The organism is Streptomyces sp. NPDC046379, assembly GCF_055587785.1.
Window position 1 is genome coordinate 168754 of the sequence record NZ_JBVJFP010000010.1, and the last position, 56828, is coordinate 225581.

Below are 56828 nucleotides of genomic sequence, written 5' to 3' on the forward strand. Positions count from 1 at the left end.
CTGGGCGCGTACGCGCGCACGGAGGCGCTGGCGCTGGCGGCGCGGTTCGACGCGCGTAACGGAACGTCGTACGTCAGTGAACGCGCCCGCGCGCGGATGGACCAGGAGGCGCTCGTGGAGCGACTCCCGCTCGGTGTGCGCTGCGCACGCCCCGGGTCCACGGCGCACGCCTCGCCGGCGGCCGTGTCGGCGCCCGCCCCCGACGCGGCTCCCGCACCGGACGGCGGTTCCGGACTCTCCGCCCTGCTCGCCGAGGCCCGGCGGCTGTCGGAGACCCTGCGGCCGAACGCCGTGGAGGCCTGGGCGGCGGTCGCGCGGGCCGCCGAGGGCGTCGCGCTCGACGCCCGGGACCGGGCGGAGATCGCCGATCACGAGGCCATGAGCCTGGGCCCGGCGGGCGCGGAGCTGTTCGACCGCGCGGCGCGGCTGTACGCCGAGGCGGGCGACCCCGGTGAGGCGCTGGCGGCACGCGCGCGTGCGGCGTACGTCCGCGCGCTCGGCGGCGACGTGGACGCGGCCGTGGCGGCCGTCGCCGAGGCCTACGACGAGGTCCTCGCGCTGTTCGCCGAGAGCGGCACCGGGGTCCGGCAGACCGCGTCCGTGCTGATCGGGCGGGCGCGCGTCCTGATGCGGCGGGTGATCGAGCCGGACGACTCCTCCGGCGGCCCGGCGGGCGGCGGGGCCCCGCGGGACACCGTCCTGGCGGAGGCCGAGGCCGCCGCGCGCGAGGTGCTGGCGCTGGTGGACGGGCACACCGGCGACGACGTACGGCTGGCCTCGCGGGCGGCGGAGGCGCGGGCGATGCTCGCCGAACTGGCCGTGCACCACGGCGACCTGCGGTCGGCCGCCGGGCTGTTCGCGCAGGCCGCGGCGGCGTACGTCGACGCGGGGCTGCCGTGGTTCGCGGTGGAGTACGAGGCGCGGCTGGCCGGGCTCGCCCATCACCTGGGCGACACGGAGGAGGCCGAGCGGGCACTGCGGGCGGCGCTGGAGCACGGCGGGGCCCAGCTGGAGCCCGTCGGACGCGCCCAGCTGCACCTCCAGCTCGCGGAGCTGCTCGGCGGCCGGGAGCTGCCCGCCGAGGCCGCGGAGCACGCCCTGGAGGCGTCGCACTGGGCCGACGAGGCCGGCGAGAGCCCGACCGTCGGCGCCTGGGCGCGCCATCTGCTGGGCGGGTTCCTGCTGCGTCAGGGGCGGTGGGCCGAGGCGGCGGAGGTGCTGGAGTCGGCGCTGCTCGACCTCACCGCGGAGACGCACGGCGACGGGGCGATCGTGCAGACGCAGTGGTGGCTCGGCGACTGTCTGAGCGAACTCGGCGAGCACCGCGCGGCGGCCGAACGGCGCCTGGAGGCGGCGGAGACCGCCCGGCACTGGCCCGAGCAGCAGGACCACGCCACGCTGGCCCATCTCGCCGCCGAGTCGCTGGGGCGGGCGGGGCTGCGCGACGAGGCGGATCGGGCGTACGTGCGCGCGGGCGAGCTGTGGCGCTCCGTGGGCAACGTCCACGGGCTGGTCCGCTCGCTGCGGGCCCGCGCGTGGCTCGCCCTGAGCACGCAGGACACGGAGGACGGGGAGAGTGCCGAGGACGGCCGGGAGGTGGGGCGGGAGCTGATGGAGGCGGCGGTGGCGGCGTGCGAGTCGGCGCTGCGCACGGCGGCCGACGAGGAGTCCAGGTTCCGGCTCACCGAGGAACTGGGCCACACGCACCGCCAGTTCGGCGACCTGCTCGCCCGCTCGTCGGCCGAGGACGCGGAGGACGGCTCCATCCAGGCCGCCTTCGAGGAGGCGCTGGCCGAGATGGAGGAGGCCGTCGCCCTGTTCGCGTCCCTCGGGTACGAGGCCCTGCACAGCCGCACCGGCGCCGAACTCGCCGCCGGGTGGCTGGAGGCCGACCTGGGCCGCACCGCCCGCGCCGAGTCCCGCGCCCGCGCGGTGCTGGCGGCCTACGCGAACGCCTCCCCCGACGACGAGACGACCCGTGCCCGGCAGGCGGAGGCGGAACAGATGCTGCGGGTGGTGCGGGAGCAGGAGGACGAGTAGCCGCGCGGCCGGCCCGGTTCGGCGGCCCCGCTACTCCACGCCGATGAGCAGCAGCGAACCCTGTCTGCCGCCCCGGTACACCACGGTGTCGACGGCCAGGTAGGCCTCCCGCACGCGGGCCTCCAAGCGGCCCGCGACCGCTTCGGGGGCCTCGTCGCCGAGGACGACGGTCACCAGTTCGCCGCCAGCGGCCAGCATCCGGTCCAGGACCGTCGTGGCGACGGCGGCGACGTCGGTCCCGATGAGGGCGACGTCGCCGTCGATCAGGCCGAGGACGTCGCCGGCCTGGCAGATGCCGGCCGTGGTCCAGGACTGGCGTTCGGCGACGGCGACCTCGCCGTACCGGGTGGCTCCGGCCGCCGACGTCATCGCGACGACGTCCTCGTCGAAGCGGCGTTCCGGCGCGTGCACCGCGAGCGCGGCGATGCCCTGCACCGCCGAGCGCGTCGGGATCAGCGCCACCCGGATGCCCTCGGAGCGGGCCTGCTCGGCCGCCGCGGCGGCGGTGTGGCGCAGCTCGGCGTCGTTGGGCAGCAGCACGACCTCGCGCGCGTGGGCCCGCCGTACCGCCTCCAGCAGCTCCCCGCTGGCCGGCGGCTCCCCGGGGCGCGCGAGCACGGTCGTCGCGCCCGCCTCCGCGTACAGCCCCGCCAGGCCCTCGCCCGGCACAACGGCCACCACGGCACGCTGGGCGCGCTCCCCGGACGGCCAGGGCCCGCGCGCGGCGTGCGCGTCCCCGGCGCCGAAGTGGGTGATCCGGATCCGGTACGGCCGCCCGGCCTCCACGCCCGCCTCCACGGCCGCCCCGGCGTCGTCCACATGGACGTGGACGTTCCACAGCCCGTCCCCGCCGACGACGACCAGCGAGTCCCCGAGCGCGTCGAGCCGCTCCCGCAGCCGGGCCACGGCCGAGTCCTCGGCCTCGAGGAGGTAGATCACCTCGAAGGCGGGCCCGCCCTCCGCGGCGTCCGGGCACTCCCGCCCACCGCCCTCGGCCCTCCCGGCCGCCCCCGGCGACGCCGCCGCCACCGTCGATCCCCCCGGCCACCGTCCCGTGAGCGTCTCCACCAGCGCCGCCAGCACCGCCACCAGCCCCCGCCCGCCGGCGTCGACCACCCCCGCCCGCTCCAGGACCGCCAGCTGTCCCGGCGTCGCGGCGAGGGCCTCGCGCGCCCCCTCGTACGCGGCCCGCGCGACCGCCCCGCAGTCCCCCTCCGTGCCCCCCGCCGCCAGCGCGGCCTCGGCCGCCGCCGAGGCGACGGACAGGACCGTGCCCTCCACGGGACGCGCCACCGCCTGCCGCGCGGAGTCGGCCGCCCGGCGCAGGGCGAGCCCGAGGCCGGGTCCGTCGACGCGGCCGGCCTCGTCCCCGTCCTCGCCGACGAGGACCTCGGCCATGCCGCGCAGCAGTTGCGCGAGGATCGTGCCGGAGTTGCCGCGCGCCCCGATGAGCGCCCCGTGCGCCATGGCCCGTACCGCCTGGGCCAGCGACGGTCCCGTCCCGCCGGTCCGGTGGCCGGCGAACACGGCCTCGACGGCCGACGCCGCGGACTCGACGGTCAGATACAGGTTGGTGCCGGTGTCCCCGTCCGCCACGGGGTACACGTTGATCGCGTCGATCTCCTCCCGGGCGGTGCCCAGCGCCCGGAGCGCGAGACCGCACCAGGTGCGCACCGCCTCCGCGTCGAGGAATGTCTGCGGCACCCGCGCCACCTGCGCCTCCTAGCTGCTGGCAATGGGACGCAGCGTAGTCCCGGAGCCGGTGACCGCCGGACGAGGGCGGGGACGGGGGCCCGGGCGGTCATGGTAGTTTCGTTGTACGGACGCAGTCGTTGTATGCTGCTCCGGTTGCCCGATCCCGATCGGGCCATTCCCCTGGCAGCGCCACTCAGATTTCGACCGCTCGCAGAGCATGAGAATCTCGATTCCGGCATGCCGGGATCAACCGTAAGTGCATCTGAAGTCTTTGGAGTGACCCGTGGCTGCCAACTGCGACGTCTGCGGCAAGGGGCCGGGCTTCGGCAACAACATCTCGCACTCGCACCGCCGTACGCCCCGCCGCTGGAACCCGAACATCCAGCGTGTGCGTACCGTGGTGGGCGGGACGCCGAAGCGCGTGAACGCTTGCACCTCGTGCATCAAGGCCGGCAAGGTCTCGCGCTGACGCTCAGCAACAGCGCGCGGCCACTGTCGGTTCGCTGCACTGAGCCGGTCCATCTCGCATGGACCGGCTTTTTGCATGCCCGCGGCGGCCGGGTCCCGGCGGCCGGGCCTGCGCACATGTCACCCGGCAGCCGTCCGCCGTCACTCCCGGCTGCCGTGCCGTCGGCACTCGTCGTCCCGGCAGCCCCGGCAGCCCGGCGGAACCCGTCAGGCGAAGAGGCACCCGTCATGCCCCGCGGAACCCGTCAGACCCAGAGGCACCCGTCATGCCTCGCGGGGCCCGTCAGCCCCTGAACCGCCACCCGTGATCCACCGGTCCGATCCCGTCCCCCAGCGCGAACCCGGCCGCGATCGCCCCGGTGACGTACTCCTTGGCCGCCCGCACCGCCTCCGGCACCGACGCCCCGCGCGCCAGCCCGCAGGCGATCGCCGAGGCGAGCGTGCAGCCGGTGCCGTGGGTGTGCCGGTTGTCGAGCCGCGGGGAGCGCAGCCAGTGCTCCTCGGCCCCGTCGGTGAGCAGGTCCACGGCGTCGCCCGCCAGATGCCCGCCCTTGATCACGACCCAGGCGGGCCCGTACGCCAGCACGGCCGCCGCCGCCTCGCGCAGCCCGTCCTCGCCGTCCACCCGCACTCCGGTCAGCTGGGCGACCTCGTCGAGGTTCGGCGTCGCCACGGTCGCCGTCGGCAGCAGCTTCGTGCGGACGGAGTCCAGCGCGGACGCCGCCAGCAGCGGATCGCCGTGCTTGGAGACCCCCACCGGGTCGACCACGGCCGGCGCCCCGGTCCCCGCGATCAACTCGGCCACCGCCTCCACCAGTTCCGCGGAGGCGAGCATCCCGGTCTTCACCGCCTGCACGCCGATGTCGTCCACGACGCTGCGGTACTGCGCCCGCACCGCCTCCACCGGCAGTTCCCAGGCGCCCTGCACGCCCAGCGAGTTCTGCGCGGTCACCGCCGTGAGCACGCTCATGCCGTGCACGCCCAGGGCGAGCATGGTCTTCAGGTCGGCCTGGATCCCGGCCCCGCCCCCGGAGTCGGAGCCGGCCACGGTCAGCACCCGGGGCGGCGCGCTCATGACTCGATGCCTCCGAAGTGGTCCCAGCCGCCCTTGTTCGTCCACGGCGCCCCGTCCACCGTGACCTGCGGCAGCGCCGACGGGTTGAGCACCTCGCCGATCACCTTCCAGCGGGCCGGCAGCTTCACGTCCGGAGGGAAGGTCGCCACGATCGCGTGGTCCTCTCCCCCGGTCAGCACCCACTGCAGCGGGTCCACGCCGACCGCCTGTCCGATGTCGTTCATCTGTGACGGGATGTCGATGGCCCCGGAGCGCACGTCGATCCGGACCTTGCTGGCCTCCGCGATGTGCCCCAGGTCGGCGATCAGCCCGTCGCTGACGTCGCACATCGCCGTCGCGCCGAGCGCCGCGGCGGCCGGGCCCGCGTGGTACGGCGGCTCCGGGCGCCGGTGCGCCTCCACGAAGGCGCGCGGCGAGCGGAAGCCACGGGAGAGCACCGCGTAACCGGCGGCGGACCAGCCGAGCCAGCCGGTCACCGCGACCAGGTCACCGGGCTGAGCGCCGGCCCGCGTCACCGGTTCCTGGTTGCGCAGATCGCCGAGCGCGGTGATCGACACCATGATCGTGTCGCCCCGTACGACGTCCCCGCCGACCACCGAGGCGCCCGCGACCTGGCATTCGTCGCGCAGCCCGTCCATCAGCTCGGTCGGCCACGTCACCGGCAGTTCGGCCGGCACCACCAGGCCGAGCAGCAGCGCGGTCGGCACGGCGCCCATCGCGGCGATGTCCGCGAGGTTCTGCGCGGCGGCCTTGCGGCCGACGTCGTAGGCCGTGGACCAGTCGCGCCGGAAGTGCCGGCCCTCGAGAAGTATGTCGGTGCTGGCCACGACCCTGCGGTCGGGCGCGGCGACCACCGCGGCGTCGTCGCCGGGACCGACCCGGACCGCCGGGGTGGTGGTGAGACGGGAGGTGAGCTCCCTGATGAGCCCGAACTCCCCCAGCTCACCAACAGTGCCCTTCATTGCCCTTACGCCCCTTCTGTCCCTGTGGCTGCCCGGTCGCGGGTCCTCAGTGTGCTCGATACGGTCGCGGTGAGCGCCGGCTTCGGCGGCGTCCGCGCCCCGGCACGCACGGCCCGGCCCCCGCGGGTCTCCCCGCGGCGAGCGGCGACGCGATACCGTGGCGTTCCTTTTCCCCACATGATCCTCGTGGCCGCCCTGGAGGTTCCGTGGTACAGGCGTACATCCTGATCCAGACGGAGGTCGGCAAGGCGTCGACCGTCGCCGAGACGATCGGCAAGATCCCTGGGGTCGTCCAGGCCGAGGACGTGACGGGACCGTACGACGTCATCGTGCGCGCCCAGGCCGACACGGTCGACGACCTCGGTCGCATGGTGGTCGCCAAGGTCCAGCAGGTTGACGGCATCACCCGCACCCTGACCTGCCCGGTCGTCCATCTGTAGCCCCCGTCTACCCTTGGCCGGTGGACATCTCCCGTCACCGGCCCTTCGGCCCGCCCGCGCCGGTCACGTCGATCGCCGTCATGATCGCCGTGATCGCCGTGGCGGGCTGCTCCTCAAGCGACGACAGCGCGACCGCCGCGGTTCCCAGCCCGGACACGGCGGTCGCCGCGTTGTGCCGGAACCTGGACAGGGCGCTGCCGGCCGAGGTCGACGGCGCCGGGCGCTCCGATCCCGAGCCGGCCTCCCCGCTGACCGCGGGCTGGGGGAACCCGGCGATCATACTGCGCTGCGGTGTCGTACGGCCGCCGAAGATGGCCGATCCGAAAGTGGCCGAGGGCCGCGACCCCGACGCGGTGGCCGGGGGCGTGAACGGCGTGGACTGGCTGCAGGAGAAGCAGGACGGGGGCCACCGCTTCACCACCGCGAACCGGTCGGCGTACGTGGAGGTGACGGTGCCCGAGCAGCGGGACAGCGCCTCCGTGCTGGTCGATCTGGCGCCGGCCGTGAAGAAGGCGATCCCCGAGGGGATCGCCGACTGAGCACCGGGGGCGGCGGCCCGTCAGCGCAGGCCGGTGGGGCGGCGCAGCGCCGCCTGGATCAGGCGGTCCACCAGTTCCGCGTAATCGACGCCGCTCGCCTGCCACATCTGCGGGTACATCGAGATCGGCGTGAAGCCGGGCATGGTGTTGATCTCGTTGATCACGAACTCCCCGTCCTCGGTGAGGAAGAAGTCCGCGCGCACCAGGCCCTCGCAGGAGGCGGCGTCGAAGGCGGCCACCGCGAGCGCGCGCACCTCGGCGGTCTCCTCGTCCGTCAGCGGTGCGGGGACGATGCCGGGCGTGGAGTCGATGTACTTGGCCTCGAAGTCGTAGTAGGCGTGCGCGTCCGGCGGCGGGATCTCCGCGGGGACCGAGGCCCTCGGCCCGTCCTCGAACTCCAGCACGCCGCACTCGATCTCGCGGCCGCGCAGCGCCGCCTCGACGAGGATCTTCGGGTCGTGGCGCTGGGCCTCGGCGATGGCCTCGTCCAGTCCGGAGAGGTCGTCGACCTTGGTGATGCCGATCGAGGAGCCCGCGCGCGCGGGCTTCACGAACAGCGGCCAGCCGTGCTCGCCCGCGAAGTCGACGATCTTCTTGCGGGCGGCGGACTCGTCCAGCTGCCACTCGCGGGGGCGGATCACCACGTACGGGCCGACCCTGAGCCCGAAGGAGGCGAACACCCGCTTCATGTACTCCTTGTCCTGGCCGACCGCCGAGGAGAGCACCCCCGAGCCGACGTACGGCACTCCGGACAGCTCCAGCAGGCCCTGGAGGGTGCCGTCCTCGCCGTAGGGGCCGTGCAGCACCGGGAAGACGACGTCGACCTCGCCGAGGGCCTTGGGCACCGAGCCGGGCTCGCTGTAGACGACCTCGCGGCTGGCGGGGTCGACGGGCAGCACCACGCCGCCCTCGGTCGACTCGGCGAGCTGGTCGACGCTGGGCGTGCGGCGGTCGGTGATCGCCATGCGCTCCGGCGCGTCTGCCGTGAGGAACCACCGGCCCTCCGCGGAGATGCCGATCGGCAGGACGTCGTACTTCGTCCGGTCGATGGCCTTGAGGACGGCTCCGGCGGTGACCACGGAGATCCCGTGTTCGGAGCTGCGCCCGCCGAACACGACGGCCACACGCGGCTTGCGCGTGTGCTGCTCGGGGCTCTGGGGGAGGTTCTCGGTGCTCATATCGCGATGAGCGTACCCGGTGGTACTGACCGGAGACAGCGTCCGCCCCGGCGTGTGCTCAGCGTCGTTCGGGCTTCGCGCTGCGCGACATCAGCTCCTTGAGGGCGACCACCGGCGGCTTGCCCTCGTGGACGATGTCGACGACCGTCTCGGTGATCGGCATGTCGACGCCGTGCCGACGGGCCAGATCCAGCACGGACTGGCAGGACTTGACGCCCTCGGCGGTCTGCCTGGTGACCGCGATGGTCTGCTCCAGGGTCATGCCCCTGCCGAGGTTGGTGCCGAAGGTGTGGTTGCGCGACAGCGGCGAGGAGCAGGTGGCCACCAGGTCGCCGAGGCCGGCGAGGCCCGAGAAGGTCAGCGCGTCGGCGCCCATGGCGAGGCCGAGCCGGGTCGTCTCGGCGAGGCCGCGGGTGATCAGCGAGCCCTTGGCGTTGTCGCCGAGGCCCATGCCGTCCGCGATGCCGACGGCGAGGCCGATGACGTTCTTCACCGCGCCGCCGAGTTCGCAGCCGACGACGTCGGTGTTGGTGTACGGGCGGAAGTACGGCGTGTGGCAGGCGGCCTGGAGCCGCGTGGCGACGGCCTCGTCGGCGCAGGCGACGACGGAGGCGGCCGGCATCCGGGCGGCGATCTCGCGGGCGAGGTTGGGTCCGGTGACCACGGCGACCCGCTCGGGGCCGACCCCGGCGACGTCCCCCACGACCTCGCTCATCCGCATGGCGGAGCCGAGTTCGACGCCCTTCATCAGTGAGACGAGCACCGTGCCGGGGGCCAGCAGGGGCGTCCAGGCGGCGAGGTTGGCGCGCAGGGTCTGCGAGGGGACCGACAGGACCGTGAAGTCGGCGCCCGCGGCGGCCTCCGCGGGGTCGGAGGTGGCGCGCACGTTCCCGGGGAGCCGGAAGCCCGGGAGGTAGTCGGGGTTGCTGCGGGTGGAGTTGATCGCCTCGACGACCTCCGCGCGGCGCGCCCACAGGGTGACCTCGCACCCCGCGTCGGCGAGCACCATGGCGAAGGCCGTGCCCCATGAACCGGCCCCGAAGACCGCCGCCTTGACCGGCTTGCTCACTTGCTCCGCCCCTCTTCCCGGCCGGTCGCGCCGGCCGCCCTTCCGTGTGCCTGCGCCTCGGTCTGCCCCTGCGTCTCCGCGCGGCTGCGGGCGCCGGCCCGGCCGCGCGTCTGCGCCTCCGTGCGGCGGCGCTGCTCGACGCGCTCCCGCTTCGGGTCGTACGGCGTCTCGGGTGCCCGCTCGCCGCGGATCTCCTCCAGCTGGCGGGTGATCGCGGCCATGATGACCTCGGTCGCCTCCTTGAGGAGTTCGGCGGTCATCTCCTTGCCGTAGAACCGGGAGAGGTCGACCGGCGGGCCGGCCAGGACGTGCGAGGTCTTGCGGGGGAACAGGCGCGGCTTCTTGCTGTACGGCGGCAGCAGTTCGTTGCAGCCCCACTGGGCGACCGGGACGACCGGGCACCGGGTCTGCAGGGCGACGCGGGCGGCGCCGGTCTTGCCGGTCATGGGCCAGCCGTCCGGGTCGCGGGTGAGGGTCCCCTCGGGGTAGAAGGCGACGCACTCACCGCGCTCCACGGCGGCGATCGCGGCGCGGAAGGCGCTCAGCGCGTCGGTGCTCTCACGGTAGACGGGGATCTGCCCGGTGCCGCGCATCGCGGCCCCGACGAACCCCTTCCCGAAGAGCCCGCTCTTGGCCAGGAATCTCGGCACCCGCCCGGTGTTGTACTGGAAATGGGCGTAGGCGAAAGGGTCGGCGTGCGAATTGTGGTTCACCACCGTGATGAATCCGCCCTCGGCCGGGATGTTCTCCATTCCACGCCAGTCCCGCTTGAGCAGAACCACCAGCGGCGGTTTGCAGATCACCGCGGCGAAGCGGTACCAAAAGCCGATTCTGCGGCGGGGCACGCGGACACCTTCCTTCTAGGGCCTGGGGGCCGGACAAGTGTCGCCCCAGGCCGCCGGTCTGTCGAGAACACCGTACGCCCCGGCACTCCGGCCGCCCGAAGGTCCGGGTGACAATGGCCGCGACAAGAGAGGGACGGACGCGCGTGCTGTGGACCTTGGTGATACCTCTGAAGCCTTTGGCGCGGGCCAAGAGCAGGCTCTCGGACACCGCCGCCGACGCGCTGCGTCCGGGCCTCGCGCTCGCGTTCGCGCAGGACACGGTGGCGGCGGCGCTGGCAGCGGCTGCGGTGCGGGATGTGGCGGTCGTCACGGACGACGCGCTGGCGGGCCGGGAGCTGTCCGCGCTGGGCGCCCGGATCGTGCCGGACGAGCCCGGCACGGGGCTGAACGCCGCGTTGGCGCACGCGGCGGCGGTGGTGCGCGCGGCCCGTCCCGAATGCCCGGTGGCGGCACTGAACGCCGATCTCCCGGCGCTGCGCCCACGGGAATTGCACCGGGTTCTGGAAGCCGCCGCGGAATTTCCGCGCGCTTTTCTCCCGGACGCCGCCGCAATCGGCACGACCCTGTTGACGGCCGGGCCGGGGACGGAATTGAGCCCGGCATTCGGCACGGATTCCCGGGCCCGGCACCGGGAGTCCGGCGCGCGGGAACTCGCACTCGCGGACGTGGATTCCGTACGGCAGGACGTGGACACCGGCGAGGATCTGCGCGCGGCGCTCGCGCTGGGGGTGGGGCCGTACACGGCGGCGGTGGGCGCGCGTTTGCCGATTCCCGGGCAGTAGCCGCGCACGGGGGCGGGCGCCGGCCCCCGTTGCGCCCGCGCGGCTTTCGGGCGGCGGCAGTAGGCTGCCGTCATGCAGGCGACCGCATACACGTACGACCAGGACACGCGCAGCGGGCAGGTGCTGCTCGACGACGGCACTCCGGTGCCCTTCGACAGCGCCGCGTTCGACGCGGGCGGGCTGCGGCTGCTGCGGCCCGGTCAGCGGGTGCGCGTGGAGTTGACGGACGAGGGCGGGGCGCGGCGGATCACGCTGGTGACGCTGCAGACGTTCTGATCGACGGCCGGACACGCCGCGGGCCGGGCTCCCGAGGGAGTCCGGCCCGGCGCGTGAGTGCCCTGTGCTGCGCCTACTTCTTGCGGGCGGCGGCCTTCTTGGCGGTGGTGGTGCGCGCGGTCGACTTCTTGGCGGGGGCCTTCTTGGCCGTCGCCTTCTTCGCCGGGGCGCTCTTGGCCGCCGTCTTCTTGGCGGTGGTCTTCTTCGCGGCGGTGGTCTTGGCGGTGGCCGCGGTCTTGGCGGGCGCCTTCTTCGCCGCGGTCTTCTTCGTGGCGGCCGCGGTGGTCTTCTTGGCCGTCGTCTTCTTCGCCGTGGTGGTCTTCTTCGCCGCGGCCGCCCTGGTGGTGGTGGCCTTCTTGGCGGCGGCCTTCTTCACGGTCGCGCCGGCGCCACCGCTCAGGCTGCCCTTGGGGGCCTTCTTGACGGCGACCTCTCCTCCTCGCGGCAGCTTCTTCGAGCCGCTGACCAGGTCCTTGAAGCCCTGGCCCGCGCGGAACCGCGGCACCGAGGTCTTCTTCACCCGAACCCGCTCGCCCGTCTGGGGGTTGCGGGCGTAGCGGGCCGGACGGTCGACCTTCTCGAACGAACCGAAGCCGGTGACCGAGACCCGCTCACCCGCGACGACCGCGCGGACGATGGCGTCCAGTACGTGGTCGACGGCATCGGCGGCCTGCTGGCGGCCGCCCATCTTGTCGGCAATCGCTTCTACGAGCTGCGCCTTGTTCACGTCTTCCCCTTCGGAGACATCGCCAGAACGAAAGTGTTCAAGCTTTTTCGCACGTTAGGCAGATATATACCGCAAATCAAACACGAAACGGGCTAATCACCCTTGTGCCGCAACGGACTCGGCGTTTCCGGACCTTGATCAGCCGTCGTCTTCGGGGATTCGCCCCTCGTCGAGGTCGGCCGTGAACCGCTCCAGACGCCTGGTCGCTTCGGCGAGATCGTGCTTGGCCGCGGCCGTGATGACCAGCAGCTTCCGGGTCAGCGCCATCCGTACGCCCTCCGGGACTTGCAGTGCGCGCACCCTTGCGTGCGCTTCCTTGAGTTGGCTCGCGACCGCCGCATAGAGCTGGAGTTGGCCGTCGTGTTCCATGCACAGATTGTGCCATCTGGGGCGAGTTGTCGCCCGCCCGGGGGGCAACTCGCGCCTCCGACGGCCGCCCGGACCACCGCCTGAGCCGCGCTGTCAAGGCTCTTTTACCCCAACAACAACCGCCCTAACGTGGGACGTTGCGCGAACCATGGGTGCCGCGGCGCACCACCCGAACGGAAAAAAGGCTGTACCCCCGATCGGGCCGATCGGGGGTACAGCCGGGGTGTTGGGTGGCCGAAACTCGTCGTTGGCGGGTGATCCGCGGATCAGACCGTCAGGGTGCGCGGCTTGTAGGCGGGGCGCCCCGCCTCGTAGGCGGCGATGGCGTCCTCGTTCTGGAGCGTGATCGAGATGTCGTCGAGGCCGTTGAGCAGCCGCCAGCGGGAGTTCTCGTCCAGCTCGAAGGAGGCGGTGATGCCCTCGGCGCGCACCTCGCGGGCGACCAGGTCGACGGTGACCTCGGCCTCGGGGTCGCGCTCGGTCAGCTCCCACAGCGCGTCCACGATCTTCTGCTCCAGCACGACCGTGAGCAGGCCGTTCTTCAGCGAGTTGCCGCGGAAGATGTCGGCGAAGCGGGAGGAGATCACGGTTTTGAAGCCGTAGTTCTGCAGCGCCCACACCGCGTGCTCGCGGGAGGAGCCGGTGCCGAAGTCGGGGCCGGCGACCAGCACGGTCGCACCCTGCCGCTCGGGCCGGTTGAGGACGAAGGACGGGTCCTTGCGCCAGGCCTCGAACAGCCCGTCCTCGAACCCGTCGCGGGTCACCTTCTTGAGCCAGTGGGCGGGGATGATCTGGTCGGTGTCGACGTTGCTGCGGCGCAGCGGGACGGCCCGGCCGGTGTGCGTGGTGAATGCTTCCATGACTGATCAGACTCCAGCGGGCGTGCGGGTTGCGGCGTCGGACAGATCGGCCGGGGAGGCCAGGTGGCCCAGGACCGCGGTGGCCGCGGCGACCTGCGGCGACACCAGATGGGTGCGGCCGCCCTTGCCCTGCCTGCCCTCGAAGTTGCGGTTGGAGGTGGAGGCGGAACGCTCGCCGGGGGCCAGCTGGTCCGGGTTCATGCCCAGGCACATCGAGCAGCCCGCGTGCCGCCACTCGGCGCCGGCCTCTTTGAAGACCACGTCCAGGCCCTCGGAGACCGCCTGCAGACCGACCCGCGCGGAGCCGGGGACGACCAGCATCCGTACGCCGTCGGCGACTTTGCGGCCCTTGAGGATCTCGGCGGCGTTGCGCAGGTCCTCGATGCGGCCGTTGGTGCAGGAGCCTACGAAGACGGTGTCCACCTTGATGGAGCGCAGCGGCTGCCCGGCCTCCAACCCCATGTACTCCAGGGCCTTTTCGGCGGCGAGGCGCTCCGAGGCGTCTTCGTACGAAGCCGGGTCGGGGACGGCGGCCGAAAGCGGCGCGCCCTGGCCCGGGTTGGTGCCCCAGGTGACGAACGGCGACAGCTCGGCGGCCTCGATGACCACCTCGGCGTCGAACTCGGCGTCGTCGTCGGTGCGCAGCGTCTTCCAGTAGGCGACGGCGGCGTCCCAGTCGGCGCCCTCGGGGGCGTGCGGGCGGCCCTTGAGGTACTCGAAGGTCGTCTCGTCGGGGGCGATCATGCCCGCGCGGGCGCCGGCCTCGATCGACATGTTGCAGATGGTCATCCGGGCCTCCATCGAGAGCTTCTCGATGGCCTCGCCGCGGTACTCCAGGACGTAGCCCTGGCCGCCGCCGGTGCCGATCCGGGCGATGATCGCCAGGATCAGGTCCTTGGCGGTCACCCCGTCGGGCAGTGCGCCGTTGACCGTGATCGCCATGGTCTTCGGGCGGGCCATCGGCAGCGTCTGGGTGGCCAGCACATGCTCGACCTGCGAGGTGCCGATGCCGAACGCCAGCGCGCCGAAGGCGCCGTGCGTGGAGGTGTGCGAGTCGCCGCAGACGACCGTCATGCCGGGCTGGGTCAGGCCCAGCTGCGGGCCGACGACGTGCACGACGCCCTGCTCGACGTCGCCGAGCGGGTGCAGCCGGACGCCGAACTCCGCGCAGTTGCGGCGCAGCGTCTCCAGCTGGACCCGGGAGACCGGGTCGGCGATCGGCTTGTCGATGTCGAGGGTCGGGGTGTTGTGGTCCTCGGTCGCGATGGTGAGGTCGAGCCTGCGCACCGCACGGCCGCTCTTGCGCAGCCCGTCGAAGGCCTGCGGGCTGGTCACCTCGTGCAGCAGGTGCAGATCGATGTAGAGGAGGTCGGGCTCGCCCTCGGCGCGCCGGACGACATGGTCGTCCCAGACCTTCTCCGCGAGTGTCCTACCCATCGCTTTCCCTCCGGTCGGCAGACGTGCGCCGACCCAACTAGATCTTCGAGGAAGCGGCGCCCGTGCCCCTGGTCCGTCCGGGCATCCGCCGCCGGGCCCGTCCGAGCCTCGGGCCGCCGTGACATCCAGAGTGGCGTGTTCCACGGAAAATTGAACTTGCGTTTCACAGAGTGAGACGCAAGTATCGTTGCATGGACAACAGTAGCGGCGTCGGCGTTCTGGACAAGGCGGCCCTCGTCCTGAGCGCTCTGGAGTCCGGTCCGGCCACCCTCGCGGGTCTGGTCGCGGCCACCGGACTGGCACGACCCACGGCCCACCGCCTGGCCGTGGCCTTGGAACACCACCGTATGGTGGCGCGCGACATGCAGGGCCGGTTCATCCTCGGCCCGCGCCTGTCGGAGCTGGCCGCGGCGGCCGGCGAGGACCGGCTGCTCGCCACGGCCGGCCCGGTGCTCACCCACCTCCGCGACATCACGGGCGAGAGCGCGCAGCTCTACCGCCGCCAGGGTGACATGCGCATCTGCGTCGCCGCGGCGGAGCGCCTGTCCGGACTGCGGGACACCGTGCCGGTCGGTTCGACGCTCACGATGAAGGCCGGTTCCTCCGCGCAGATCCTCATGGCCTGGGAGGAGCCGGAGCGCCTGCACCGGGGACTGCAGGGCGCCCGCTTCACGGCCACGGCCCTGTCGGGCGTACGGCGCCGGGGCTGGGCCCAGTCCATCGGCGAGCGCGAGCCGGGCGTGGCGTCGGTCTCGGCGCCGGTGCGGGGTCCGTCCAACCGCGTGGTGGCCGCCGTCTCGGTCTCCGGCCCCATCGAGCGGCTGACCCGCCACCCGGGGCGGATGCACGCCCAGGCGGTCATCGACGCCGCCGCCCGCCTCTCCGAGGCCCTGCGCCGCTCCAACTGAGCCCGGCGCCGGCACACGCGACAGGGCCTGCCTCAACGCCGCGGCAGGTCCCGGAGCGCGTCTCTCCCCTCCCCCACGACGCGACGTCTACGACGCCCTTCTCACGCCGACCGGAGCCGCTCGGCCGCGCGCTCGCCCCGTCGGCCGACCGGCACGACCCCGGTCGCGGCGCCCAGCCCGAAGGCGGGCATGTTCACGTAGACCGCCTCGTGGTGGCCGGCCGGCACGGCGTAGGTCTCGTGCCAGAAGCCGACCTTGTCCTTCCCCTCGCGCACCCGGCGGTTGAACGCCGCCCACGCGGGCCGGTGCTCCCCGTCCCCGGCCGAGGCGTAGGCGAGCAGCCTGTCCGTGGACTCCCAGTACTGCACGACGTAGAGCACCCGCGGCCCCAGCAGCGTCTGGAAGCCGAGCAGGCCGCGCCCCCTCTCCTGGGACAGCTCCCGCAGCATGCGCGGCATGGCCCGCATCACGGGCCACCAACTGCGCGGCGCGAGCAGGTTGTTGAAGCGCATCCCGATCAGGAACACCACGACGTCCCGGTCCGTGTCCGCGGTCATCCGTCCGGCGATCGGCTTGTCACCCATGTCCGACCTCCACTGCTCCCCTTGTCACGGCACATTGGATAGTGCCGCTATCCATGATTGGATAGTGACACTCTCCAAGCGGGGGCGCAAGTGGGTCCATCGAAGGGGTCGAGCGGCTGATGAGGCTGTCGGAGCTGAGCAGGCGCGGCGGGGTGGCCACGGCCACGGTGAAGTTCTACCTGCGCGAGGGTCTGCTCCCACCGGGCCGCCGGGTCACCGCCACGCAGGCCGAGTACGACGAAGGCCATTTGCGCCGACTGCGGCTGGTGCGGGCGCTGATCCAGGTCGGCGGGGTCTCGGTGGCCTCCGCGCGTGAAGTGCTGGAGGCGCTGGACGACGACTCCCTGGATCACAACGAGCGCCTGGGCACGGCCGTGTGGGCGCTGCCGCACGGCCCGGCGGCGGACGAGGCGGACCCGGCGACGGCGACGGCCCGGCGCCGCGCGGACGCGCTGCTGGAGCGGCTGGGCTGGGCGTACGGCCCCGAGCCCGGAAAGCCGGACGCGCCGGCGTACGGGATGCTGGTGACCGCCGTGGCCGCGCTGGAGCGACTCGGCTATCCCTGCGAGGTCGACGATCTGGAGCCGTACGCGCGTGCGCTGGCGCGGCTCGCGGTCAACGATCTCGATCTGGTGGAGCGCTACGGCGGCGCACCGGACGAGCAGGTGGAGGCGGCGGTGGCGCTGACGGTGCTCTACGAGCCGGTGCTGCTGGCCCTGCGCCGGCTGGCGGAGGCGGAGGAGTCGCGGCGCCGGTTCGGCGGGAGATGAGACGCGGGGCGGGCCGAGGAGACCCGGACCACCAGGGCCCGCGGGGCTCCGTTCGGCCGTGGGCACACGGGGCCGGACACGCCGATGGGCCCCCACCGTAGTGGGGGCCCATCGGTCGTCTTGTACCCCCGACCGGATTCGAACCGGCGCTACCGCCTTGAGAGGGCGGCGTGCTAGGCCGCTACACAACGGGGGCGAGGATCTTGCGTTTCCGCAGATCCGAGCTGGTCTACCTGGACTCGAACCAAGACTAACTGAACCAGAATCAGTCGTGCTGCCAATTACACCATAGACCAATGTGGTTTAGACCAGTCAGTACCCCCGACCGGATTCGAACCGGCGCTACCGCCTTGAGAGGGCGGCGTGCTAGGCCGCTACACAACGGGGGCCCTAGCGATCCCGCGAGCGGGACCAGTACCCCCGACCGGATTCGAACCGGCGCTACTGCCTTGAGAGGGCAGCGTGCTAGGCCGCTACACAACGGGGGCTTGCGGATGTGATCCGCGAGTGCAGATGAGCTCTGCGAGCTGGCCTACCTGGACTCGAACCAAGACTAACTGAACCAGAATCAGTCGTGCTGCCAATTACACCATAGGCCACTGGAACGCAAGCCCCGGAGGGGTCTTTGTTCTCGTTTGCGCTTCCGGTTCCCGGCCTTTCGGCCCGCTCTCCGGCGGCGCAGGAAGAACATTACCCGAAGGTGGACGGGGCTCCAAAACGGGTTTCCGAAGCGAGGACGGCCGGGAGTTCCGCGAGGGAGGCGATGCGGCAGGGCCCGCCCGTGGTGTCGTCGCAGGTGTACGCACCGTCACGGTCGATCCACACCGACCACAGCCCCGCCTCGGCCGCGCCCCGGCCGTCGATCTCCGGGTGGTCGCCGACGTACGCGACCTGCCGCGGGGGCAGCCCGAGCGCCTCGCAGGCCGCCAGGAACGCCCCGGCGGCGGGCTTGGAGACGCCCAGCTCGGCGGCGCACAGGATGGTCTCGAAGCGGTGGTGGACGCCGAGCATCCGCAGCTTGCGGTCCTGGACGTGCAGGCTGGAGTTGGAGAGCACGGCGTGCCGGTAGCCGGCGGCGAGCGCGTCCAGGGCCGGCAGCACGTCCGGGAAGAGCGCCCAGGCGGACTCGTAGTGCGCGAGATAGCGCGCGAACCAGGCCTCGGCCTCCGCGTCGGTCAGCTCCTGCCCCAGGAAGACCCGCACCCGGTCGCGCCGCTGCTCCTCGAAGCCCGCCTCACCGGCAGCGAACCGGGCCCACTGGCGGTCGGTGACCGCCCGCCAGTGGGCGAGGGCCCGCTCGACGCTCTCGTGGCCGTCGAGCAGGCCCTCGGCCGCCAGGTGCGCGGCCATGCCCGCGCGGTCCGCGGTCGTGTAGTCGAACAACGTGTCGTCGACGTCCCAGACCACCGCCCGTATGTCCATGCCCCGACGGTAACGCGGGCGGGGCGGGCGCGTCCGCGGGATGCGGGGGCCGGGTCGTGCGGGCGCGCGGCGTGCCGGGGCCGCACCGCGGGGCGACCGTCGGCGGCGGCCGGGAGCGCGTCGGCGATGCGAGCGGGACGGTACGTCCTACCGCCCGCCTGCGGCGGAGCGGGCGCGGCAGGGCGAGCGGCGGCCGTCTGACCGGCCGCCCCGCGGTCCCGTGCCGCGACCCCGTTACGCCCCCAGCTTCGCCAGGGCCGCGTCGATGCGGGAGAGGGTCTTCTCCTTGCCCAGGATCTCCAGGGACTCGAAGAGGGGCAGGCCGACCGTGCGGCCGGTGACGGCGACGCGGACCGGGGCCTGGGCCTTGCCGAGCTTGAGTCCGTGGGCCTCGCCGGCGGCCAGCACGGCCTCCTTCAGCGACTCCGGGGACGTCCAGTCGGCCGCCTCCAGCTTCTCGCGGGCCGTGCGCAGTAGGGCGTCGGAGCCCTCCTTCATCGCCTTGGCCCAGCTCGCCCCGTCCTCGGCCGGCTCCGGCAGGAACAGGAAGTCGACGTTGTCGGTGATCTCGGAGAGCACCTTGAGGCGGGTCTGCGCGTGCGGGGCGATGGCGTGCCACTTGGCCTCGTCGAAGTCCTCCGGCGCCCACGGGGCGAAGGGGGCCTTCAGCCACGGCTCGCAGCGGGCGGTGAAGTCCTTCACGTCCAGCAGCCGGATGTGGTCGGCGTTGATCGCCTCGCACTTCCTCAGGTCGAAGCGGGCCGGGTTGGGGTTGACGTCCGCGACGTCGAAGGCCGCGACCATCTCGTCCATCGTGAAGACGTCCCGGTCTGCCGAGAGGGACCAGCCCAGCAGGGAGAGGTAGTTGAGCAGGCCCTCGGGGAGGAAGCCGCGCTCGCGGTAGAGGTTCAGCGAGGACTGCGGGTCGCGCTTGGAGAGCTTCTTGTTGCCCTCGCCCATGACGTACGGCAGGTGGCCGAACTGCGGGATGCCCTTGGCGACGCCCAGCTCGATCAGCGCCTTGTAGAGGGCGATCTGGCGTGGGGTGGAGGAGAGCAGGTCCTCGCCGCGCAGGACGTGGGTGATCTCCATGAGGGCGTCGTCGACCGGGTTCACCAGGGTGTACAGCGGAGCGCCGTTGGCGCGGACGATGCCGTAGTCGGGGACGTTCTCCGGGGTGAAGGTCAGTTCGCCGCGGACCAGGTCGGTGAAGGTGATCGTCTCGTCGGGCATCCGGAAGCGGACGATCGGCTCGCGGCCCTGGGCCTGGTACTCGGCGACCTGCGCGGCGGTCAGCTCGCGGCAGTGGCCGTCGTAGCCGGACGGCTTTCCGGCGGCGCGGGCGGCCTCGCGGCGGGTGTCCAGCTCCTCCTGGGAGCAGTAGCAGTGGTAGGCGTGGCCGGCGTCGAGCAGTTTGGCTGCGACGTCCCTGTAGAGGTCCATGCGCTGCGACTGGCGGTACGGCGCGTGCGGGCCGCCGACCTCGGGGCCCTCGTCCCAGTCGAAGCCGAGCCAGCGCATCGAGTCCAGCAGCTGCTCGTAGGACTCCTCGGAGTCGCGGGCGGCGTCGGTGTCCTCGATGCGGAAGACCAGGGTTCCGCCGTTGCGCCGGGCGAACGCCCAGTTGAACAGCGCGGTGCGGACCAGGCCCACATGGGGGTTACCGGTGGGCGAGGGGCAGAAACGGACGCGTACTGGAGTGCCGGGTGCGCTAGCCACGCTTGACAACCTTGTTGGTGAGAGTGCCGATGCCTTCGATGGTGACGGCGACCTCGTCGCCGACGTTCAGGGGGCCGACCCCCGCGGGGGTGCCGGTGAGGATGACGTCGCCGGGGAGCAGGGTCATGGCCTCGGAGATGTTGGCGATCAGATCCTCGATGGGGTGGATCATCTCGCTGGTGCGGCCGAGCTGGCGCTGCTGACCGTTGACGGTGAGCTGGAGGGTGAGGTCGGAGGCGGCGGCCACGTCGAGGTCCGTCTCCACCCAGGGGCCGAGCGGGCAGGAGGTGTCGAAGCCCTTGGCGCGGGCCCACTGCTTCTCGCGCTTCTGGACGTCGCGGGCGGTGACGTCGTTGGCGCAGGTGTAGCCGAGGATCACGTCGTCGACGCGGTCGCGCGGGACTTCGCGGCACATCCGGCCGATGACCACGGCCAGCTCGGCCTCGTGGTGCAGTTCCTCGCTGAAGGAGGGGTACTGGATGTCGTCGCCGGGGCCGATGACGGAGGTCGACGGCTTGAAGAAGGCGAACGGCGCGTCGGGGACCTCGTTGCCCAGTTCGCGGGCGTGCTCGGCGTAGTTGCGGCCGAAGGCCACGACCTTGTTGGGGAGTACCGGCGGCAGCAGCCGGACCTTGCTCAGCGGGACCTTGGTGCCGGACAGCTCGAAGTCCGCGAACGGGATGCCCTTGATGATGTCGAGGACGAGCTGGTCCGGCTGGTCGCCCTCGACCGCGCCGAAGGCGACGTTCCCGTCGATGGAGAACCTGGCGATGCGCACGGGATGCTTGGCCCCTTGACTGAAGCGGCTGGAGTCTGACGCTCCAGGCTAACGCGGCACGGGCGGGGCGCCCCGCGCATGACGTCGCGCGAGGCGCCCCGGTGGCGCGTGTGGTGCCGTATCGTGCGGGGGCCGTCCGGACACGGGGTCCGCACGGGCGTGCTTGCCGTCTGCTCCCCGTCTACTTCCCGGCGGAGGCCGAGGTCGGCAGCTCGTTGAGGATGGTGCGGCGGGGGTTGGCCGTCTGGGCCGGCAGGTCGACGGGGTGCTCCGGCTGCGCCGGGGTCTGCAGTTCGTCGGCGGCCTTGAGGTGCGCCAGCGTCGTGCGCCGCGGGTTGGCGATCTTGCGGAACATCATCGTCGTCTTCACGGTAGTAGTGAACCCTGTCGTGTGAAGGCGCCGGGGGCCGGGGCCCTTCTCATGGCGCGGTGGGCGGAGGTTGTCCGGCTGACGCCTCCGGTAAAGCGTCAGGCTAAACATCCGATTCCCTGCCGGGGGCGTGAAGTGTCCGGCTTTTTGGTGTGATTTTGCTCACGATCACCGGCTCAAACCGGTCAATTCCGACGGGCGCTTCGGGGCGGCAAAGAAGACATTCCGGGCCTGAACCTGTCATTCCGCTCCTGATCATGGCGACTGGGACACCCCGCCCATCCGGGCGACTGGCGACGTTATGTCCGCTATAAGGCAGACGTCGCTCTACACCTCGTCACACATCACTCACGCCCTGTCACGGAGGTCACAGCCTGACCAACAAGCCTTGTTGGAGATCCTGCACTGTGCTGGAATTCCACGGACCGCTGCAGGATCGAGCCGGCGCGCAGGGGGCGCGAGACAGCGCCGAGTGGCGGCGAGAATGGGGGAACCAGCGCCGGTCACTCACGACCACCCGGGAGCGTATTCAGGGCGCTCCCGACGACGCCGACACCGTCCTTCCGTTCACGCGGAGGGGCGCCTGGTCCAGAGGTTGCGACGCTAGTGCAGGGACGTTTCAAGAGGGATGGCAGCGCTTCGGCGGAGCCGGAGCCGCGTGGCGGGACCGACCGCGGTTCCTCGCCCCAGCACGCCCAGGGCCAGGCCCCGGCCCCGTCCGGTGACGGCGGTGGGCGCTCCGGGCGCCCCGGTGCGTCCACGACGCCGGGTCCGGCGGCTTCCGTCCCGGCGGTGAAGCCGCCGCAGGGCGTGAGCGGACCCGGGCCGCGAATAGCCCTGCGCAACTGGCGCATCTCCACCCGACTGGTGTCCCTGCTGGCGCTGCCGGTGGTCGCGGCCACCTCGCTGGGCGCACTGCGCATCAGCCAGTCGATGGACGACATGCAGCAGCTCGACAACATGAAGCTGCTGACGGAGATGACCAAGCAGGCCACCGAACTGGCGGCCGCCCTCCAGGAGGAGCGCGACCAGTCCGCCGGCCCGCTGGCGCACCGCTCGACGTCGAGCCGCATCACGGTCAAGGGCTACCAGGACAAGACCGACCTCGCGCTGGACAGCTTCCTCGACGCCTCCGAGGAGGTCGACGCCGCCAGCAAGGACGGCAACCTCCAGGGTGTGCGCGACAGCCTCGTCGGCATCGCCCGCGACCTCAACAGCCTCAACGAGATCCGCAACAACGCCTACGAGGCCGAGCGCAACTCCACGCAGACCGTCGAGGCCTACCACCGCCTCGTCACCCACCTGCTGGACCTCTCGCAGGACATGGCCGAGGCCACCAGCAACCCCGAGATGATCCAGCGCACCCGCGCGCTGGCGGCGTTCTCCAACGCCAAGGAGTACGCGTCGATCCAGCGCGCGGTCCTCGCCGCGGCCCTGCCCGCGAACAACACCACCTACGGCGAGCTGTCGGAGAACGACCGGCTCTACGCCGAGTCGGCCCTGCAGAGCCAGACCTCCGAGATCCGCAGCTTCACCAGCATCTACGGCGACGGCGCCGAGGAACTCCTCAAGCCGATCGACGAGGGCAACGCGATCATCGAGGCCACCGACACCTACGCCAGCCGCGCGCTGGGCCGGCAGAACGGCCTGCGCGGACTGGACAAGCGCTCCTACCGCGACTGGGTGGACGACAGCTCCACCAAGATCCAGCAGATGAAGAACATCGAGCGCCGGCTCCTGGAGGACATGGAGCAGAAGGCGCGCGAGCTGCGCAACGAGTCCGAGCGCGAGGCGATCATCTCCGGTGCGCTCATCCTGCTCGTGCTCGGCGTCTCGCTGGTCGGCGCCTTCGTCGTGGCCCGGTCCATGATCCGCTCGCTGCGCCGCCTCGAGGACACCGCGACCAAGGTCGCCCAGGAGCGGCTGCCCGAGCTGGTCAAGCAGCTGTCCGAGGCCGACCCGCAGGACGTCGACACCTCCGTGGAGTCGGTCGGCGTGCACTCCCGCGACGAGATCGGCCGGGTGGCCGCGGCCTTCGACGACGTGCACCGCGAGGCGGTCCGCCTCGCCGCCGAGCAGGCCCTGCTGCGGGGCAACGTCAACGCGATGTTCACCAACCTCTCGCGCCGCTCCCAGGGTCTGATCCAGCGCCAGCTGTCGCTGATCTCCGAGCTGGAGTCCCGCGAGGCGGACCCGGACCAGCTGGCCTCGCTGTTCAAGCTCGACCACCTCGCCACCCGTATGCGCCGCAACGGCGAGAACCTCCTCGTCCTCGCGGGCGAGGAGCCCGGCCGCCGCTGGACCCGCCCGGTCCCGCTGGTCGACGTGCTGCGCGCCGCGGCCTCCGAGGTGGAGCAGTACGAGCGCATCGAACTGGCCTCGGTGCCGACCACCGAGGTCGCCGGCCGCGTCGTCAACGACCTCGTGCACCTGCTCGCCGAGCTGCTGGAGAACGCCACCTCGTTCTCCTCCCCGCAGACCAAGGTCAAGGTCACCGGTCACGCCCTGCCCGACGGCCGGGTGCTGATCGAGATCCACGACACCGGCATCGGCCTCTCGCCCGAGGACCTCGCCGCGATCAACGAGCGGCTCGCCTCGCCGCCCACCGTGGACGTCTCCGTCTCCCGCCGCATGGGTCTGTTCGTGGTCGGCCGCCTCTCGCAGCGCCACGGCATCCGCATCCAGCTGCGCCCGTCCGACTCGGGCGGCACGACCGCGCTGGTCATGCTGCCCGTGGACGTCGCCCAGGGCGGTCGCAAGCCGCAGGGCAAGCCCGGTCCGGGCGGTCCGGTCGGCGGTGGCGGTCCCGCCGCCGCGCAGGCCGCCGCGGGCGCGGCGGCGGCCCGCCGCAACAACGGCGGTCCCCTCGGGGCCGGCGCGCCGGCCCCCGGCGGGGCGCTGGGCGCGGGTGCGGCCGGCGGTGGCCGGCTCGGCGCCGGCCAGGGTCCGCGGGCCGCGCTGCCGGGCCGCGACGCGGGCGGCCGTCCGGGCGGACCGGGCGACGCGCGCGGGCCGCAGGGTCCGGCGCAGCCGCAGTCCCCTCAGCAGAACCCGCAGCAGGGCCGCCCGGCGGGCGCGGGTGCCGCTCAGGGCATGCAGTCCGCCGGCGCGCCGCAGGGTCAGGACGCCCGTGGTCCCGTGCCGCCGCGCGGCGCCGGCGAGGGCACCGGCCGTCGCGGCAGGCAGCTGCCGCCGCGGGGCGGGGCGCGCGCCGAGCTTCCGGGCGGCCCGCAGCAGCGGGTGCCGAGCTGGGGCGACGAGAACGCCCGGCCGCCGGTCCCGCGCGACGCGCTGGACGCCCCCCGCGGCCACGACGAGCCGGACGTCTCCCAGACCTCGCGGCTGCCGCGCGTCGACGACCGTCAGGGCCCCGGCGCCACCGCCGAGATCCCGGTGATCGGCCAGGGCGCCGGCGACTACCCCCGCCCGGGCCCCGACACCGCGGCCGGCCCCGGCCGGTTCGCCCGCCAGGACCTCTTCGGCGGCACCGGCCAGAACGCGCAGAACGACCAGAACACCGCCGGCGACTTCGGCGACCCGTCCCGCACGGACCAGTTCGCCGCCCCGCAGGGCTACGACAACGGTTCCACGGGCCAGTTCGCCGCGCCGGTCGCCCCGCAGGCGCCGCAGGCGTACGACAACGGATCCACCGGCCAGTACCCGGCGGTCCCGACGTACGACAACGGGGCTACCGGCCAGTACCCCGCGCAGGGCCACGACGGCTCGACCACGGGCCGGCACGCCCTGCCCGGCGCCCCGCAGGACCCCTCCGCCACCGGCCGGTTCGAGCGGCCGCAGGGCGACTTCGGGCAGCGCCAGGTGCCGCAGCGTCCGCAGCGGCCCGTCCGCCAGGAGCCGGAGGCGCTGCCGCCGGCGCCGACTCCCGGCGACGGACGCACCCCGCTGTACGACACGCTGGAGACCAACTGGTTCCGCGGCCAGCAGGGCCAGGCGGACCAGAACGGCCAGAGCGGTCAGAACGCCCAGGCCGACCAGAACGGCCAGGCGGGCCAGGCCGGCCGGCCCGGTCAGCAGTCCCCGCAGGGACGTCCCGAGCAGCCGCAGGGTCCCGGCCTGACGCCGGCCCCGCAGGCCCCCGCGTCCCCCCAGCGTCCCGCCGCCCCTGCCTGGCGCAGCTCGCCGAACGACGATCTCGTCCGGCAGGCGGAGCGCGTACGGCAGCCGGCCGCGGGCGGCGTCACCACCTCCGGCCTGCCGCGCCGGGTGCCCCGGGCGAACCTCGTCCCGGGCACGGCTCAGCAGCAACAGCACCAGAGCGGTCCGCAGGTCTCGCGCGCCCCACAGGACGTGCGCGGCCGGCTGACCAACCTCCGCCGGGGCATCGCACAGGGCCGCCAGGCCGGTTCCGGCCAGACGGGCAGCTTCCCCAGCCCCACTCACCAGCAGGAGCGTTAGTTGAGCCAGATGAGCCAGGCGGCACAGAACCTCAACTGGTTGATCACCAACTTCGTGGACAACACCCCCGGGGTGTCCCACACCGTCGTCGTCTCCGCCGACGGTCTCCTCCTGGCGATGTCGGAGGGCTTCCCGCGCGACCGCGCCGACCAGCTCGCGGCCGTCGCGTCGGGACTGACCTCACTGACGGCGGGGGCGTCCCGGATCTTCGAGGGCGGCACGGTCGCTCAGACCGTCGTCGAGATGGAGCGGGGATTCCTCTTCCTCATGTCCATCTCGGACGGCTCGTCGCTGGCCGTCCTCGCGCACCCCGAGTGCGACATCGGTCTCGTCGGCTACGAGATGGCGCTGCTGGTCGACCGCGCGGGCGCGGTGCTCACGCCCGACCTGCGCGCCGAACTGCAAGGAAGTCTGCTTCACTGACCCGCCCGGATCCACCCGTCTCACCAAATCACCGTCCGGCCGCCACAATCCCCCCACCGGCCCCAGTCAGACGGCACGACTGACCAACTTGCTGTCCCGCCCGGAGGATTCATGACCCCGCCCACCGCCTCTCATGATCCGTACACAGATCCGTACGGGGACGAGGGCGACCAGCCGCTGGTACGTCCGTACGCGATGACCGGCGGCCGGACCCGGCCTCGCTATCAGCTCGCCCTCGAGGCGCTGATCAGCACGACGGCCGACCCGGCAGCGCTCATGGGACTGCTCCCGGAGCACCAGCGCATCTGCCACCTGTGCCGCGAGGTGAAGTCGGTCGCCGAGGTTTCGGCGCTGCTCTCCATGCCGCTCGGCGTGGCCAGGATTCTCGTCGCGGACCTCGCCGAGGCCGGCCTCGTGGCCGTCCACCAGCCGGGCGGCGACGAGAGCAACGGCGGCGCCCCCGACGTGACACTGCTCGAAAGGGTGCTCAGTGGCCTTCGCAAGCTCTGAACCGAGAACCGCCACCACCTCGGCCAAGATCGTGGTGGCGGGCGGCTTCGGCGTGGGCAAGACCACGTTCGTCGGCGCCGTCTCGGAGATCAACCCGCTGCGCACGGAGGCCGTCATGACGTCCGCCTCGGCGGGCATCGACGACCTCACCCACACCGGGGACAAGACCACCACGACGGTGGCGATGGACTTCGGCCGCATCACCCTGGACCAGGACCTGATCCTGTACCTGTTCGGCACCCCCGGTCAGGACCGCTTCTGGTTCATGTGGGACGACCTCGTCCGCGGCGCCATCGGCGCGATCGTGCTGGTCGACACCCGCCGGCTCGCCGACTGCTTCCCCGCGGTCGACTACTTCGAGAACAGCGGCCTGCCCTTCGTCATCGCCCTCAACGGCTTCGACGGGCACCAGCCGTACTCGCCGGACGAGGTGCGCGAGGCGCTGCAGATCGGACCCGACACGCCGATCATCACCACCGACGCCCGGCACCGCTCGGACGCCAAGTCGGCGCTCATCACGCTCGTCGAGCACGCCCTGATGGCCCGTCTGAAGTAGCCCCGTAGCAGTGGATCGAAGCCGGCCGTGCCCTTTGACACGGTCGGCTTCGGTGTTCATAACGTTTCGGCAGAGGAATCGGGTGATACCGCCACGCGTCGCGGTCGTGCGGTATCGCTGCGCGTACGAAGGCCCCGTCATTTGGCGGGGCTCGTTCTTTATGACCGTTTTACGTAGGGCATACGTCACTCGGAATCCCGGACTACACATGTTTGGTGGACGGCTGTCCGACGTGCTGGAATGCCTGAACTGCCCGGTGCTCAAAGACGTACTCAGTGGTCGATGACGATCCGGGCTCTGAGACACTGCGGCACGACGTAGGTGCCCGCCGCCGAGAGGTTGTTGGTCGAGTGAGGCGAAGCAAGAACGGTCCCGAGCCGCCTGCCCGGGGCAACTTCACCCCGCCGCCGCGCGGAGCGGCGCCCGCCCCTGCCGTAGCCGCTTCCGAGCCGGCTGCCGCGCCCGCTCCGAGCGGCGGCCGCATGTCGCCGCGCAACTGGCGGGTCGCCACCCGACTGAACGCGATCCTGCTCATCCCCGTACTGGTCGGCCTGGTCATGGGCGGCTTCCAGGTGAAGAGCTCGATCGACACCTGGCAGGAGGCGGAGAACGCGGAGAAGACCGCGCGCCTGGTGCGGGCCTCCCTCGACTACGCCGATGCCCTCTACAACGAGCGCGACACCAGCGCAGCGCCGCTGCTCCAGGGCGAGGGCGCCGACGACTCCACCGTCACGGACGCCCGCAAGAAGACGGACCAGGCCGCCGACGCCTTCGACGAGGCCGCGCAGAACATGCCGGACAAGGCCGGCCTGGAGCGCCGGCTGAAGGTGTTCCGGGACGTCGAGCCCAAGCTGCAGACGCTCCGTGCAAACGCCTACACCAGCAAACTCCCCGGCGTGCAGACCGAGGAGGGCTACGTCGGAGTCGCCCACCCGCTGATGGAGTTCGCCAACGAGCTGGGCCTGGGCACGGGCAACATCACCAGCTACGGCCGTACCGTCTACGCGATCTCCCTGACCCGCTCGGCGCTGTCGCTGCAGCGGTCCATCGGCATGCACCTGCTCATCGAGCCCGGCCCGAAGGCCGAGGACCTGGCCAAGCAGCGCGTGGCGCTGACCTCGTACGCCTACCTCGAGCGCGTCGCCATCGAGGAGTACGTCGGCGGCGGCACCGAGGCCGACGCGCAGAAGCTCGAGGACGCCCGGAAGCAGATCACCGCGGACGCCCAGGCGGCGGCGCGGGAAAAGTCCGCCAAGGACCCGGACTACAAGGCCCCGCCGTCCGACCCGTCGGTGATGATCGCGGCCCTCGCCGGGCTGACCACCACCGACCGGGCCGCTCTCGACGCGCTCGCCGAGCAGGGCGTCACCGCGGAGAACTGGTGGGCGGTCAACACCCTCAAGTTCGAGGCGTACTCGAAGATCGAGTCGGATCTGGCCGACACCGCGGTGGCCGAGGCGGCGACGATCGCCGACGACGCCAGGCGGGACGCGTTCATCGTCGGCGCCGCCGTCGTGATCGCCCTGCTCACCGCGTTCATCCTGGCCGCCATGGTGGCCCGCCAGATGAGCCGCTCGATGCGCCAGCTGCGCAACGCCGCCTTCGGCATCGCCGAGCAGCGTCTTCCGATGCTGGTCGACCAGCTCTCGCGCACCGACCCCGGCCGCGTGGACACCCGCGTCGCGCCCATCCCGATCAGCTCCACGGACGAGATCGGCGAGGTCGCCCGGGCCTTCGACCAGGTCCACCGCGAGGCGGTCCGGCTCGCCTCCGAGCAGGCCCTGCTGCGGGGCAACATCAACGCGATCTTCACCAACCTCTCGCGCCGCAACCAGTCGCTGATCGAGGGCCAGCTGACCCTGATCACCGACCTGGAGAACAACGAGGCCGACCCGGACCAGCTGGAGAACCTCTTCAAGCTGGACCACCTGGCCACGCGTATGCGCCGCAACGGCGAGAACCTCCTGGTCCTCGCCGGCGAGGAGCCCGGCCGCCGCTGGGACCAGCCGGTTCCGCTGGTCGACGTGCTGCGCGCCGCCTCCTCCGAGGTGGAGCAGTACGAGCGCATCGAGATATCCGGGGTGCCCGAGGCCGACATCCACGGCCGTGCCGTGACCGACCTCGTGCACCTGCTCGCCGAGCTGCTGGAGAACGCCACCACGTTCTCCTCCCCGCAGACCAAGGTCCGCGTCACCGCGACCCGGCTGCCCGACGGCCGTGTCATGGTCGAGATCCACGACAAGGGCATCGGCCTCACCGCCGAGGACTTCGCGGACATCAACCACAAGCTGGCCAACCCGCCGACCGTGGACGCCGCGATCTCCCAGCGCATGGGCCTGTTCGTGGTCGGCCGGCTGTCCGACCGGCACGGCATCCGCGTCCAGCTGCGCCCCTCCGGCGAGCAGGCCGGCACCACCTCGCTGGTCATGCTCCCCGACGCCATCACGCACGGTGGCGGCGGCGAATCCGCGCCGGCCCGCGAGGAGTTCACGGTCTCGCAGATCATCCCGGAGCAGCAGTTCGGGGGCGAAACCTTCCAGCAGGAGCCGATGCGCACGGCCGCCGAGCTGGGCTTCGACGACAGCCGGTACGAGATCCCCGACGACATCCGCGAGCTGGACCCGGTGGGCCGCTCCCTGATACGCGAGGAGCGCCGCGCGGCCCTGGAGGCCCAGACGCACGGCCAGCAGCCGTCCGAGGAGAACGCCGAGGGGTCCGCGTACGCCGACGGCTTCGACGGATTCGACGGTTTCGACGGGCAGCGGCAGGGCTACGACGGCGACAACGCCGCGAACGACCGGCGGCAGCACGACTTCTCCGACCGGCCGGCCGGTTACGACGGCCCCACCGGATACGAGGAGCAGCATCAGCCTTCGTACGAGGAGCAGCCGTCGTACGAAGGGCAGCAGCCGTCGTACGAGGAGCAGCGGCAGGCGTCGTACGAGGAGCAGTACTACGCGCCGAACGGTGGGCCGCAGAACGACGGTTTCGCGACCGACGGCGGCTACCCGGAGCCCGGTTATCCGGAGCCCGCGCACAACGAGGCCGCAGCGGCCCCCGCCGCCGCGGCGGAGAGCTACCAGCCCTTCGAGGAGCAGTCCTACCAGGGCGACTGGCAGCAGGGCGGCGGCTACCAGAACGGCTACCCGGCCCAGTACGCTCCCGAAGCGGAATCCGCACGGCCCGCTGACGCGGGTGAGCGCGACCGCGTAGGCTTCGACCGGCCGGGTCAGGCCCCCGCCGACGGTCACCCGCTGACCGACGCCGGTCTGCCCCGTCGTGGAGCGGCCGGCGGCGGCCAGGGCCCGGCGCAGTCCGCGAACCGGCAGGCGCCGGATCCGGCGACGGAGGGCGGCAAGGACGACTGGCGCTCGGCGAACGACGAGCGCTGGCAGCAGGCGGCCCAGCTGCGCAAGCCCAAGGCAGGCGGAGTCACCTCCTCCGGTCTGCCGCGGCGGGTGCCCAAGGCCAATCTGGTCGAGGGCACCGCGGAGTCGACTCCGCAGGGCGGCCCACAGGTCTCCCGCGCCCCCGAGGACGTCCGGGGCAGGCTGAGCAACCTGCGCCGGGGCGTCCAGCGGGGACGCAGCGCAGGAAGTGAAACGAACGGCCAGGGCTTCGGTCCTGACAGCACCTACAACCAGGAGCGTTAGTGTGAGCCCGATGAGCCAGGCGGCACAGAACCTGAACTGGTTGATCACCAACTTCGTGGACAACACCCCCGGGGTGTCCCACACGGTGGTGGTCTCCGCCGACGGACTCCTTCTGGCGATGTCCGAAGGCTTTCCCCGCGACCGCGCCGACCAGCTCGCGGCCGTCGCCTCCGGTCTGACCTCGCTGACGGCCGGGGCCTCCCGGATCTTCGAGGGCGGCAGCGTGAACCAGACGGTTGTGGAGATGGAGCGGGGATTCCTCTTCATCATGTCCATTTCCGACGGGTCCTCGCTCGCGGTGCTGGCACATCCGGAAGCGGACATCGGCCTCATCGGGTACGAGATGGCGCTTCTGGTCGACCGCGCGGGCACGGTCCTGACCCCGGATCTCCGTGCGGAGCTCCAGGGGAGCCTTCTCAACTAACAGACAGACGGTACGTTTTCGCGTCCCGTGGCCGTAAGGTTTCGGGACGCGGCTCCGCGCAGATGGGTGCCCGGTGCAGTCGGAGGAGGAGAAAGTGGCAACACCCCCAGGTGGTTCGTCTTCGGACAACTGGTCGTACGGTCCCGCCCAGGGCCGGCACGACGGTTCCCAGAACCCGTACAACTTCCCCTCCGCCCCGAGCCACCGGCAGCCGTACACGCCGCAGGGCCCCGGTCCGTCGCCGTACGACCAGCCGTCCGCGCCGCGCATCCAGCCGGTGCAGCCCCGGCGCGCCCCGGAGCCGGCGCCCGGCGGCGGGTCGTCGCACACGCACAACCCTCTGGTGCGCCCGTACGCCATGACGGGCGGCCGCACCAGGCCGCGCTACCAGCTCGCCATCGAGGCGCTGGTGCACACCACCGCGGCTCCGCACCAGATGCAGGGGCAACTGCCCGAGCATCAGCGGATCTGCAACCTGTGCCGGGAGATCAAGTCGGTGGCCGAGATCTCGGCTCTGCTCACGATCCCTCTCGGCGTGGCCAGGATCCTCGTCGCCGACTTGGCGGAGGCGGGCCTGGTCGCCATCCATCAGCCCGGCGGCGACGAGAACGCCGGCGGCCAGCCAGACGTGACACTGCTCGAAAGGGTGCTCAGTGGACTTCGCAAGCTCTAGCGGCGGTCCTTCCCGCTCCACCACCTCCGCGAAGATCGTGGTGGCGGGCGGCTTCGGCGTGGGCAAGACCACGTTCGTCGGCGCCGTCTCGGAGATCAACCCGCTGCGCACGGAGGCCGTCATGACGTCTGCTTCGGCGGGCATCGACGACCTCACCCACACCGGGGACAAGACCACCACGACGGTGGCGATGGACTTCGGCCGCATCACCCTGGACCAGGACCTGATCCTGTACCTGTTCGGCACCCCCGGTCAGGACCGCTTCTGGTTCATGTGGGACGACCTCGTCCGCGGCGCCATCGGCGCGATCGTGCTGGTCGACACCCGCCGGCTCGCCGACTGCTTCCCCGCGGTCGACTACTTCGAGAACAGCGGCCTGCCCTTCGTCATCGCCCTCAACGGCTTCGACGGGCAGCAGCCGTACTCGCCGGACGAGGTGCGGGAAGCGCTGCAGATCGGTCCCGACACGCCGATCATCACGACGGACGCGCGGCATCGTGCCGACGCGAAGTCGGCGCTGATCACGCTCGTGGAACATGCGCTGATGGCGCGCCTGCGCTAGGGCCTGCGGCCGTTTGCCGCCCCACCACGTGCCGCCCTGCCCGCAGGCCGCGTATCCCGCCGCCTGCGGGCAGTCGTGCCACTGGGGGCGGCAGCCCGTCGCGCCGGGCTGCGCAGCGTGCGGCCACCGGGGTGGCGGGTGACTGTGCGGCGCCGGGTGCAGGTGGTTCCTGGCTGGTCGCGCAGTTCTCCGCGCCCCTGGGAGACGTGCCGTGACCTGCGTTCATTTCGGACCGTTCATGCGAAGAGGCCCCTCCTTGCGGAGGGGCCTCTTCGTTGCTGTCTGTCAGCGCCAGCTGTGCGGCGCGCGGAAGCCCGGCTCGCGCTCCAGGCGGCGCCACGCCGCGCGGGGCCGGCCGGCGTGCGCCGGGGTCAGGGCGGGCGTGTGGGCCGCGGCGCGGGCGAGCAGGATCGCCGTGATGGCGGCGACCTCCTCGGGCCCGGCGTGGCCCTTCTCGACGCGAATGTCAGGCACGTTCATGGATGTCAGTCTCCGTGAATGAGGTGTCCGCAGTGTTACTGCGGGGGGTTGCCGTGCTTGCGCGAGGGCAGATCCGCGTGCTTCGTCTGCAGCATCGCCAGCGACTGGACGAGCACCTCGCGGGTCTCGGCCGGGTCGATGACGTCGTCGACCAGTCCGCGCTCGGCCGCGTAGTACGGGTGCATCAGCTCGGACTTGTACTCCTTGACCATCTTCTGGCGCATCGCCTCGGGGTCCTCCGCCTCGGCGATCTGCCGGCGGAAGATCACGCCCGCCGCGCCCTCGGCGCCCATGACGGCGATCTCGTTGGTCGGCCAGGCGTAGGTGAGGTCCGCACCGATGGACTGGCTGTCCATGACGATGTACGCACCTCCGTACGCCTTGCGCAGGATCAGGGAGATCCGGGGCACGGTCGCGTTGCAGTACGCGTACAGCAGTTTGGCGCCGTGGCGGATGATTCCACCGTGCTCCTGGTCGACGCCGGGCAGGAAGCCGGGGACGTCCAGAAGAGTGATGATCGGGATGTTGAAGGCGTCGCACATCTGCACGAACCGCGCGGCCTTTTCGCTGGCCTCGATGTCGAGGACGCCGGCGAGGGTCTGCGGCTGGTTGGCGACGATGCCGACGACCTGGCCGCCGATCCGGGACAGGGCGCAGATGATGTTGCGGGCCCAGCGCTCGTGGACCTCCAGGTACTCGCCGTCGTCGACGATCTCCTCGATCACCTTGGCCATGTCGTACGGCCGGTTGCCGTCCGCCGGGACCAGGTCGAGCAGGACGTCGGAGCGGCGGTCGGCGGGGTCGGAGCACTCGACGCGGGGCGGGTTCTCCCGGTTGTTCTGCGGGAGCAGCGTCAGGAGGTAGCGCACCTCGGCGATGCACGTCTCCTCGTCGTCGTAGGCGAAGTGGCACACGCCGGAGGTCTCGGCGTGCACGTCCGCGCCGCCGAGGCCGTTCTGGGTGATCTCCTCGCCGGTGACGGCCTTGACCACGTCCGGGCCGGTGATGAACATCTGCGAGGTCTCGCGGACCATGAAGACGAAGTCGGTCAGCGCGGGGCTGTAGGCCGCGCCGCCGGCGCACGGGCCGAGCATGACGCTGATCTGCGGGATGACCCCGGAGGCCCTGGTGTTGCGCTGGAAGATGCCGCCGTAGCCGGCGAGGGCGGAGACGCCCTCCTGGATCCGGGCGCCGGCGCCGTCGTTCAGGGAGACCAGCGGGGCGCCGGCCGCGATGGCCATGTCCATGATCTTGTGGATCTTGGTGGCGTGGGCCTCGCCGAGGGCGCCGCCGAAGATGCGGAAGTCATGGGCGTAGACGAAGACCGTGCGGCCCTCCACCGTGCCCCAGCCGGTGACGACACCGTCGGTGTACGGCTTCTTGGCCTCCAGGCCGAACCCGGTGGCCCGGTGCCGGCGCAGCTGCTCGACCTCGCGGAAGGAGCCCGGGTCGAGGAGCAGCTCGATGCGTTCGCGCGCCGTCAGCTTGCCCTTGGCGTGCTGGGCCGCCGTCGCCTTCTCGCTGGGGCCCGCGACAGCCTGGGCGCGGATCTCGTGCAACTCCGCCACGCGGCCGCGCGCGTCCGTCGGCTCGCTCGGCGCCTCATCCAAAACGGTCATGTAGCGACCATACGAAGCCGAGCCCGAAAAGCGAGCCGTCGACTCCGTACAGTCTCCGGCGCGTTTTCCTGGTACCCCTGAACAGAACCAGTGACAGTGGCGGGCTTTCCCACTGTTCACAGGAGTAAGGGCTTGTAGGGGTTGCACAAGGACGTCGTTCGTGCGTCATGCGAGATTCATCCGACCGACGCGCCGCCGGGCCGGTGACGGCGCCCACGGCCGGCTTCAGCCGAAGCGGTCGGCCAGCCGCCGGTACAGCCTAGGCGCGAGGCCGTGGACGCGTTCCGGCAGGGTCAGCCAACCAGGCACGTAGGCGTCGTCCCGGCCGCGGTGGACGGCGTCCCAGACGGCGTCCGCGACACGGCCGGCCGTGGTGGGGCGCGGTCGGGAGCGGCCGTACGGCGTGCCGCGGCGGGCGAAGAACGGCGTGTCGACCGGGCCGGGCACGACGAGGGTGACGCCGACACCGGTGCCGCGCAGCTCCTGGCGCAGCGCCTCGGCGAAGGCGGCGATCCCGGCCTTCGCGGCCGAGTAGACGGCCTCGTCGCGCACGCCGACGCTGCCCGCGACGGAGCCGACCAGCACGATCCGGCCCCGGCCGGCCGCCACCATCGACGGCACGACGGCGCGCACGAGGTGGAGGGTGGCGTTCAGGTCGAGGTTCAGCACCTCGTCGATGGCGGCGTGCGGCATGGTGGTGAACGGCCCCGCCCAGCCGATCCCGGCGCCGGCGACGAGGACGTCGACGCGTCCGGCCGACCGCAGCGCGGCCCGCGCCAGCCGTCGGGGCCCGTCCGGGTCGGCGAGGTCGACGGGCGTCACGACCGCCGGCGCCGTACCGGCCGTCTCCTTCAGCCGCCGCTCGTCGCGCCCGCTGAGCACCAGGCGCCAGCCCCCGGCGGCGAACCGGCGGGCGGTCGCGGCCCCGATCCCGGAGGAGGCCCCGGTGATCAGCGCCACGGGCCGCCGGACGGGACCCTGGAGGGGCGGGGTGAGCTCGGAGGTGCCGGTGTGGGTCACGAGTCGGTCTCCCTGCGCTGTCGGTCCGGTCTGCCGGGACTCGTGGTTCCAAGGACAACGCCACACGGGCGGACCGCGCCAGTCGGGCGGCCGCCCGTTCCCGCGCGGTCACCCGAACCGACGTGCCGGGCGACCACTCCTGGGGGCCGGGGGTGCGGCCAGGCGGCGGTACGGGCGGTGCGGCCCGGTGGCGGGCCGGTTACGAAGGGGACACCCCCGGAGGTGACCATGCGCGTGCTGTTCGTCCATCCCAGCGCCCTGCTGTACTCGGAGATCTTCCTGCGGCTGGAGCCCCTGGGTCTCGAGCGGGTCGCGGGCGCCGCCCGCGAGGCCGGGCACGAGGTGCGGGTCGTCGACCTCCAGGTGCTGAGCCCGAAGCGGCTGCGGGCCGAGGTGCGGTCCTTCCGGCCGGAGGCCCTCGGCGTGTCCCTGAACTACCTGGCGAACATCCCGGAGGCGATCGACCTGGCCGCCGCGGTCAAGCGCGAACTCCCGGGCTGTTTCGTGTTCTTCGGCGGGCACAGCGTCTCCTTCGTCGCGGAGGAGGTCATCGCGCAGGCCCGGGGCGCGGTCGACGCGGTGGTGCGCGGCGAGGGCGAACCGGCGATCGGGCCGCTGCTGACCGCGGTCCGCGAGGGCGGGGTCGAGGGCGTCCCCGGGATCGTCACGGCGACGGGTCTCGGACCCGCGCCGCGGATGCTCCACGGCATCGACGAGCCGCTGCCCGCCCGGGACCTCATGCGGGGCCGGCGCCGGTACTTCATCGGCGAGCTGGACCCGTGCGCGTCCGTCGAGTTCACCCGCGGCTGCCCGTGGGACTGCTCCTTCTGCTCGGCGTGGACCTTCTACGGCCGCAGCTACCGCAAAGCCTCCCCCGAGGCCGCCGCCGCCGATCTGGCGCGCATCCGGGAGCCGAACGTGTTCATCGTGGACGACGTCGCCTTCATCCGGCCCGAGCACGGGGACGCCATCGCGGCGCAGGTGGAGCGGCGGCGGATCCGCAAGCGGTACTACCTGGAGACCCGGTCCGACGTGCTGCTGCGCCACCCGGAGGTGTTCGAGCGGTGGGCCCGGCTGGGGCTGCGCTACATGTTCCTCGGCATGGAGGCCATCGACGCCGAGGGCCTGGAGCTGTTCCGCAAGCGGATCAGTCCCGACGAGAACCTCAAGGCCCTGCGGACCGCGCGCAAGCTCGGCATCCAGGTGGCGATCAACCTGATCGTGGATCCGGCGTGGGACGAGGAACGGTTCCGCATCGTGCGGGAGTTCGCCCTCGCCGTGCCGGAGATCGTGCACTTCACGGTGATGACGCCGTACCCCGGCACGGAGATCTGGCACACCGAGTCGCGCCGGCTGACCACCCGCGACTACCGCCTCTTCGACATCCAGCACGCCGTGGTGCCGACGACGCTGCCGCTGGAGAAGTTCTACGAGGAACTGGTGCGCACCCAGGCCGTGATCAACCGCAAGCACCTCGGGGTGCGCACGGCGTTCGGCGCGGCCCGGGTGCTCGGGCGCAACCTGCTGCACGGGCAGACCAACTTCGCCCGGATGCTGTGGCGGTTCAACAAGGTCTACAACCCGCGCCGCCAGCTCGCCGACCACGCCCTGCCCGTCCGCTACGAACTCCCCCTGCCCAAGCGCCTCGACGTCGGCGACCGCCGCCTGCTGTACGTGCACACCCGCGGGGCGGGGCGGGCGTCCGCGGACCCCGACTAGCGTGCCGGTCGCCGTCCTCGCCTCACTGGCCGCCGGCGTCTGTTTCGCCGTCGCGGGCGTGCTGCAGCAACGGGCGGCGGCGCGGCGGCCGGACGACGAGGCGCTGTCGCCGCGGCTGCTGGGGCATCTGGCGCGCGAGCCGCTGTGGCTGGCCGGCATCGCACTGGCGGTGCTGGCGTACGGATTCCAGTCGCTGGCGCTGGCGTTCGGGCCGCTGAGCCTCGTACAGCCGCTGATCGTCGCGGAGTTGGTGTTCGCCGTGCCGCTGTCGGCGTGGCTGCACCGGATGCGGCTGGGCCGGCGGGAGTGGTCCGGGACGGTGGCGGTGGCCGCCGGGCTGGCGCTGGCCCTGGCCTCCGCCCGCCCGCACGGGGGCCGGCCCGGGTCGGCGGGCCCGCTGTCCTGGCTGCTGATCCTGGGCGCGACCGCCGTGCTGGTGTGCCTGGCCCTGGCGGCGGCCCGGTTGCTGACCGGCCCCTGGCGGGCGTCGGCGACGGCGCTGGCGGCGGGGGCGGTGATGGGGACCCAGTCGGTCCTGCTCGCGGCCACCGTCGAACGCCTGCGCCACGGTCTCGGTCCCACGCTCGGCGCCTGGCAGCCGTACGCCCTGATCGTCGCCAGCGCCGGCGGGCTCCTGCTGATCCAGACGGCGTTCCAGCAGGGCCCGCTCGCCGCGAGCCTGCCGGTGATCGACGCGACGGAGCCGGTGGTCGCGGTGGCGGTGGGCACGGCGGTCTTCGGCGAGTCGCTCCACACCGGCTGGCCGGTCACCGCGATCACGGTGGCGGGGCTGGCGCTGGTGGCGGCGGGGATCGTACGCCTGGACTCGTCACCGGTGATCGCGGCGCTGCACGGGCGGGCGGCGGACGGGGCGGGGTGAGCGGCGGCGGGTGCCCGCCGCCCGGCCGCGCCCCCGTGGGGCGCTGTGGCGGCGGTCCGCCGGCCCGGACGGGAGCCTGCCCGTGCGCGTCGGACGTCACCGGGGCCCTGCCCGCCCGGCAGGCGCCGCTCACCCTCCGGCGCCGCCCGACCGGCCCGCAGGGTTCGCTGCCCGTGCGGGGACGTCGCCGCTCGACGCCGCCCACACCGGCAGGAGGTCCTCCCTCAGCACGCGGTCCCACGTCGGGTGGCTGGTCCGGGCCGTCGTCGCCGACCGGCTGCGCAGCGCCGCCAGCCGCGGTGGGTCGGTGATCAGGGCGCCGAGGGCGTCCGCCCAGGCTTCGGGCGTGTCGTGCCGTACGACGACGCCGTCCTCGCCCGGCGCGGTCAGCCACTGCGTGGTGTGGGCGCCCTCCGGAAGGACGACCGCCAGGCCGCTCGCCATGGCTTCCGCGACGACGTTGCCGCAGGTCTCCGTGCGGGAGGGGAACGCGAAGACGTCGCAGCCGGCGTACACGTCGGCGAGCCCTTCCTGCGGGAGGGGGCCGAGCAGGGTGACGTCGGACCCGAGGGCGCGGCGCACCCGGCCGGCCTCCGCTCCGGAGCCGGCCAGCACCAGGTGGGCCGGGCTGCCGCGGGCGCGCAGCAGGCGGACGGAGTCGGCGAGGAGCGGCAGGCCCTTGGTGGCGTCCAGCCGGCCGGCGAAGAGGATCAGCGGACGGTCCGGCGGGACGCCGTGGCGCCGGACGAGCGCGGACCGGGCGGCGCCGTCGGGGTCGTCGGGGTGGAAGCGGTGCCGGTCGACGCCCCGGCGCAGCGGCAGCACCCGGTCGGGGCCCAGGGCGCGGGCCAGTTCCTCGCGGGCGGCGGGGGTGGGGGCGAGGACCCGTTCGCAGGCGGACAGGAGCCGGTCGCGGCGGCGGGCCAGCGCTCGTTCGGCGCCGGCGGCCAGGGCCTCGCGCGCGGGGCGCGGCCAGCTTCCGGCCGCGTAGCGGCCGTAGACGGCGGCCAGCGCGGGCACGTCCGTGTGCACGGACGCCACCAGGCGCACGCGGCGGGGGGTGCGGCGGGCCGCTCGTACGGCCGTGGAGGCGTAGGCGAAGGCGTGGGTGAGGTGCCAGACGTCATGGCCGGGGAGCAGCGCGGCCAGGCTCGGGTGGTACGGCGCGAGGTCGGTGACGTCCTCCGCGCCGCGGGCGGACGTGAGGCGGGCCGTGCCGATCAGGGGGCGGAGCATGACGAGCCGTACGTGCGGGGACAGGCGTTCGACCCGCTCCCGCTCGCCGAGGAAGTACACCGTGAGGTCGAGCCCGGAGTCGTCCGGCAGCCCGGCGGCGCTCTCCGCGAAGCGCTCCCAGCACTTCACATGGCCGCCCGACGTGGCGCTCCGCATCAGCTCGACCAGGACCGCGACCGAGGGCACGGACGCCGAGTACCACCCACTGGCGTGAATCATTCGGCAGGCCGCCACAACTGTTGAAACTTGAACGGAATAGCGCTACGGTCGTTCCCGTTGGACTCGTTGAACATTCAACAGAAGTCATTCGAGAAGGAGTGCTTGTCATGGGTCTCTTCGGCAACAAGAACACCGCCACCGCCACCGCCACCGACGTCACCCCGGAGCTCGCCGCCCTGACCGGCGACTACACGATCGACGCCGCGCACACCACCATCGGCTTCGTCGCCCGCCACGCCATGGTCACCAACGTCAAGGGCAAGTTCCTCGACTTCAGCGGCGCCCTGCACCTCGACGGCACCGACCCGGCGCGCTCCACCGCCTCCCTCGACGTGGTCATGGACAGCATCAGCACCGGCAACGCCGACCGCGACGGCCACCTGAAGAGCGCCGACTTCTTCAAGACGGACGAGTTCCCGACCATGACCTTCCGGTCCACCAAGGCGGAGGCCCTCGGCGGCGACGACTACCGCATCACCGGCGACCTGTCGATCCTCGGCGTCACCAAGCCGATCACCATCGACCTGGAGTTCAACGGCGCCGCGAAGGACCCGTTCGGCAACGAGCGCGTCGGCTTCGAGGGCAAGGCCGAGCTGCTGCGCTCCGAGTGGGGCCTGACCTGGAACGCGGCGCTGGAGACCGGTGGCGTCCTGATCTCCGACAAGATCAAGCTCACCTTCGACGTCTCGGCCATCAAGAACGCCTGACGCCCCCGGCGCCGCCCGTTCGGCGCCCCCGGAGCGCGCCCGCCCTCCACTCCCCCTACGAGAGGGCGGGCGCTCGGCGTGCCCGCTCCCGCCGGACCCCCGGATATTGCCGTGCGCCGGGGAAAACCGCAGGCTAGCCTCGCGCCCATGACCTGGTTGCCGCGTGACTTCGAACATCCCCTCCGTGTCGAGATACCCGGAGGCGGCGGGCATCGGCTGCGACCGATCAGCGGGGCCGACGCGCCCCTCGACTACCCCGCGGTGATGGGCTCGCGCGAGCGGCTGTGGTCCCTGTTCGGCAAGGCCTGGGGCTGGCCCTCGGCGACGATGTCGTACGAGGCGAACGAGGCCGATCTGGTGCGGCACGCCGCGGAGATCGACGCCCACCAGTCGTTCAACTACACCGTCGAGACGCCGGACGGCAGCGACCTGCGCGGCTGCGTCTACATCGACCCGCCCGAGAAGGCGGGCGCGGACGCCGACATCTGCTGGTGGGTGGTGGACGCGGAGGCCGGCGGCGAGCTGGAGCGGGCGCTGGACGCGTTCGTGCCGCGGTGGATCGCCGAGGACTGGCCCTTCGAGCGGCCCCGGTACATCGGGCGGGACCTGACCTGGGACGAGTGGCTGGCGCTGCCCGACCACGGCTGACACCCGTGGGCGCCCGGGACCGCGCTCCTCGCCGCTCCCGGCACCGGCATCGGGCCGGAACCCCCGGCCTGGAACCCCGGGCCGGAACCCCCCGGCCTGGAACCCCGGGCCGGAACCCCAGGTCTAGAACCCGCCTCCGAAGTCCCCGCCGCCGCCTCCGAAGTCCCCTCCTCCGCCGAAGTCGCCGCCGCCGAACCCGCCGCTGAAGTCGTCGGTGTCGAAGTCGGCGCCGGAGACGTCGCCGCCCTCGTACCCGCCGGACTCGCCGTACCCGGCCCCGTAGTCGGCCGCGTACGCGGGGGCCGCCATCATGCCGCCCAGCATCGTGCCGAGGAGCAGGCCGGGCAGGATGCCGCCGCCGAAGTAGCCGCCCGCCCAGGGGCCGTAGGCCGGACCCGCGTCCCAGTAGGGACGGCGGCCGTACTCGGTCTCCACCTCGCGGACCATGGGGTCCACCCCGTCGGCGAGCCGCGCCCGGTCGGCCGCGCACACCGGCACCTCGCGGGTGGCTCCGCCCGGTGGCGTCCAGGTGGCGTCGGCGACGGACGGGCCGTGGCGCGGGTCGAAGAAGCAGGGCGGCCGGCGTTCGGGCAGCGGGCGGCCCTCGCGCCGGGCGGCCAGTGTCGCCAGGGCGAACCGGCCGTCCTCCAGCGCCTGGGTCACCCCGCGCACGTCCTCGGGCACCCGCGCGGAGGCCATGGACGACTTCGCCTTGTCGTAGGAGTCGAGCGCCCGTTCGTAGTCGGCGCGCATCGCGTCGTCCGCGCCCGGCTCGCCGGGGTGGAAGTCGAGGCGGTCGAGTTCCTCGCCGAAGGCGGTGATGTCCTCGTCCACCACGACCCGCAGCTTCTCCAGCGCCCTGCGCTGCTCCTCCTCGTGCCGCCGCCGGTTGCGCCGCACCAGCGCGTACGCGCCCGCGCCGCCCGCCGCGAGGACCGCGCCGGTCGTGACCAGCGCCGTCGTGGAGACGCCGTCGCCCGAGCCGCCGCTCCAGCCGCTCGGCGCCGAGCCGCCGATGTTGCGCACCGCGCCGTCCACGAAGTCGTTGAGCTGGGCCTTGGGATCACCCGCGCCCTGCACCGCGGAGGCCAGGTTGCCCACGGCCGCCCGGCTCATCACGCTGCCGTCGGCGCGCGCGTCGAAGCGGTCGCCGAGGCGGATGCCGTACAGGCCGGTGACGCCGGTCTCGGTGCGCAGGTTCCGGAAGAGGTCCTGCGTCGGGTAGTCCTCCGGGAGGACGGCGACGAAGACCGGTTTGTCCGCGTCCTCGATCTTGTCGGCGAGCGCCTCGGCGTCGGCCTCGCTCAGCAGGCCGGCGGCGGCCGGGTCGACGTAGACCGGACTCTCGCGCAGGTGCCGGGCGATCTCGGAGACGTCGGTCTGCGCGTGCGCGCCCGGCGCGCCGGCCGTCAGCACGGCCATCGCGGCCAGGGCGGGCACGATCAGCGAACGGATGAGGACACGCAACACGTCCTTCATATGTTCGAAAGTACCCGAATCGACAGGGTTCGGACATCGATTCCGCCGGGGATTTCTCCCCGGCGGAATCGACGAGGCCCGTCCGGGACCGACGCGGTCCCCTCCGTGCCGTCGTTGCGCCGTGCGAGTGCGATGGGCCGCCGCGCCGCTACGCCGCCCGGTAGGCCGCCGTCAGCCGCTCCACGGCCGCCCCGTACCGCCCGGTCAGCAGCAGCCGGTCCGCCTCCGCGAAGGGCTTGGCCTCGGCCGGCGTGATCTCCTGGCCGATCCGCTGCTGGACCAGCAGCCTCGCCCGGCCGACCAGCGCGCGCCCGGCCTCCTCGGATCCGGCCCGTTCGGCGGCGCGGGCCGCCACGCCGAGCGCCTTGAGGGTGAGCGTGCCGCCCTCGGGGACCCTGGTCAGCGTGGTCAGGCCCCAGCCGAACGGGAACTGCGGGTCGTACGAGGCGTCGCCGACGTTGATCGGCAGCTGCCCCGCGGACTTGGGCCAGGTGACGGGGAGCTGCCCGGTGAAGGGCCGCTTCCCGTAGAGGACGTCGGCCACGCCGTCGCCCTCGGTGCCCGGAAGCCACGACGCCACCAGCGCGTCGATGGCGTCGAGCCGGTCGCCGATCAGCTGCGGCCGGCCCGAGACGACCAGCACCGCGCACTTCATGGCCGCGCAGACCTTGTCGACGGCTTCCTTGTCGGCGGCGGACAGCTCCAGGTCGTGGCCGTTGCCGACGTCGCCCGCGCCCTCGGCGTACGGGGTCTCGCCGACGACGACCACGCCCACGTCGTGCCCGTCGAGCGGGGCCGATGCGTCCTTGGACCAGGTGATGTCGCCGCCCGCCCGGCGCAGGCCCTCCAGGACGGTGGTGCCGGGGGTGATGTCGCCGGAGGCGCCCTGCCAGGTGACGGTCCAGCCGCCGGACTGGTTGCCGATGTCGTCGGCGTTGGATCCGGCGACGTACACCTTCTGGCTCGTGCGCAGCGGCAGCAGGCCTCCGCCGTTCTTCAGCAGGACCTGCGACTTCGCCGCCGCCTCGCGGGCGACCGCGCGGTGCGCGGCGGAGCCGATCGCGTCCGCGCCGGAGGTGTCGGCGTAGGGCCGCTCGAAGAGGCCGAGGCGGAACTTCTGCGTCAGGATGCGCGCCACGGCGTCGTCGATCCGCCGCTCACCGATCCGGCCGGCCCGCACCTCCTCGACCAGGGTCGTGTGGAAGCCCCGGTAGTCGTACGGGACCATGATCATGTCGAGTCCGGCGTTGACGGACGTGCGCACGTCGGAGGCGTAGTCGCCGGGGATCTGGTCGATGGCCGCCCAGTCGCTGATGACGAAGCCGTCGAAGCCCATCTCGTCCTTGAGCACGCCGTTGAGCATGTCGGCGCGGGCGTGCATCTTCACCGGGCCCTGTCCGTCGCCGATCAGGTCGAGCGAGGAGTAGGACGGCATGACCGTGCCGACGCCGCGGTCCACGGCGGTGCGGTACGGGGACAGGTGGACGGCCTCCAGCTCCTCGCGGGTGACCCTGGTGACGCCCTGGTCGATGGTGTACGTGCCGGTGGTGGAGGAGCCGTACGCGGTGCCGCCGTCGCCGACGAAGTGCTTGGCGGTGGCCAGCACCTTGTCGCCGCGGTCCAGGTCCTTGCCGTTCGCGCGGCCCTGGAGGCCCTGGATCACCGTCTCCATCACGTCGACCAGCGCCGGGTCCTCGCCGAATGCCTCGTAGGAGCGGCCCCAGCGTTCGTCGCGGGTGACGCACAGGCAGGGCGCGAAGTCCCAGGGAATGCCGGTGGCGCGGACCTCGGCGGCGGTCACGGCGCCCGTCTCCTGCGCGAGGCGGGGGTCGCGGGTCGCGCCGATGCCGATGTTGTGCGGCATGATCGTCGCGCCGACCAGGTTGTTGTGGCCGTGCACCGCGTCGACGCCGTAGATCAGCGGAATCTGGAAGCGGGTGGCCTGCGCCCGCAGCTGGAAGCCGTCGATCATCTTCGCCCAGGCCTCGGGCGTGTTGGGGGTGGGCGTGGAGCCGCCGCCGGACAGCAGCGAGCCGAGGTCGTACGCCGCGATGTCCCCGGCGGCGGTGAGCGCCCCGCGCTCGGCCTGGGTCATCTGGCCGGCCTTCTCGGCCAGGGACATCCGGGACAGGAGATCGGCGACGCGCTTCTTCACCGGCAGCCGCTCGTCGAGGTACGGCAGCCCGTGGGCGTCGACCACGACCTGCGGGGTCTCGGCGGGGGGCTTGGCGCCGGTGACGGTCAGCTTCAGCGGGATCGTCTCGGCGGACTCCGCCGACCGGTCCTTCAGGGTGCGGACCTCCACCGTGCGGCTGGCGCCGGAGGCGGTGCCGGCCGGGAAGGTGAACTCGCCCTCGACGGGGGTGTAGTCGGCGTCGGAGGCGGTGCCGCCGGCGGTCTCGTAGGAGACGGTCACGGGCTCGTCGAGGGGCGCTGCGCCGGTGGTCGCGACGGTGATCTCGACGGTCGCGCTGCCGCCCTCGCGGACCGGGTGCACGGCCGCGCCGGTGACGACGGAGGCCCGCAGCGACTGATCGGCCTTCCCGTACAGCTCGACGCCGTCCATGGCGAACTCGCCCTTGAGGCCGACGGGAAGGGTGAGCGCGTAGCCCCAGACCTCGTTGAGGCCGAGGATCTGGTCGATGCCGCCGACGGGCTGGTAGTCGGTGCGGTAGGTGAAGTCGGCGAAGGGGATCTCCAGCTGTTTCCAGCCGGTGAAGTCGTCGGTGAAGGAGGTCGTCCACAGTTCGGACGCGCCGCCGTGGGCGCCGCCGTCCTTGAGTTCGAAGGCGATCCTCTTGCCGGTGTCGCGGCCCTCCCACCACAGGCGGATGCCCCGGTGAGCGGACCAGTCGTGGGCGGGCTCGGCGGAGGCGAACTCGTGGGTGAAGCCGCCGTAGCCGCTGATGTCGTAGGAACCGGCGAGCACCCGCTCGCCCTCGGGGGCGTCGGCGCGGGCGTCGAGCCGCAGCGCGGGCGGGTCGTCGGTGTCGCTGCCCCAGGTGAACAGGCCCTCGGCGGGCGGGTTCGCGAACGGGACCTCGCCCTCGAAGCGGTCGATCGGAACGGGGGCGGGATCGTCGGCGCCGGACGCGGAGCCCGCGGCGGCGAGCGGGAGCAGTCCGGTGAGCAGGGTGGCGCAGGCGAGCAGGGCGGTTCTTCGCATGGGAACGTCCCTCGACTCTCGTAGTCCACGGAAGACTCTCGAAACCACTTACGTCTTAGATCATCGCGTGAGTTAACTGGCGGGTCACGGAACCGTCAAGACTTCACGTCAGAACCGGTACAGATGCAGCAGCGGGCGCGATCCGCGCGGTCGTCGCTTCGGGAACTGAACACGCGACCTCTTGACGGGTCTGAGGAGCCGTCATTTACTCACGGCTCGCACGCCCCCACTTCCCCACACAGAAGGGCGGCGCTCCATGAGGAGATCCCCCAGAACGCTCCGGCTGCTGCTCGCCGGGCTGCTGAGCACGGCCGGTCTGACCACCGCCTCGGTCACCTCCGCGGCCCCCGCGCACGCGGCCGGCGAGCAGATCACCGCCCACCTCACCACGACCGACGACGCCGGCGGGCGCAACGTGGTCCGCGGCCTGCAGCCCCAGGCCCCGTTCGCCTTCCAGCCCGGCTCGGGCGGCGGCGGCGAGAACATCACCGTGGACGAGAACACCCGCTACCAGACCTTCACCGGCGGCGGCGCGTCCTTCACGGACACCGCGGCCTGGCTGATGGACGGCAGCGGCGCGCTCTCGCAGGCCACCCGCGACGACACCATGCGCAAGCTGTTCTCGCCGACGGACGGCATCGGCCTGTCGTTCCTGCGCAACCCGATGGGCGGCTCGGACCTCGCACGCTTCGGCTACACCTACGACGACCTGCCGGCCGGGCAGACCGACCCGGACCTGTCCGAGTTCTCGATCGCGCACGACCTCCAGGACGTCGTGCCGCTGACCCGGCAGGCGCGGCAGCTCAACCCGGCGCTGACGGTGATGGCCTCGCCGTGGACGGCGCCGGCCTGGATGAAGGACAGCGGGCAGCTCAACGGCGGCTGGCTGAAGGCGGAGCACTACGGCACGTACGCCGCGTACTTCGTGAAGTACGTGCAGGCCTACCAGGCGCAGGGCATCCCCGTCGCGTACGTCACCGCGCAGAACGAGCCGACGTGCTGCGCGGGCTATCCGTCGATGAGCTGGAACGCCTCGGGGCTCGCCTACTTCACCAAGAACGAGCTGCTGCCCAAGCTCCAGGCGGCCGGTCTGTCCACCAAGGTGCTGGCGCACGACTGGAACTGGGACACCTACGACGCGTACGCCGCCCGGACGGTGGACGACGCGGCGGTCCGCGCGCACCCGAACTTCGGCGGCGTCGCCTGGCACGGCTACGGCGGCGACGTCGCCAAGCAGACGGCCGTGCACGACCAGTACCCGCAGCTGGACGCGTTCGGCACCGAGCACTCGGGCGGCACCTGGATCGCGCACCAGCAGCGCGAGGACATGATGAACATCATCGACTACACCCGCAACTGGGCGAAGTCGGTGACCAAGTGGTCCCTCGCGGTGGACCAGAACCGCGGTCCGCACAACGGCGGCTGCGGCACCTGCAGCGGACTGATCACCGTGCACAACGGCGACGCGCGGCACGGGCAGGTCGACTTCACCGTCGAGTACTACACGATGGGCCACCTGACCAAGTTCGTGAAGCCGGGCGCCCACCGGATCGCGTCGACACCGTCCGCGTCGGTGCCGAATGTGGCCTGGCGCAACCCCGACGGCTCCAAGGCCCTGATCGCCTACAACGACGCCACGACCGCGAAGACGGTGACCATCAACTGGGGCGGCCAGCACGCCACTTACTCGCTGCCGGGCCGGACGTCGGCGACGTTCACCTGGTCGGGCACGCAGTCGGGCGGCGGCGACCGCACCGGGGCCTTCGTCGGGCTCGCGGGCAAGTGCCTCGACGTCGCCGGGGGTTCGTCGGCGAACGGGACGGCCGTGCAGCTCCACGACTGCAACGGCACCGCCGCCCAGCGCTGGACGGTGCGGGCCGACGGGTCGGTGCAGGCGCTCGGCAAGTGCCTTGACGTGACGTCGGGTTCGACGGCGGACGGGGCGAAGGTGCAGCTGTACGACTGCAACGGCACGGGCGCGCAGCAGTGGTCGTACAACGCCTCGACGGGCGACGTGGTGAACCTGGCCGCGAACAAGTGCCTGGACGTCACGGACAACTCCTCGGCGAACGGCGCCCGCGCGCAGATCTGGTCCTGCACGGGCGCCGCCAACCAGAAGTGGCGGCTCCAGTAGGAGGCAGCCGCCGGGGCCGGCCGCCGTCCTAGACGGCCGGCTCCACCCCGGCCCGCAGCAGGCCGTAGGTGTAGGCGTCCTCCAGGGCCTGCCAGGAGGCGGCGATGACGTTCTCGGCGACGCCGACCGTGGACCACTCGCCCGTGCCGTCCGAGGTGGAGATCAGCACCCTGGTGGTGGACTCGGTGCCGTGGACGCCCTCCAGGATGCGGACCTTGTAGTCCACCAGCTCCAGCTTGGCGAGCTGCGGGTAGATCTTCTCCAGGGCCACGCGCAGCGCCCGGTCGAGGGCGTTGACCGGGCCGTTGCCCTCCGCGGTGGCGACGATGCGCTCGCCCTTGGCCCACAGCTTGACGGTGGCCTCGTTGGCGTGGCTGCCGTCGGGGCGGTCCTCCACGATCGCCCGCCAGGAGTCGACCTCGAAGTACTTCAGCGCCCTGCCGTCGACCTCGGCGCGCAGCAGCAGCTCGAAGGAGGCGTCGGCCGCCTCGTACGTGTAGCCCTTCAGCTCGCGTTCCTTGACCCGCTCCACGACCCGGCCGACCAGTTCCCGGTCGCCGCCGAGGTCGACGCCCAGCTCCTTGCCCTTGAGCTCGACGGAGGCGCGGCCGGCCATGTCGGACACCAGCATCCGCATGGTGTTGCCGACCAGCTCGGGGTCGATGTGCTGGTACAGGTCGGGGTCGACCTTGATCGCGGAGGCGTGCAGGCCCGCCTTGTGGGCGAACGCGGAGACGCCGACGTAGGGCTGGTGGGTGGAGGGCGTGAGGTTGACGACCTCGGCGATGGCGTGCGAGATCCGGGTCATCTCGCGCAGCTTGCCCTCGGGCAGGACCTTCTTGCCGTACTTCAGCTCCAGGGCGGCGACGACCGGGAAGAGGTTGGCGTTGCCGACGCGCTCGCCGTAGCCGTTGGCCGTGCACTGCACGTGCGTGGCGCCGGCGTCGACGGCGGCGAGGGTGTTGGCGACGGCGCAGCCGGTGTCGTCCTGGGCGTGGATGCCGAGCCGGGCGCCGGTGTCGGCGAGGACGGTGGCGACGACGGCCTGGATCTGCGCCGGAAGCATGCCCCCGTTGGTGTCGCACAGGATCACGACGTCGGCGCCGGCCTCCGAGGCGGCGCGCACGACGGCCTTGGCGTACTCGGGATTGGCGCGGTAGCCGTCGAAGAAGTGCTCGCAGTCGACGAAGACCCGGCGGCCCTGCTCGCGCAGGTGGGCGACGGTGTCGCGGACCATGGCGAGGTTCTCGTCGAGCGTGGTGCGCAGCGCCAGCTCCACATGCCGGTCGTGGGACTTGGCGACCAGGGTGATCACCTCGGCACCGGACTCCAGCAGCGCCCTGACCTGCGGGTCCTCGGCGGCGGTGGCGCCCGCGCGACGGGTGGAGCCGAACGCGACCAGCTTGGCGTGCCGGAAGTCGATCTCCTGCCGGGCACGGGCGAAGAACTCGGTGTCGCGGGGGTTGGCGCCGGGCCAGCCGCCCTCGATGAAGCCCACGCCGAAGTCGTCCAGGTGCCGTGCGATGGCCAGCTTGTCGGCGACGGTGAGGTTGATGCCCTCACGCTGCGCGCCGTCGCGCAGGGTGGTGTCGAAGACGTGGAACGCGTCGTCGAGTTCGCTGGTTTCCGTCTCGGTCATGGTCTGAACGCTCCTGTGTTGGATCTCGGTCTACCGGAATGACCGGCTCCACCGTCCTCCAATGATCCCCCGCGCGGCGGTTCCGGCTTCAGGTGGGCCAGAAACGCGAAAAACCTCTCGCGGGTGCGAGAGGTCTGCGCGCGGGTCGAGGACGACGATGGCCGCCCGCACCTGGTCGTGCGAGGCGGTCACTGCGGACCGGCGCGCCTGCTGCCAATAATCATGGCGAACGAGAGCACGTCGGCAGTGTGGCACAATCCGCATGGTCCGCTCACGGCTGTCTCAGGATGCGGGCACGCCGTCCCGGCAGTGGAGATCACCCGAGCCCGGCGTCCAGGAACTCCCGGACGTGGGCGAGCACCTGTTCCCGGTCGGCGCCGCGCAGCCCGACGGCGACGTGGATGGAGAACCCGTCGAGCAGCGCCCGCAGCCGGGCGGCGAAGCGGTCGGGGTCGACGTCGCGGAACTCGCCGCGCGAGACGCCCTCGGCGAGCAGGGCGACCAGGTCGCGGTGCCAGGCGCCCTCGATGGCCGCCTGCCGGTCGCGGGCGTCGTCGTCGGCGTTCTGCGAGCGGTTCCAGACCTCCAGCCAGAGCGTCCAGTGCGGGTCGCGGTGGCCGTCGGGGACGTAGAGGTCGACGTAGGCGTCGAGCCGTTCGCGGGCGGGGCCGGGGCGGGCGAGCAGCCGGGCGCGCTCGGCGCCGAGCCTGCCCTCGCTCCACTCCAGGGTGCGCAGCAGCAATTCGTCCTTGCTGCCGAAGTAGTAGAGGAGGTGCCCGCTGCTCATGCCGACCGCGCGGCCGAGCGCCGCCATGGTGAGCTGTTCCAGACCGCTCTCGGCGATCATCCCCATGGCGGCGGCGAGCACGTCCTCGCGGGGCGGGGCGTTCTTCCGCGCGCCGGCCATCTACGGCTCCTGGATCCTCGGCTGTTGCTGGGTGATGCAGTGGATGCCACCGCCACCGGAGAAGATCGTACGGGCGTCGACCGGGGTCACCGTCCGCCCGGGGAAGAGGCGGCGGAGGATTCCGGCGGCGGTCTCGTCGCGCGGGTCGTCGAAGGCGCACAGCACGACGCCGCCGTTGCAGAGGTAGTGGTTGATGTAGGAGTAGTCGGCCCAGTGGCCGTCGGCCTCCAGGACGGTCGGGGCGGGCACCTCCACGACCTCCAGCCGGCGTCCGCGCGCGTCGGTCTGCCCCCTGAGCAGGCCGATGACCTCCCGGGTGATCTCGTGGTCGGGGTGGGCGGGGTCGGGCTGGTGGTGGGCGACGACGACGCCGGGGCGGGCGAAGGCGGCGACGATGTCGACGTGGCCGAGGGTGCCGTAGCCGTGCGGGGGGTAGTCGGCGGTGAGGCCGCGGGGCAGCCAGATGGCCTTGCGGGTGCCGAGGCAGGCGTGGATCTCCGCCTCGACCCGCTCCTTCGTCCAGCCGGGGTTGCGCTCGGGGCCGAGCTGCACGGTCTCGGTGAGCAGCACGGTGCCCTCGCCGTCGACGTGGATCGCGCCGCCCTCGTTCACCAGCGGTGAGGCGTACGTCCGCGCGCCCGCGAGGTCCGCCACCTGCGCGGCGATCCCGGCGTCGTGGTCCCAGCGGGCCCAGTGCTGGGCGCCCCAGCCGTTGAACGTCCAGTCGACGGCGGCCAGTTCGCGCCCGTCGGTGAGGAAGGTGGGGCCGATGTCGCGCATCCAGGCATCGTCCAGCTCGCGCTCGACGGTGTCGATCCCGTCGCCGAGCAGGCGCCTCGCCTCGGCCGACCGTCCGGGCCCGCACACCACGGTCACCGGCTCGAAGCGGCGGATCGCACGGGCGACCGAGGCCCAGGCCCGGTGGGAGGCGGCCAGGTCGTCGGGGTCGTCGAAGGTGGGGTTGGGGCCCGGCCACGCCATCCAGGTGCGTTCGTGAGGGCTCCACTCGGCGGGCATGCGGAAGCCGTCGGCGGCGGGGGTGGTCATCTGGCGGGTCCTCAGAGGAAGTACAGGCGGTTGAGGGAGACGGTGTCGGCGGGCGCGGAGCGGATGGGCTCGCCGTCGAGCGTGACGAGTCCCGTGCGCTGGTCCACGTCGACCGATCCGGTACGGGAGTTGAGCCGCAGGTCGGCCGGGCCGATGCCGCGCGTGCCGCGTACGGCGACCCTGCGCCGGCGGGTCGGCAGGCCGTCGTGGCCCCGGTCGAGGGCGGCCCGGGCGACGAACGCGACGGAGAGGTCGGCCGGGGCGGCCCCGTGCGCACCGAACTGCGGGCCCAGAACGAGGGGTTCGCAGGTGTCGGTGGCCGCGTTCGGGTCGCCGACCACGCCGTACGCCGGGAAGCCCGACTTGAGCACCAGTTGCGGCTTGGCCCCGAAGAACTCCGGCCGCCACAGCACGATGTCGGCGAGCTTGCCGACCTCGATCGACCCCACCTCGTGGGAGAGCCCGTGCGCGATGGCCGGGTTGACGGTCAGCTTGGCGATGTAGCGCAGGACGCGTTCGTTGTCGTGGTCGTCGTGCGGGGCGCCGAACTCGGCCTTCATCTTCCCGGCCATGGCGAACGTGCGGCGCACGGTCTCGCCGGCCCGGCCCATGCCCTGCGCGTCGGAGGAGGTGATGCCGATCGCGCCCAGGTCGTGCAGCACGTCCTCGGCGCCCATCGTGCCGGCGCGGATGCGGTCGCGGGCCATGGCGGCGTCGCCGGGCAGGTCGGTCTTCAGGTCGTGGACGGAGACGATCATGCCGTAGTGCTCGGCGACGGCGTCCCGGCCGAAGGGCAGGGTCGGGTTGGTGGAGGAGCCGATGACGTTGGGGACGCCGGCCATCTTCAGGACGTTGGGGACGTGTCCGCCGCCGCAGCCCTCGATGTGGAAGGCGTGGATGGTGCGGCCCTCCAGGACGCGCAGGGTGTCCTCGACCGACAGGCACTCGTTCAGCCCGTCGCTGTGCAGGGCCACCTGGACGTCGTGCTCCTCGGCGACCCGCAGGGCGGTGTCCAGGGCGCGGGTGTGGGCGCCCATGTCCTCGTGCACCTTGAACCCGCACGCCCCGCCCTCGGCCAGCGCCTCCACCAGCGGCGCCGGGTCGGACGACGAACCACGCCCCAGGAACCCGATGTTGACGGGCCAGGCGTCGAAGGCGCCGAACGCGTGCCGCAGCGCCCAGGGCGAGTTGACGCCCACGCCCCACACCGGTCCGAACTCCTGCCCGATGATGGTGGTCACGCCGGACGCCAGCGAGGCCTCCATGACCCGCGGCGACAGCAGATGGACGTGCGTGTCGACGGCCCCGGCGGTGGCGATGAGGCCCTCGCCGGACACGATGGACGTGCCGGTGCCGACGACGACGTCGACGCCGTCGAGGGTGTCCGGGTTCCCGGCCCGCCCGACGGCGCTGATCCGGCCCTCGCGGATGCCGATCGACACCTTGCGGATGCCCTGCACGGCGTCGATCACCACGACGTTGCTGACCACGACGTCGCAGGTCTCCCGGACGGCGGCGGCCTTGAGGTGCAGTCCGTCGCGGGCGGTCTTGCCGAAGCCGGCGAGGAACTCGTCGCCGTACCGCTGCGCGTCGGACTCGACGCGGATCACGAGGCCCGAGTCGCCGAGCCGGACGCGGTCGCCGGCGCGCGGGCCGTGGGTGGCGGCGTATTCGTGCGGGTTCATCGCGCGGCTCCCAGATATCCGCAGGCGGTGGCCCTGCGCAGGGCCTCTTCCTTGGCCCCCGGCGCGTCCAGGGGCCCGTCGACGAGCCCGGCGAACCCGATCGCGACCCGTGCGCCCCCGATCGGGACCAGCCCGACCTCCCGGCTCTCCCCCGGCCCGAACCGCACCGACGACCCGGCGGGGACGGCGAGCCGCATGCCGTAGGCGGCCGAACGGTTGAAGTCCAGGCGGGGGTTGGCCTCGAAGAAGTGGAAGTGGGAGGTGACCGAGACGGGCACGCCCGCCGTGTTGACGACCGTGAGCCGCACCACCGCCTGGGGCTCGACGTGCGCGGGGCCCGGCAGCAGCGCCCCCGGACCGTCCTCGCGCGGCCCCGCGCCGCCGATGGGGTCGGAGACGACCGCGAGCCGGGAGCCGTCGTCGAAGACGGCCTCGACGTGCACCTCGGTGACGACGTCGGCGACGCCGGGCAGCACGTCGTCCGGACCGAGCACGGACCGCGCGGCCTCGATGGCCTCGGCGAGCCGTCGGCCGTCGCGGGCGGCCTCGCAGACGGTGTCCGCGATCAGGGCGGTGGCCTCGGGCACGTTGAGCCGCAGTCCGCGGGCGCGCCGGGCGCGGGCCAGCTCGGCGGCGCCGAACAGCAGCAGCCGGTCGCGCTCGGTGGGGGTGAGGCGCATGCCGTCTCCTTCCGGTTTAGAGCGCCACTCTAAACCGGAAGGCATAACAACCGGAAGGCCGGACGTCGACGAGTTTGAACAACACTCAAATCGACATGTTCCGAAACGACTCGGGGCCGCCCCGACCCGAGGTCGGCGGCGGCCCTGAGCCGTGAAGCCGGAAGGGACCTATCCCAGCCGGTGCATCCAGCCGTGCTTGTCCTCCGCCGTGCCCCGCTGGACGTCCAGCAGCGCCCGGCGCAGCCTCAGCGTGACCTCGCCGGGCTCGCAGCCCGACTGCCGCCACTCGGCGCCGGCCCGCTTCACCGTGCCGACCGGCGTGATCACGGCCGCGGTGCCGCAGGCGAAGACCTCGGTGAGGGCGCCGCTCTCGGCATCGCGCTGCCACTGGTCGATGGAGACCCGGCCCTCCTCGGCCTCGTAGCCGAGGTCGCGGGCGACGGCGAGGAGGGAGTCGCGGGTGACGCCCTCCAGGATGGAGCCGGTGAGGGCGGGGGTGACGATCCGGTCGCCGTAGACGAAGTACAGGTTCATGCCGCCGAGTTCCTCGACCCACTTGTGCTCGACCGCGTCGAGGTAGCAGACCTGGTCGCAGCCCTTGGCGGCGGCCTCGGCCTGGGCGAGGAGGGAGGCGGCGTAGTTGCCGCCGGTCTTGGCGTCGCCCATGCCGCCGGGGACGGCGCGGACGCGGTCCTCGGAGAGCCAGATGGACACCGGCTTGACGCCGCCGGGGAAGTAGGCGCCGGCCGGGGAGGCGATGACGAGGAAGAGGTACTCGTTGGCGGGCTTCACGCCGAGGCCGACCTCGGTGGCGATCATGAAGGGGCGCAGGTAGAGGGACTCCTCGCCGCCGTGCGCCGGGACCCACGCCTTGTCCTGCCGGACCAGGGCGTCACAGGCCTCGATGAAGGTCTCGACCGGGAGTTCGGGCATCGCGAGCCGGCGGGCGGAGCGCTGGAAGCGCTTGGCGTTCTGGTCGGGGCGGAAGGTGGCGACGGAGCCGTCGGGCTGACGGTAGGCCTTGAGTCCCTCGAAGATCTCCTGCGCGTAGTGCAGGGTCATGTTGGCCGGATCGAGAGAGAGCGGGCCGTAGGGGACGAGCTGCCCGTCGTGCCAGCCGCGGCCCTCCGTCCACTTGATCGTCACCATGTGGTCGGTGAAGTGGCGGCCGAACCCGGGGCTGGCCAGGATCGCCTCCCGCTCCGCGGCGGAGAGCGGGTGGGCCGAGGGCTTGAGCTCGATCGTGGGCGTCGTCATCAGTGGTTGTCCTTCACCGGTTGTAGTGACGGGCCGCGCTCACGCCCGTACTGCCAGTGGCCAGTGCTAGGACGTCCGAGCATTCCCTCAATCCGCGGCTCCGCGTCCGATTATCGCAAGCGGGCGACGAGGGAGAAAACAGCGTGAATGCGGCCCGGGGTTGATGGTGGCACCCGGCGGGGACATGGGGAAGCCGCCGGGCGCGGATGCGACCCGGCGGCTTCGAGGCGAGCGCGGCGGGTCAGCCGGCTACGCGTACCGCCAGCGCGTCGCCGATCTCCGAGGTGGAGCGGGCGGGCTTGCCGGCGCGGTCCGCGAGGTCGGCGGCGACCGCGTCCTCGATGCGGGCGGCCTCGGCCTCGTGGCCGAGGTGGCGCAGCAGCAGGGCGACGGAGAGGACCGTGGCGGTGGGGTCGGCCTTGCCCTGGCCGGCGATGTCCGGGGCCGAGCCGTGGACGGGCTCGAACATCGACGGGAACTCGCCGCTCGGGTTGATGTTGCCGGAGGCGGCGACGCCGATGCCGCCGGAGACGGCCGCGGCGAGGTCGGTGATGATGTCGCCGAAGAGGTTGTCGGTGACGATCACGTCGAACCGCTCGGGCTGGGTGACCAGGAAGATGGTCGCCGCGTCGACGTGGATGTACTCGGTGGTGACCTCGGGGTACTCCTCGGCCACCTTGTTGAAGATGTTCGTCCACAGGTGGCCCGCGAAGGTGAGCACGTTGTTCTTGTGGACCAGCGTGAGCTTCTTGCGGGGGCGGGCCTGGGCGCGGGCGAAGGCGTCGCGGACGACGCGCTCGACGCCGAAGGCGGTGTTGACGGACACCTCGGTGGCGACCTCGTGCGGGGTGCCCTTGCGGATGGTGCCGCCGTTGCCCGTGTAGGGGCCCTCGGTGCCCTCGCGGACGACCACGAAGTCGATCTCCGGCTGGCCGGCGAGCGGGGTGGCGACGCCGGGCAGGAGCTTCGACGGCCGCAGGTTGACGTGGTGGTCGAAGGCGAAGCGGAGCTTGAGCAGGAAGCCGCGCTCCAGGACGCCGGAGGGGACCGAGGGGTCGCCGATCGCGCCGAGCAGGATGGCGTCGTGCTGCTTGAGGGCCTCGAGGTCGGCGTCGGTGAGGGTCTCACCGGTGGCGTGGTAGCGCTGGGCGCCGAAGTCGTAGGCCTTGGTCTCCAGCTTCACATCCTGCGGAAGGACGGCGGAGAGGACTTTCAGGCCTTCGGCCACGACTTCCTGGCCGATGCCGTCACCGGGGATCACTGCGAGATCGAGGATGCGAGAGCTTGCCGACATGCGCAGCACCCTACTCCTCGTCCCATGGGATGACATGACGCGTCCGCGATCCGGACACCCGGACGGAGTCGGGCACCGTGGGGACGCACTGCGTTCACTCCTGCTTCCACGGGGCGTCGGGGCCCGATGGGAAAGTGTCGGCCATGGACCTCCCCGACTTCGGCATTCCGCCGCGGCTCGCCCGGCGGATGAGCATGGCCGAGCAGTACGAGTACCTGCGGGCGCACCTCACCCGGCGGCGCGCGCTGGTGACGGCCGGCGCGGTCGCGGGCGGGCTGCTGACCGGCTGTTCCGGCGGGAGCGGCGTGTCGGCGCCGAGCAGCGCACCGTCCGCCACGTCGAGGACGCCCGGCTCGGCCGTCGTCCCCTACGGCCGCCATCTGGCCTTCGGGGCGGATCCCCGCACACAGATGCGCGTCTCCTGGCAGGTGCCGGCCGCGGTGCGGCGGCCGTACGTGCGGATCGGCGCCCGTCCCGACGCG

50 protein-coding genes and 5 tRNA genes (2 of these 55 only partly in view) are annotated in these 56828 nt (G+C 72.5%); 22 read left to right on the plus strand and 33 right to left on the minus strand.

The window, feature by feature from the left end; all coding sequences use genetic code 11:
• Positions 1-2040, plus strand: the 3' portion of a protein-coding gene (locus ACZ6KF_RS19230; RefSeq protein ID WP_469239343.1) for a tetratricopeptide repeat protein. It extends 966 nt beyond the left edge of the window; the window shows 2040 of its 3006 coding nt (coding positions 967-3006); its start codon lies beyond the left edge, outside the window; it ends in the stop codon at positions 2038-2040.
• A gap of 30 nt (positions 2041-2070) precedes the next feature.
• On the opposite strand, the gene ACZ6KF_RS19235 is transcribed toward ACZ6KF_RS19230, so the two are convergent.
• Positions 2071-3753 (minus strand): DAK2 domain-containing protein, encoded by a 1683-nt coding sequence (locus ACZ6KF_RS19235; RefSeq protein WP_469239345.1) that lies wholly within the window; start codon positions 3751-3753, stop codon positions 2071-2073.
• A gap of 265 nt (positions 3754-4018) precedes the next feature.
• Between ACZ6KF_RS19235 and rpmB the strand changes: the two genes are divergently transcribed.
• Positions 4019-4204 carry a 50S ribosomal protein L28 gene (gene rpmB / locus ACZ6KF_RS19240; protein ID WP_004924906.1) on the plus strand — a complete coding sequence of 62 codons (186 nt, stop codon included), beginning with the start codon at positions 4019-4021 and terminating at the stop codon, positions 4202-4204.
• A gap of 282 nt (positions 4205-4486) precedes the next feature.
• On the opposite strand, the gene thiD is transcribed toward rpmB, so the two are convergent.
• Positions 4487-5278 (minus strand): bifunctional hydroxymethylpyrimidine kinase/phosphomethylpyrimidine kinase, encoded by a 792-nt coding sequence (gene thiD, locus ACZ6KF_RS19245; protein ID WP_469177165.1) that lies wholly within the window; start codon positions 5276-5278, stop codon positions 4487-4489.
• A complete protein-coding gene (locus tag ACZ6KF_RS19250) occupies positions 5275-6240 on the minus strand; it encodes a thiamine-phosphate kinase (RefSeq protein WP_356630106.1) in 966 nt (321 codons plus the stop codon). The genes thiD and ACZ6KF_RS19250 overlap by 4 nt, the downstream gene beginning before the upstream one ends.
• 206 nt (positions 6241-6446) lie before the next feature.
• Between ACZ6KF_RS19250 and ACZ6KF_RS19255 the strand changes: the two genes are divergently transcribed.
• Together ACZ6KF_RS19255 and ACZ6KF_RS19260 are read left to right on the plus strand one after the other, a co-directional pair.
• Positions 6447-6680 (plus strand): Lrp/AsnC family transcriptional regulator, encoded by a 234-nt coding sequence (locus ACZ6KF_RS19255; protein WP_067238984.1) that lies wholly within the window; start codon positions 6447-6449, stop codon positions 6678-6680.
• A 20-nt stretch (positions 6681-6700) separates the two neighbouring features.
• Positions 6701-7219 carry a DUF3515 domain-containing protein gene (locus ACZ6KF_RS19260; RefSeq protein WP_469177163.1) on the plus strand — a complete coding sequence of 173 codons (519 nt, stop codon included), beginning with the start codon at positions 6701-6703 and terminating at the stop codon, positions 7217-7219.
• Positions 7220-7239: 20 nt separating this feature from the next.
• On the opposite strand, the gene ACZ6KF_RS19265 is transcribed toward ACZ6KF_RS19260, so the two are convergent.
• The 3 genes from ACZ6KF_RS19265 to ACZ6KF_RS19275 are packed head-to-tail and all read right to left on the minus strand — an operon-like array spanning position 7240 to position 10311.
• Positions 7240-8397, minus strand: coding sequence for a D-alanine--D-alanine ligase family protein (locus ACZ6KF_RS19265; protein WP_356630108.1), 1158 nt, complete (start codon positions 8395-8397; stop codon positions 7240-7242).
• Between the two features lie 58 nt (positions 8398-8455).
• Positions 8456-9466 (minus strand): NAD(P)H-dependent glycerol-3-phosphate dehydrogenase, encoded by a 1011-nt coding sequence (locus ACZ6KF_RS19270; protein WP_469158969.1) that lies wholly within the window; start codon positions 9464-9466, stop codon positions 8456-8458.
• The gene (locus ACZ6KF_RS19275; RefSeq protein WP_356630112.1) at positions 9463-10311 is read right to left on the minus strand and encodes a lysophospholipid acyltransferase family protein; all 849 of its coding nucleotides are present in this window, start codon (positions 10309-10311) and stop codon (positions 9463-9465) included. Before ACZ6KF_RS19275 ends, ACZ6KF_RS19270 begins: the two co-directional genes overlap by 4 nt.
• 143 nt (positions 10312-10454) lie before the next feature.
• Between ACZ6KF_RS19275 and cofC the strand changes: the two genes are divergently transcribed.
• A complete protein-coding gene (cofC, locus tag ACZ6KF_RS19280; protein WP_356630114.1) occupies positions 10455-11093 on the plus strand; it encodes a 2-phospho-L-lactate guanylyltransferase in 639 nt (212 codons plus the stop codon).
• A gap of 72 nt (positions 11094-11165) precedes the next feature.
• Positions 11166-11369, plus strand: coding sequence for a hypothetical protein (locus ACZ6KF_RS19285; RefSeq protein ID WP_356630116.1), 204 nt, complete (start codon positions 11166-11168; stop codon positions 11367-11369).
• A 73-nt stretch (positions 11370-11442) separates the two neighbouring features.
• On the opposite strand, the gene ACZ6KF_RS19290 is transcribed toward ACZ6KF_RS19285, so the two are convergent.
• From ACZ6KF_RS19290 to leuC, 4 genes are all read right to left on the minus strand, one after another.
• Positions 11443-12096 carry an HU family DNA-binding protein gene (locus ACZ6KF_RS19290; RefSeq protein WP_356630118.1) on the minus strand — a complete coding sequence of 218 codons (654 nt, stop codon included), beginning with the start codon at positions 12094-12096 and terminating at the stop codon, positions 11443-11445.
• 138 nt (positions 12097-12234) lie between these two features.
• On the minus strand, positions 12235-12465 hold the full coding sequence (locus ACZ6KF_RS19295) for an SCO5555 family protein (RefSeq protein WP_356630120.1): 231 nt from the start codon (positions 12463-12465) through the stop codon (positions 12235-12237).
• A gap of 266 nt (positions 12466-12731) precedes the next feature.
• Complete coding sequence (gene leuD / locus ACZ6KF_RS19300; RefSeq protein ID WP_356630122.1) at positions 12732-13325, minus strand: 3-isopropylmalate dehydratase small subunit; 594 nt, start codon at positions 13323-13325, stop codon at positions 12732-12734.
• 6 nt (positions 13326-13331) lie between these two features.
• Complete coding sequence (gene leuC, locus ACZ6KF_RS19305; RefSeq protein ID WP_469158967.1) at positions 13332-14762, minus strand: 3-isopropylmalate dehydratase large subunit; 1431 nt, start codon at positions 14760-14762, stop codon at positions 13332-13334.
• Positions 14763-14953: 191 nt separating this feature from the next.
• Here leuC and ndgR point away from each other — a divergent pair, with 191 nt between their 5' ends.
• Positions 14954-15670, plus strand: coding sequence for an IclR family transcriptional regulator NdgR (ndgR, locus tag ACZ6KF_RS19310; protein ID WP_356630126.1), 717 nt, complete (start codon positions 14954-14956; stop codon positions 15668-15670).
• Positions 15671-15771: 101 nt separating this feature from the next.
• Here ndgR and ACZ6KF_RS19315 read toward each other — a convergent pair whose 3' ends face one another.
• Positions 15772-16254, minus strand: coding sequence for a DUF4188 domain-containing protein (locus ACZ6KF_RS19315; protein WP_469239348.1), 483 nt, complete (start codon positions 16252-16254; stop codon positions 15772-15774).
• A 119-nt stretch (positions 16255-16373) separates the two neighbouring features.
• On the opposite strand from ACZ6KF_RS19315, the gene ACZ6KF_RS19320 reads away from it, so the two are divergent.
• Positions 16374-17024, plus strand: coding sequence for a MerR family transcriptional regulator (locus ACZ6KF_RS19320; RefSeq protein ID WP_469239350.1), 651 nt, complete (start codon positions 16374-16376; stop codon positions 17022-17024).
• A gap of 123 nt (positions 17025-17147) precedes the next feature.
• On the opposite strand, the gene ACZ6KF_RS19325 is transcribed toward ACZ6KF_RS19320, so the two are convergent.
• From ACZ6KF_RS19325 to ACZ6KF_RS19365, 9 genes are all read right to left on the minus strand, one after another.
• Positions 17148-17220, minus strand: a tRNA-Glu gene (locus ACZ6KF_RS19325).
• A gap of 28 nt (positions 17221-17248) precedes the next feature.
• A tRNA-Gln gene (locus ACZ6KF_RS19330) sits at positions 17249-17320 on the minus strand.
• A gap of 20 nt (positions 17321-17340) precedes the next feature.
• Positions 17341-17413 (minus strand) — tRNA-Glu (locus tag ACZ6KF_RS19335).
• 26 nt (positions 17414-17439) lie between these two features.
• A tRNA-Glu gene (locus ACZ6KF_RS19340) sits at positions 17440-17512 on the minus strand.
• 39 nt (positions 17513-17551) lie between these two features.
• Positions 17552-17623 (minus strand) — tRNA-Gln (locus tag ACZ6KF_RS19345).
• Between the two features lie 91 nt (positions 17624-17714).
• Positions 17715-18446, minus strand: coding sequence for an HAD family hydrolase (locus tag ACZ6KF_RS19350; RefSeq protein WP_469239352.1), 732 nt, complete (start codon positions 18444-18446; stop codon positions 17715-17717).
• A 234-nt stretch (positions 18447-18680) separates the two neighbouring features.
• On the minus strand, positions 18681-20165 hold the full coding sequence (gene gltX, locus ACZ6KF_RS19355) for a glutamate--tRNA ligase (protein WP_469239354.1): 1485 nt from the start codon (positions 20163-20165) through the stop codon (positions 18681-18683).
• Positions 20158-20943, minus strand: coding sequence for a fumarylacetoacetate hydrolase family protein (locus ACZ6KF_RS19360; RefSeq protein ID WP_356630136.1), 786 nt, complete (start codon positions 20941-20943; stop codon positions 20158-20160). Before ACZ6KF_RS19360 ends, gltX begins: the two co-directional genes overlap by 8 nt.
• A gap of 181 nt (positions 20944-21124) precedes the next feature.
• Entirely contained in the window at positions 21125-21313 is a 189-nt protein-coding gene (locus tag ACZ6KF_RS19365; RefSeq protein ID WP_356630138.1) for a hypothetical protein, read from the minus strand.
• A gap of 606 nt (positions 21314-21919) precedes the next feature.
• Here ACZ6KF_RS19365 and ACZ6KF_RS19370 point away from each other — a divergent pair.
• The 8 genes from ACZ6KF_RS19370 to ACZ6KF_RS19405 all read left to right on the plus strand — a co-directional run bounded on the left by ACZ6KF_RS19370 (position 21920) and on the right by ACZ6KF_RS19405 (position 32530).
• Positions 21920-25729: a sensor histidine kinase gene (locus tag ACZ6KF_RS19370; RefSeq protein WP_469239356.1), complete on the plus strand. Its 3810-nt coding sequence runs from the start codon at positions 21920-21922 to the stop codon at positions 25727-25729.
• A 9-nt stretch (positions 25730-25738) separates the two neighbouring features.
• Positions 25739-26152: a roadblock/LC7 domain-containing protein gene (locus ACZ6KF_RS19375; protein ID WP_037654657.1), complete on the plus strand. Its 414-nt coding sequence runs from the start codon at positions 25739-25741 to the stop codon at positions 26150-26152.
• Positions 26153-26263: 111 nt separating this feature from the next.
• Positions 26264-26662, plus strand: coding sequence for a DUF742 domain-containing protein (locus ACZ6KF_RS19380; RefSeq protein WP_356630142.1), 399 nt, complete (start codon positions 26264-26266; stop codon positions 26660-26662).
• Entirely contained in the window at positions 26643-27218 is a 576-nt protein-coding gene (locus ACZ6KF_RS19385; protein WP_469158965.1) for a GTP-binding protein, read from the plus strand. Before ACZ6KF_RS19380 ends, ACZ6KF_RS19385 begins: the two co-directional genes overlap by 20 nt.
• A 350-nt stretch (positions 27219-27568) precedes the next feature.
• Positions 27569-30871: a sensor histidine kinase gene (locus ACZ6KF_RS19390; protein WP_469239358.1), complete on the plus strand. Its 3303-nt coding sequence runs from the start codon at positions 27569-27571 to the stop codon at positions 30869-30871.
• Positions 30872-30881: 10 nt separating this feature from the next.
• Positions 30882-31295 (plus strand): roadblock/LC7 domain-containing protein, encoded by a 414-nt coding sequence (locus tag ACZ6KF_RS19395; RefSeq protein ID WP_004983065.1) that lies wholly within the window; start codon positions 30882-30884, stop codon positions 31293-31295.
• A 94-nt stretch (positions 31296-31389) separates the two neighbouring features.
• The gene (locus ACZ6KF_RS19400; protein WP_356637547.1) at positions 31390-31968 is read left to right on the plus strand and encodes a DUF742 domain-containing protein; all 579 of its coding nucleotides are present in this window, start codon (positions 31390-31392) and stop codon (positions 31966-31968) included.
• Positions 31949-32530, plus strand: coding sequence for a GTP-binding protein (locus tag ACZ6KF_RS19405; protein WP_093769009.1), 582 nt, complete (start codon positions 31949-31951; stop codon positions 32528-32530). The genes ACZ6KF_RS19400 and ACZ6KF_RS19405 overlap by 20 nt, the downstream gene beginning before the upstream one ends.
• Positions 32531-32815: 285 nt before the next feature.
• Here ACZ6KF_RS19405 and ACZ6KF_RS19410 read toward each other — a convergent pair whose 3' ends face one another.
• The 3 genes from ACZ6KF_RS19410 to ACZ6KF_RS19420 all read right to left on the minus strand — a co-directional run bounded on the left by ACZ6KF_RS19410 (position 32816) and on the right by ACZ6KF_RS19420 (position 35649).
• On the minus strand, positions 32816-33010 hold the full coding sequence (locus ACZ6KF_RS19410) for an acyl-CoA carboxylase subunit epsilon (protein ID WP_469239360.1): 195 nt from the start codon (positions 33008-33010) through the stop codon (positions 32816-32818).
• A 35-nt stretch (positions 33011-33045) separates the two neighbouring features.
• Positions 33046-34629 (minus strand): acyl-CoA carboxylase subunit beta, encoded by a 1584-nt coding sequence (locus ACZ6KF_RS19415; protein ID WP_356632891.1) that lies wholly within the window; start codon positions 34627-34629, stop codon positions 33046-33048.
• A 225-nt stretch (positions 34630-34854) separates the two neighbouring features.
• Entirely contained in the window at positions 34855-35649 is a 795-nt protein-coding gene (locus ACZ6KF_RS19420) for an SDR family NAD(P)-dependent oxidoreductase (RefSeq protein ID WP_469239362.1), read from the minus strand.
• A gap of 228 nt (positions 35650-35877) precedes the next feature.
• On the opposite strand from ACZ6KF_RS19420, the gene hpnR reads away from it, so the two are divergent.
• Positions 35878-37368 (plus strand): hopanoid C-3 methylase HpnR, encoded by a 1491-nt coding sequence (gene hpnR, locus ACZ6KF_RS19425; protein WP_356632887.1) that lies wholly within the window; start codon positions 35878-35880, stop codon positions 37366-37368.
• A 1-nt stretch (position 37369) separates the two neighbouring features.
• A complete protein-coding gene (locus tag ACZ6KF_RS19430) occupies positions 37370-38248 on the plus strand; it encodes a DMT family transporter (RefSeq protein WP_469239365.1) in 879 nt (292 codons plus the stop codon).
• A gap of 129 nt (positions 38249-38377) precedes the next feature.
• Here the strand turns inward: ACZ6KF_RS19430 and ACZ6KF_RS19435 are convergent, their stop codons facing one another.
• Positions 38378-39670 (minus strand): glycosyltransferase, encoded by a 1293-nt coding sequence (locus ACZ6KF_RS19435; RefSeq protein WP_469239367.1) that lies wholly within the window; start codon positions 39668-39670, stop codon positions 38378-38380.
• Positions 39671-39810: 140 nt separating this feature from the next.
• On the opposite strand from ACZ6KF_RS19435, the gene ACZ6KF_RS19440 reads away from it, so the two are divergent.
• A complete protein-coding gene (locus ACZ6KF_RS19440; RefSeq protein ID WP_356632881.1) occupies positions 39811-40410 on the plus strand; it encodes a YceI family protein in 600 nt (199 codons plus the stop codon).
• 147 nt (positions 40411-40557) lie between these two features.
• Positions 40558-41058: an N-acetyltransferase gene (locus tag ACZ6KF_RS19445; protein ID WP_469239369.1), complete on the plus strand. Its 501-nt coding sequence runs from the start codon at positions 40558-40560 to the stop codon at positions 41056-41058.
• 123 nt (positions 41059-41181) lie between these two features.
• Here ACZ6KF_RS19445 and ACZ6KF_RS19450 read toward each other — a convergent pair whose 3' ends face one another.
• Entirely contained in the window at positions 41182-42537 is a 1356-nt protein-coding gene (locus ACZ6KF_RS19450; protein ID WP_469239371.1) for a hypothetical protein, read from the minus strand.
• A 148-nt stretch (positions 42538-42685) separates the two neighbouring features.
• Positions 42686-45703, minus strand: a complete 3018-nt coding sequence (locus tag ACZ6KF_RS19455) for a glycoside hydrolase family 3 protein (RefSeq protein ID WP_469158956.1) — start codon at positions 45701-45703, stop codon at positions 42686-42688.
• Between the two features lie 256 nt (positions 45704-45959).
• Here ACZ6KF_RS19455 and ACZ6KF_RS19460 point away from each other — a divergent pair, with 256 nt between their 5' ends.
• A complete protein-coding gene (locus ACZ6KF_RS19460; RefSeq protein WP_469239373.1) occupies positions 45960-47837 on the plus strand; it encodes a ricin-type beta-trefoil lectin domain protein in 1878 nt (625 codons plus the stop codon).
• A gap of 28 nt (positions 47838-47865) precedes the next feature.
• Here ACZ6KF_RS19460 and cimA read toward each other — a convergent pair whose 3' ends face one another.
• The 7 genes from cimA to ACZ6KF_RS19495 form a co-directional block, all read right to left on the minus strand.
• A complete protein-coding gene (cimA, locus tag ACZ6KF_RS19465; protein WP_356632871.1) occupies positions 47866-49476 on the minus strand; it encodes a citramalate synthase in 1611 nt (536 codons plus the stop codon).
• 316 nt (positions 49477-49792) lie between these two features.
• Complete coding sequence (locus ACZ6KF_RS19470) at positions 49793-50383, minus strand: TetR/AcrR family transcriptional regulator (protein WP_356632869.1); 591 nt, start codon at positions 50381-50383, stop codon at positions 49793-49795.
• The gene (locus ACZ6KF_RS19475; RefSeq protein ID WP_356632867.1) at positions 50384-51430 is read right to left on the minus strand and encodes an agmatine deiminase family protein; all 1047 of its coding nucleotides are present in this window, start codon (positions 51428-51430) and stop codon (positions 50384-50386) included.
• Between the two features lie 11 nt (positions 51431-51441).
• Positions 51442-53115, minus strand: a complete 1674-nt coding sequence (locus tag ACZ6KF_RS19480) for an urease subunit alpha (RefSeq protein ID WP_356632865.1) — start codon at positions 53113-53115, stop codon at positions 51442-51444.
• Complete coding sequence (gene ureA, locus ACZ6KF_RS19485; RefSeq protein ID WP_469239375.1) at positions 53112-53795, minus strand: urease subunit gamma; 684 nt, start codon at positions 53793-53795, stop codon at positions 53112-53114. Before ureA ends, ACZ6KF_RS19480 begins: the two co-directional genes overlap by 4 nt.
• Positions 53796-53963: 168 nt before the next feature.
• Positions 53964-55052, minus strand: a complete 1089-nt coding sequence (locus tag ACZ6KF_RS19490; protein ID WP_469239377.1) for a branched-chain amino acid aminotransferase — start codon at positions 55050-55052, stop codon at positions 53964-53966.
• 241 nt (positions 55053-55293) lie between these two features.
• Positions 55294-56346 carry a 3-isopropylmalate dehydrogenase gene (locus tag ACZ6KF_RS19495; protein WP_356632859.1) on the minus strand — a complete coding sequence of 351 codons (1053 nt, stop codon included), beginning with the start codon at positions 56344-56346 and terminating at the stop codon, positions 55294-55296.
• A 143-nt stretch (positions 56347-56489) separates the two neighbouring features.
• On the opposite strand from ACZ6KF_RS19495, the gene ACZ6KF_RS19500 reads away from it, so the two are divergent.
• Positions 56490-56828, plus strand: partial view of a purple acid phosphatase family protein gene (locus tag ACZ6KF_RS19500; protein ID WP_469158951.1) — the 5' end (the start) only. It continues 1221 nt past the right edge of the window; 339 of the gene's 1560 nt are visible here — the first part of the coding sequence; the start codon lies at positions 56490-56492; its stop codon lies beyond the right edge, outside the window.

Bases quoted from the DNA above. Each gene is read 5' to 3' on its own strand.
- thiD (WP_469177165.1), bottom strand. From the start codon at position 5,278: ATGAGCGCGCCGCCCCGGGTGCTGACCGTGGCCGGCTCCGACTCCGGG.
- ACZ6KF_RS19250 (WP_356630106.1), bottom strand. From the start codon at position 6,240: ATGAAGGGCACTGTTGGTGAGCTGGGGGAGTTCGGGCTCATCAGGGAG.
- ACZ6KF_RS19265 (WP_356630108.1), bottom strand. From the start codon at position 8,397: ATGAGCACCGAGAACCTCCCCCAGAGCCCCGAGCAGCACACGCGCAAG.
- ACZ6KF_RS19285 (WP_356630116.1), top strand. From the start codon at position 11,166: ATGCAGGCGACCGCATACACGTACGACCAGGACACGCGCAGCGGGCAG.
- ACZ6KF_RS19295 (WP_356630120.1), bottom strand. From the start codon at position 12,465: ATGGAACACGACGGCCAACTCCAGCTCTATGCGGCGGTCGCGAGCCAA.
- leuD (WP_356630122.1), bottom strand. From the start codon at position 13,325: ATGGAAGCATTCACCACGCACACCGGCCGGGCCGTCCCGCTGCGCCGC.
- leuC (WP_469158967.1), bottom strand. From the start codon at position 14,762: ATGGGTAGGACACTCGCGGAGAAGGTCTGGGACGACCATGTCGTCCGG.
- ndgR (WP_356630126.1), top strand. From the start codon at position 14,954: ATGGACAACAGTAGCGGCGTCGGCGTTCTGGACAAGGCGGCCCTCGTC.
- ACZ6KF_RS19315 (WP_469239348.1), bottom strand. From the start codon at position 16,254: ATGGGTGACAAGCCGATCGCCGGACGGATGACCGCGGACACGGACCGG.
- ACZ6KF_RS19320 (WP_469239350.1), top strand. From the start codon at position 16,374: ATGAGGCTGTCGGAGCTGAGCAGGCGCGGCGGGGTGGCCACGGCCACG.
- ACZ6KF_RS19350 (WP_469239352.1), bottom strand. From the start codon at position 18,446: ATGGACATACGGGCGGTGGTCTGGGACGTCGACGACACGTTGTTCGAC.
- ACZ6KF_RS19375 (WP_037654657.1), top strand. From the start codon at position 25,739: ATGAGCCAGGCGGCACAGAACCTCAACTGGTTGATCACCAACTTCGTG.
- ACZ6KF_RS19380 (WP_356630142.1), top strand. From the start codon at position 26,264: ATGACCCCGCCCACCGCCTCTCATGATCCGTACACAGATCCGTACGGG.
- ACZ6KF_RS19395 (WP_004983065.1), top strand. From the start codon at position 30,882: ATGAGCCAGGCGGCACAGAACCTGAACTGGTTGATCACCAACTTCGTG.
- ACZ6KF_RS19410 (WP_469239360.1), bottom strand. From the start codon at position 33,010: ATGAACGTGCCTGACATTCGCGTCGAGAAGGGCCACGCCGGGCCCGAG.
- ACZ6KF_RS19415 (WP_356632891.1), bottom strand. From the start codon at position 34,629: ATGACCGTTTTGGATGAGGCGCCGAGCGAGCCGACGGACGCGCGCGGC.
- hpnR (WP_356632887.1), top strand. From the start codon at position 35,878: ATGCGCGTGCTGTTCGTCCATCCCAGCGCCCTGCTGTACTCGGAGATC.
- ACZ6KF_RS19440 (WP_356632881.1), top strand. From the start codon at position 39,811: ATGGGTCTCTTCGGCAACAAGAACACCGCCACCGCCACCGCCACCGAC.
- ACZ6KF_RS19445 (WP_469239369.1), top strand. From the start codon at position 40,558: ATGACCTGGTTGCCGCGTGACTTCGAACATCCCCTCCGTGTCGAGATA.
- ACZ6KF_RS19450 (WP_469239371.1), bottom strand. From the start codon at position 42,537: ATGAAGGACGTGTTGCGTGTCCTCATCCGTTCGCTGATCGTGCCCGCC.
- ACZ6KF_RS19455 (WP_469158956.1), bottom strand. From the start codon at position 45,703: ATGCGAAGAACCGCCCTGCTCGCCTGCGCCACCCTGCTCACCGGACTG.
- ACZ6KF_RS19460 (WP_469239373.1), top strand. From the start codon at position 45,960: ATGAGGAGATCCCCCAGAACGCTCCGGCTGCTGCTCGCCGGGCTGCTG.
- cimA (WP_356632871.1), bottom strand. From the start codon at position 49,476: ATGACCGAGACGGAAACCAGCGAACTCGACGACGCGTTCCACGTCTTC.
- ACZ6KF_RS19470 (WP_356632869.1), bottom strand. From the start codon at position 50,383: ATGGCCGGCGCGCGGAAGAACGCCCCGCCCCGCGAGGACGTGCTCGCC.
- ACZ6KF_RS19475 (WP_356632867.1), bottom strand. From the start codon at position 51,430: ATGACCACCCCCGCCGCCGACGGCTTCCGCATGCCCGCCGAGTGGAGC.
- ACZ6KF_RS19480 (WP_356632865.1), bottom strand. From the start codon at position 53,115: ATGAACCCGCACGAATACGCCGCCACCCACGGCCCGCGCGCCGGCGAC.
- ureA (WP_469239375.1), bottom strand. From the start codon at position 53,795: ATGCGCCTCACCCCCACCGAGCGCGACCGGCTGCTGCTGTTCGGCGCC.
- ACZ6KF_RS19490 (WP_469239377.1), bottom strand. From the start codon at position 55,052: ATGACGACGCCCACGATCGAGCTCAAGCCCTCGGCCCACCCGCTCTCC.
- ACZ6KF_RS19495 (WP_356632859.1), bottom strand. From the start codon at position 56,346: ATGTCGGCAAGCTCTCGCATCCTCGATCTCGCAGTGATCCCCGGTGAC.